This window comes from Novosphingobium sp. BL-52-GroH, from assembly GCF_044813085.1.
Lineage (GTDB): Bacteria > Pseudomonadota > Alphaproteobacteria > Sphingomonadales > Sphingomonadaceae > Novosphingobium.
On record NZ_CP171151.1, the window covers coordinates 398,058 to 454,628 of the forward strand.

General features: G+C 62.8%; 49 protein-coding genes and 11 pseudogenes (1 of these 60 cut by a window edge). 38 read left to right on the plus strand and 22 right to left on the minus strand.

Features of this window, described 5'->3' with window-relative positions:
* The 3 genes from cofH to ACFFDA_RS11995 all read right to left on the minus strand — a co-directional run.
* On the minus strand, positions 1-1,917 hold the 5' portion of the coding sequence (cofH, locus tag ACFFDA_RS11985; protein ID WP_404479252.1) for a 5-amino-6-(D-ribitylamino)uracil--L-tyrosine 4-hydroxyphenyl transferase CofH. Its footprint begins 348 nt before the window's first position; the window shows 1,917 of its 2,265 coding nt (coding positions 1-1,917); it begins with the start codon at positions 1,915-1,917; the stop codon falls past the left edge of the window.
* 83 nt (positions 1,918-2,000) lie between these two features.
* The gene (npdG, locus tag ACFFDA_RS11990) at positions 2,001-2,657 is read right to left on the minus strand and encodes an NADPH-dependent F420 reductase (protein WP_404478883.1); all 657 of its coding nucleotides are present in this window, start codon (positions 2,655-2,657) and stop codon (positions 2,001-2,003) included.
* On the minus strand, positions 2,654-3,988 hold the full coding sequence (locus ACFFDA_RS11995) for a cytochrome P450 (RefSeq protein WP_404478884.1): 1,335 nt from the start codon (positions 3,986-3,988) through the stop codon (positions 2,654-2,656). Before ACFFDA_RS11995 ends, npdG begins: the two co-directional genes overlap by 4 nt.
* Before the next feature lie 54 nt (positions 3,989-4,042).
* On the opposite strand from ACFFDA_RS11995, the gene ACFFDA_RS12000 reads away from it, so the two are divergent.
* The 3 genes from ACFFDA_RS12000 to ACFFDA_RS12010 are packed head-to-tail and all read left to right on the plus strand — an operon-like array spanning position 4,043 to position 5,398.
* On the plus strand, positions 4,043-4,561 hold the full coding sequence (locus ACFFDA_RS12000; protein WP_404478885.1) for a nuclear transport factor 2 family protein: 519 nt from the start codon (positions 4,043-4,045) through the stop codon (positions 4,559-4,561).
* Between the two features lie 19 nt (positions 4,562-4,580).
* A complete protein-coding gene (locus ACFFDA_RS12005) occupies positions 4,581-5,042 on the plus strand; it encodes a MaoC family dehydratase (protein ID WP_404478886.1) in 462 nt (153 codons plus the stop codon).
* Positions 5,043-5,080: 38 nt separating this feature from the next.
* Positions 5,081-5,398 carry a ferredoxin gene (locus tag ACFFDA_RS12010; RefSeq protein WP_404478887.1) on the plus strand — a complete coding sequence of 106 codons (318 nt, stop codon included), beginning with the start codon at positions 5,081-5,083 and terminating at the stop codon, positions 5,396-5,398.
* 154 nt (positions 5,399-5,552) lie between these two features.
* On the opposite strand, the pseudogene ACFFDA_RS12015 reads toward ACFFDA_RS12010, so the two are convergent.
* Both ACFFDA_RS12015 and ACFFDA_RS12020 read right to left on the minus strand, forming a co-directional pair.
* Positions 5,553-6,769 (minus strand): annotated as a pseudogene (locus ACFFDA_RS12015) (IS701 family transposase).
* A gap of 64 nt (positions 6,770-6,833) precedes the next feature.
* On the minus strand, positions 6,834-7,175 hold the full coding sequence (locus tag ACFFDA_RS12020) for a winged helix-turn-helix transcriptional regulator (protein ID WP_404478888.1): 342 nt from the start codon (positions 7,173-7,175) through the stop codon (positions 6,834-6,836).
* 88 nt (positions 7,176-7,263) lie between these two features.
* Here ACFFDA_RS12020 and ACFFDA_RS12025 point away from each other — a divergent pair, with 88 nt between their 5' ends.
* From ACFFDA_RS12025 to ACFFDA_RS12035, 3 genes are read left to right on the plus strand one after another with little or no spacing between them, the layout of a single operon-like run.
* Positions 7,264-7,899: a VOC family protein gene (locus ACFFDA_RS12025; RefSeq protein ID WP_404478889.1), complete on the plus strand. Its 636-nt coding sequence runs from the start codon at positions 7,264-7,266 to the stop codon at positions 7,897-7,899.
* Between the two features lie 35 nt (positions 7,900-7,934).
* Complete coding sequence (locus ACFFDA_RS12030; RefSeq protein ID WP_404478890.1) at positions 7,935-8,798, plus strand: SDR family NAD(P)-dependent oxidoreductase; 864 nt, start codon at positions 7,935-7,937, stop codon at positions 8,796-8,798.
* 10 nt (positions 8,799-8,808) lie between these two features.
* Entirely contained in the window at positions 8,809-9,198 is a 390-nt protein-coding gene (locus tag ACFFDA_RS12035) for a DUF4345 family protein (protein WP_404478891.1), read from the plus strand.
* Positions 9,199-9,863: 665 nt separating this feature from the next.
* On the opposite strand, the pseudogene ACFFDA_RS12040 reads toward ACFFDA_RS12035, so the two are convergent.
* Positions 9,864-10,052: pseudogene (locus tag ACFFDA_RS12040) on the minus strand (AAA family ATPase); the annotation flags it as partial.
* On the opposite strand from ACFFDA_RS12040, the pseudogene ACFFDA_RS12045 reads away from it, so the two are divergent.
* A pseudogene (locus ACFFDA_RS12045) lies at positions 10,049-10,816 on the plus strand (Tn3 family transposase); the annotation flags it as partial. The pseudogenes ACFFDA_RS12040 and ACFFDA_RS12045 sit on opposite strands and share 4 nt — an antisense overlap.
* On the opposite strand, the pseudogene istA (ACFFDA_RS12050) reads toward ACFFDA_RS12045, so the two are convergent.
* Positions 10,780-11,673, minus strand: a pseudogene (istA, locus tag ACFFDA_RS12050) (IS21 family transposase); the annotation flags it as partial. The pseudogenes ACFFDA_RS12045 and istA (ACFFDA_RS12050) sit on opposite strands and share 37 nt — an antisense overlap.
* A 282-nt stretch (positions 11,674-11,955) precedes the next feature.
* Between istA (ACFFDA_RS12050) and ACFFDA_RS12055 the strand changes: the two are divergent.
* Entirely contained in the window at positions 11,956-12,444 is a 489-nt protein-coding gene (locus ACFFDA_RS12055; protein WP_404478892.1) for a transposase, read from the plus strand.
* A gap of 67 nt (positions 12,445-12,511) precedes the next feature.
* Here ACFFDA_RS12055 and ACFFDA_RS12060 read toward each other — a convergent pair whose 3' ends face one another.
* A complete protein-coding gene (locus ACFFDA_RS12060) occupies positions 12,512-13,255 on the minus strand; it encodes a hypothetical protein (RefSeq protein WP_404478893.1) in 744 nt (247 codons plus the stop codon).
* Between the two features lie 184 nt (positions 13,256-13,439).
* Between ACFFDA_RS12060 and ACFFDA_RS12065 the strand changes: the two genes are divergently transcribed.
* Together ACFFDA_RS12065 and ACFFDA_RS12070 are read left to right on the plus strand one after the other, a co-directional pair.
* The gene (locus ACFFDA_RS12065) at positions 13,440-15,833 is read left to right on the plus strand and encodes a TonB-dependent receptor (protein ID WP_404478894.1); all 2,394 of its coding nucleotides are present in this window, start codon (positions 13,440-13,442) and stop codon (positions 15,831-15,833) included.
* Positions 15,834-15,879: 46 nt separating this feature from the next.
* Positions 15,880-17,253: a hypothetical protein gene (locus ACFFDA_RS12070; RefSeq protein WP_404478895.1), complete on the plus strand. Its 1,374-nt coding sequence runs from the start codon at positions 15,880-15,882 to the stop codon at positions 17,251-17,253.
* Between the two features lie 287 nt (positions 17,254-17,540).
* Here the strand turns inward: ACFFDA_RS12070 and ACFFDA_RS12075 are convergent.
* Positions 17,541-17,810 (minus strand): annotated as a pseudogene (locus tag ACFFDA_RS12075) (transposase); the annotation flags it as partial.
* A 100-nt stretch (positions 17,811-17,910) separates the two neighbouring features.
* Between ACFFDA_RS12075 and ACFFDA_RS12080 the strand changes: the two are divergent.
* The 3 genes and pseudogenes from ACFFDA_RS12080 (at position 17,911) to ACFFDA_RS12090 (ending at position 20,034) form a co-directional block, all read left to right on the plus strand.
* Positions 17,911-19,280: pseudogene (locus tag ACFFDA_RS12080) on the plus strand (IS3 family transposase).
* 80 nt (positions 19,281-19,360) lie between these two features.
* Positions 19,361-19,687, plus strand: coding sequence for a hypothetical protein (locus ACFFDA_RS12085; protein ID WP_404478896.1), 327 nt, complete (start codon positions 19,361-19,363; stop codon positions 19,685-19,687).
* 47 nt (positions 19,688-19,734) lie between these two features.
* Entirely contained in the window at positions 19,735-20,034 is a 300-nt protein-coding gene (locus ACFFDA_RS12090) for a hypothetical protein (RefSeq protein WP_404478897.1), read from the plus strand.
* Positions 20,035-20,297: 263 nt separating this feature from the next.
* Here ACFFDA_RS12090 and ACFFDA_RS12095 read toward each other — a convergent pair.
* The 6 genes and pseudogenes from ACFFDA_RS12095 to ACFFDA_RS12120 all read right to left on the minus strand — a co-directional run.
* A pseudogene (locus tag ACFFDA_RS12095) lies at positions 20,298-20,554 on the minus strand (restriction endonuclease subunit R); the annotation flags it as partial.
* Between the two features lie 151 nt (positions 20,555-20,705).
* Positions 20,706-22,559 carry an amidase family protein gene (locus ACFFDA_RS12100; protein ID WP_404478898.1) on the minus strand — a complete coding sequence of 618 codons (1,854 nt, stop codon included), beginning with the start codon at positions 22,557-22,559 and terminating at the stop codon, positions 20,706-20,708.
* Between the two features lie 80 nt (positions 22,560-22,639).
* Positions 22,640-23,605, minus strand: a complete 966-nt coding sequence (locus ACFFDA_RS12105) for an ABC transporter substrate-binding protein (protein ID WP_404478899.1) — start codon at positions 23,603-23,605, stop codon at positions 22,640-22,642.
* Between the two features lie 91 nt (positions 23,606-23,696).
* Entirely contained in the window at positions 23,697-25,904 is a 2,208-nt protein-coding gene (locus ACFFDA_RS12110; RefSeq protein ID WP_404478900.1) for a TonB-dependent receptor, read from the minus strand.
* Between the two features lie 355 nt (positions 25,905-26,259).
* Positions 26,260-26,499, minus strand: coding sequence for a DUF6356 family protein (locus ACFFDA_RS12115; RefSeq protein ID WP_404478901.1), 240 nt, complete (start codon positions 26,497-26,499; stop codon positions 26,260-26,262).
* A gap of 70 nt (positions 26,500-26,569) precedes the next feature.
* Positions 26,570-27,688 (minus strand): YeiH family protein, encoded by a 1,119-nt coding sequence (locus ACFFDA_RS12120; protein ID WP_404478902.1) that lies wholly within the window; start codon positions 27,686-27,688, stop codon positions 26,570-26,572.
* An 87-nt stretch (positions 27,689-27,775) separates the two neighbouring features.
* On the opposite strand from ACFFDA_RS12120, the gene ACFFDA_RS12125 reads away from it, so the two are divergent.
* Positions 27,776-28,234: an Lrp/AsnC family transcriptional regulator gene (locus ACFFDA_RS12125; RefSeq protein ID WP_404479253.1), complete on the plus strand. Its 459-nt coding sequence runs from the start codon at positions 27,776-27,778 to the stop codon at positions 28,232-28,234.
* Between the two features lie 50 nt (positions 28,235-28,284).
* On the opposite strand, the gene ACFFDA_RS12130 is transcribed toward ACFFDA_RS12125, so the two are convergent.
* Complete coding sequence (locus tag ACFFDA_RS12130; RefSeq protein WP_404478903.1) at positions 28,285-29,037, minus strand: CerR family C-terminal domain-containing protein; 753 nt, start codon at positions 29,035-29,037, stop codon at positions 28,285-28,287.
* Positions 29,038-29,223: 186 nt separating this feature from the next.
* Between ACFFDA_RS12130 and ACFFDA_RS12135 the strand changes: the two are divergent.
* A pseudogene (locus ACFFDA_RS12135) lies at positions 29,224-29,643 on the plus strand (transposase); the annotation flags it as partial.
* Here ACFFDA_RS12135 and ACFFDA_RS12140 read toward each other — a convergent pair.
* Positions 29,643-30,662, minus strand: coding sequence for an SDR family oxidoreductase (locus ACFFDA_RS12140; protein WP_404478905.1), 1,020 nt, complete (start codon positions 30,660-30,662; stop codon positions 29,643-29,645). The pseudogene ACFFDA_RS12135 and the gene ACFFDA_RS12140 sit on opposite strands and share 1 nt — an antisense overlap.
* Positions 30,662-30,913 carry a hypothetical protein gene (locus ACFFDA_RS12145; RefSeq protein ID WP_404478906.1) on the minus strand — a complete coding sequence of 84 codons (252 nt, stop codon included), beginning with the start codon at positions 30,911-30,913 and terminating at the stop codon, positions 30,662-30,664. Before ACFFDA_RS12145 ends, ACFFDA_RS12140 begins: the two co-directional genes overlap by 1 nt.
* A gap of 68 nt (positions 30,914-30,981) precedes the next feature.
* Here ACFFDA_RS12145 and ACFFDA_RS12150 point away from each other — a divergent pair, with 68 nt between their 5' ends.
* From ACFFDA_RS12150 to ACFFDA_RS12190, 9 genes and pseudogenes are all read left to right on the plus strand, one after another.
* On the plus strand, positions 30,982-31,458 hold the full coding sequence (locus ACFFDA_RS12150) for a hypothetical protein (protein WP_404478907.1): 477 nt from the start codon (positions 30,982-30,984) through the stop codon (positions 31,456-31,458).
* 10 nt (positions 31,459-31,468) lie between these two features.
* Positions 31,469-31,693 carry a hypothetical protein gene (locus tag ACFFDA_RS12155; RefSeq protein WP_404478908.1) on the plus strand — a complete coding sequence of 75 codons (225 nt, stop codon included), beginning with the start codon at positions 31,469-31,471 and terminating at the stop codon, positions 31,691-31,693.
* 161 nt (positions 31,694-31,854) lie between these two features.
* A pseudogene (locus ACFFDA_RS12160) lies at positions 31,855-32,115 on the plus strand (transposase); the annotation flags it as partial.
* Positions 32,115-33,224 carry an ExeA family protein gene (locus ACFFDA_RS12165; protein WP_404478909.1) on the plus strand — a complete coding sequence of 370 codons (1,110 nt, stop codon included), beginning with the start codon at positions 32,115-32,117 and terminating at the stop codon, positions 33,222-33,224. The pseudogene ACFFDA_RS12160 and the gene ACFFDA_RS12165, both read left to right, overlap by 1 nt.
* Positions 33,225-33,558: 334 nt before the next feature.
* Positions 33,559-33,855, plus strand: a complete 297-nt coding sequence (locus ACFFDA_RS12170) for a hypothetical protein (protein WP_404478910.1) — start codon at positions 33,559-33,561, stop codon at positions 33,853-33,855.
* 116 nt (positions 33,856-33,971) lie between these two features.
* Positions 33,972-34,691 (plus strand): annotated as a pseudogene (locus ACFFDA_RS12175) (IS256 family transposase); the annotation flags it as partial.
* A 114-nt stretch (positions 34,692-34,805) separates the two neighbouring features.
* Positions 34,806-36,320: an IS21 family transposase gene (istA, locus tag ACFFDA_RS12180; protein WP_404478911.1), complete on the plus strand. Its 1,515-nt coding sequence runs from the start codon at positions 34,806-34,808 to the stop codon at positions 36,318-36,320.
* On the plus strand, positions 36,307-37,035 hold the full coding sequence (gene istB / locus ACFFDA_RS12185) for an IS21-like element helper ATPase IstB (protein ID WP_404478912.1): 729 nt from the start codon (positions 36,307-36,309) through the stop codon (positions 37,033-37,035). Before istA (ACFFDA_RS12180) ends, istB begins: the two co-directional genes overlap by 14 nt.
* 218 nt (positions 37,036-37,253) lie before the next feature.
* Entirely contained in the window at positions 37,254-37,439 is a 186-nt protein-coding gene (locus tag ACFFDA_RS12190; RefSeq protein WP_404478913.1) for a hypothetical protein, read from the plus strand.
* A gap of 191 nt (positions 37,440-37,630) precedes the next feature.
* Here the strand turns inward: ACFFDA_RS12190 and ACFFDA_RS12195 are convergent, their stop codons facing one another.
* A complete protein-coding gene (locus tag ACFFDA_RS12195) occupies positions 37,631-38,884 on the minus strand; it encodes an integrase (protein WP_404478914.1) in 1,254 nt (417 codons plus the stop codon).
* A 175-nt stretch (positions 38,885-39,059) separates the two neighbouring features.
* Between ACFFDA_RS12195 and ACFFDA_RS12200 the strand changes: the two genes are divergently transcribed.
* From ACFFDA_RS12200 to ACFFDA_RS12235, 8 genes and pseudogenes are all read left to right on the plus strand, one after another.
* Positions 39,060-40,718: a Mu transposase C-terminal domain-containing protein gene (locus ACFFDA_RS12200; protein WP_404478915.1), complete on the plus strand. Its 1,659-nt coding sequence runs from the start codon at positions 39,060-39,062 to the stop codon at positions 40,716-40,718.
* On the plus strand, positions 40,715-41,638 hold the full coding sequence (locus tag ACFFDA_RS12205; RefSeq protein ID WP_404478916.1) for a TniB family NTP-binding protein: 924 nt from the start codon (positions 40,715-40,717) through the stop codon (positions 41,636-41,638). The genes ACFFDA_RS12200 and ACFFDA_RS12205 overlap by 4 nt, the downstream gene beginning before the upstream one ends.
* Positions 41,635-42,054 (plus strand): annotated as a pseudogene (locus tag ACFFDA_RS12210) (TniQ family protein); the annotation flags it as partial. The gene ACFFDA_RS12205 and the pseudogene ACFFDA_RS12210, both read left to right, overlap by 4 nt.
* A gap of 168 nt (positions 42,055-42,222) precedes the next feature.
* The gene (locus ACFFDA_RS12215) at positions 42,223-42,750 is read left to right on the plus strand and encodes a hypothetical protein (RefSeq protein ID WP_404479258.1); all 528 of its coding nucleotides are present in this window, start codon (positions 42,223-42,225) and stop codon (positions 42,748-42,750) included.
* 49 nt (positions 42,751-42,799) lie between these two features.
* Complete coding sequence (locus ACFFDA_RS12220; protein ID WP_404478917.1) at positions 42,800-43,204, plus strand: hypothetical protein; 405 nt, start codon at positions 42,800-42,802, stop codon at positions 43,202-43,204.
* A gap of 162 nt (positions 43,205-43,366) precedes the next feature.
* Complete coding sequence (locus ACFFDA_RS12225) at positions 43,367-44,509, plus strand: PepSY-associated TM helix domain-containing protein (RefSeq protein ID WP_404478918.1); 1,143 nt, start codon at positions 43,367-43,369, stop codon at positions 44,507-44,509.
* Positions 44,506-46,698: a TonB-dependent receptor gene (locus ACFFDA_RS12230; RefSeq protein ID WP_404478919.1), complete on the plus strand. Its 2,193-nt coding sequence runs from the start codon at positions 44,506-44,508 to the stop codon at positions 46,696-46,698. Before ACFFDA_RS12225 ends, ACFFDA_RS12230 begins: the two co-directional genes overlap by 4 nt.
* A 92-nt stretch (positions 46,699-46,790) precedes the next feature.
* The gene (locus ACFFDA_RS12235) at positions 46,791-48,635 is read left to right on the plus strand and encodes a TonB-dependent siderophore receptor (RefSeq protein ID WP_404478920.1); all 1,845 of its coding nucleotides are present in this window, start codon (positions 46,791-46,793) and stop codon (positions 48,633-48,635) included.
* Here the strand turns inward: ACFFDA_RS12235 and ACFFDA_RS12240 are convergent.
* On the minus strand, positions 48,528-49,901 hold the full coding sequence (locus tag ACFFDA_RS12240) for a transposase (RefSeq protein WP_404478921.1): 1,374 nt from the start codon (positions 49,899-49,901) through the stop codon (positions 48,528-48,530). The two genes, ACFFDA_RS12235 and ACFFDA_RS12240, sit on opposite strands and share 108 nt — an antisense overlap.
* Positions 49,902-49,932: 31 nt before the next feature.
* On the opposite strand from ACFFDA_RS12240, the gene ACFFDA_RS12245 reads away from it, so the two are divergent.
* From ACFFDA_RS12245 to ACFFDA_RS12270, 6 genes are all read left to right on the plus strand, one after another.
* Positions 49,933-50,433, plus strand: coding sequence for a TonB-dependent receptor domain-containing protein (locus ACFFDA_RS12245; RefSeq protein ID WP_404479254.1), 501 nt, complete (start codon positions 49,933-49,935; stop codon positions 50,431-50,433).
* A 2-nt stretch (positions 50,434-50,435) separates the two neighbouring features.
* A complete protein-coding gene (locus ACFFDA_RS12250; RefSeq protein WP_404478922.1) occupies positions 50,436-51,359 on the plus strand; it encodes an alpha/beta hydrolase in 924 nt (307 codons plus the stop codon).
* Between the two features lie 68 nt (positions 51,360-51,427).
* Entirely contained in the window at positions 51,428-51,832 is a 405-nt protein-coding gene (locus tag ACFFDA_RS12255) for a hypothetical protein (protein WP_404478923.1), read from the plus strand.
* A gap of 77 nt (positions 51,833-51,909) precedes the next feature.
* Complete coding sequence (locus ACFFDA_RS12260) at positions 51,910-52,461, plus strand: DUF2244 domain-containing protein (RefSeq protein WP_404478924.1); 552 nt, start codon at positions 51,910-51,912, stop codon at positions 52,459-52,461.
* Between the two features lie 3 nt (positions 52,462-52,464).
* Complete coding sequence (locus ACFFDA_RS12265; protein ID WP_404478925.1) at positions 52,465-52,635, plus strand: hypothetical protein; 171 nt, start codon at positions 52,465-52,467, stop codon at positions 52,633-52,635.
* 121 nt (positions 52,636-52,756) lie between these two features.
* Complete coding sequence (locus tag ACFFDA_RS12270) at positions 52,757-53,866, plus strand: IS110 family transposase (protein ID WP_404478926.1); 1,110 nt, start codon at positions 52,757-52,759, stop codon at positions 53,864-53,866.
* Between the two features lie 304 nt (positions 53,867-54,170).
* Here ACFFDA_RS12270 and ACFFDA_RS12275 read toward each other — a convergent pair whose 3' ends face one another.
* Positions 54,171-54,827 carry a suppressor of fused domain protein gene (locus tag ACFFDA_RS12275; protein ID WP_404478927.1) on the minus strand — a complete coding sequence of 219 codons (657 nt, stop codon included), beginning with the start codon at positions 54,825-54,827 and terminating at the stop codon, positions 54,171-54,173.
* A gap of 92 nt (positions 54,828-54,919) precedes the next feature.
* On the minus strand, positions 54,920-56,545 hold the full coding sequence (tnpC, locus tag ACFFDA_RS12280; protein WP_404478928.1) for an IS66 family transposase: 1,626 nt from the start codon (positions 56,543-56,545) through the stop codon (positions 54,920-54,922).
* Positions 56,546-56,571: the final 26 nt, after the last annotated feature.

Consider the following 56,571-nt stretch of genomic DNA (forward strand, 5'->3'; position numbering starts at 1 on the left):
CATATGCACGAACGGAAGCGGCACGAATTCGGTGAATCCGCCCGTCTCCTGTTGCAGCCCCCGCACGGCGAGCAAATGCCGGGCCCAGTGGCGGTAGTGGTCGACATGCCCGAACATGATCGTCGCGGTGGTGGGCAGCCCCTGTTCGTGCGCCGCGCGCATTAACCCGATCCACTCATCCCCGGTCAGCTTGTCAGGGCACAGGATCGCGCGCACCTCAGGGTCGAGAATTTCCGCGGCGGTGCCCGGCAGCGTGGACAGGCCCGCCGCTTTGAGCTGGGCCAGGAATTCCGCGACCGGCAGTCCCAGCGTCTGCGCCCCGTGCAGGATTTCGAGCGGGGAAAAGGCGTGGACATGGATATCCGGTGCTGCCTCCCGCACCGCCTGCACCACGTCCAGATAGGTGTGTCCGTCATAGGCCGGATGGATACCGCCCTGCAGGCACACTTCGGTCGCGCCGCGCGCCGCCGCTTCGGCCCCGCGCCGCCCGATCTCGGCGAAATCGAGCCGATAGGCGGCGCCGCGCACCCCTTTCGAACTACCCTTGGAAAAGGCGCAGAAGCCGCATTTGTAGGTGCAGATATTGGTGTAGTTGATGTTGCGGTTGACGACATAAGTGACGCTCTCATCCACCTGCTTGCTGCGCAGCATATCGGCACGGGCGATCACCGCATCGCGGCTCGCATTTTCCGCCTCGAACAGCGCGACGATATGGCTTTCCTGTAACGGCTCGCCCGCCGCCGAGCTAGCCAGCACCCGCTCCACGATCGGATCGACGCGCGCGATCACCGACGCCGCGATGACCGGGACCGCCACACCCGTCCCGGCATGCCAGCCAGCGGTACGCGGCAGCCCGCGTGCGTCGATCGCGCGCAGTACGCGGGGCGCCAGTTTCGGATCGACCCAGCGCGCCGCATCGAGCGCATGGTCCGGCCCGATCGCCAGCCGCTCGACCAGCAATCGCCCCGCTGCGGCGGTGGCATCGGCCAGCGCAACGAGATGCGGCCACGGCGCTTCGGGATTCACATGATCGGGCGTCACCGGCGACACCCCGCCCCAATCGTTGACGCCAGCGCGGAGCAGCACGCCCAGCGTCGCCATCGCGTGCAGATTGGGCGGCGCCTGGATGCTCATTCCCGCGCCCAGCACCAGCCGTGCGGCGGCGATCGTCCACAGATGCTCGTCCAGCGACGGCTCCGCCACCGCCGCCATCCGCGTCCCCGGCTTGGCCCGGAAATTCTGGATGATGACTTCCTGGATATGGCCGTAGCGATCGTGCAGGGCACGAATCGCCAGCAGCGCCTCGATCCGTTCGATCCGGGTCTCGCCGATCCCGATCAGCAAGCCGGTGGTCATCGGCACGTTCGCGCGCCCGGCCTCCTCCAGCGCGCGCAGCCGCCGCGCGGGCAGCTTGTCCGGCGATCCGAAATGCGGGCCGCCGCGCTCGCACAGCCGCTGGGCGGTGCTTTCAAGCATGATGCCCATCGACACCGAATGCGGGCGCAGCGCGGCATAGTCGGCGGCGTCCATCAATCCGGGGTTGAGGGGCGGCAGCAATCCGGTCTCGTCGAGCACTGCGCGCGCCATCGCACCGAGATAGGCTAGGGTCGTGGGGTAGCCCAGCTCCTCCAGCGCCCGACGGGCCGCCGGGTAGCGCGCCTCCGGCATGTCGCCCAGCGTGAACAACGCCTCGCGGCATCCCGCCGCAACGCCCTGTCGCGCGATCGCAAGTACCTCGTCATGCGGGAGGTAGGCCGGTCCGGCGCGCGCCGGCGTCGTCGCAAAGGTGCAATAATGGCAGACGTCGCGGCACAGCCGGGTCAGCGGGATGAACACCTTGCGCGAATAGGTCACGCGCCCGCCGAAGCCGCTCAGCGTCAGCGCTTCGCTGTCCGCCAGCAGCCGGTCCGTCGACATGGCCGACAGCAGCCGCAATCTCTGCCGCCGACAGGTCGTAGGCGGCGATATCGGTGTTCAGGGTCGTCACGATCTCGCCTGCTTCATTCAGGGATGGTCAGATTGCCGGTCACGCGGATGCCCGCGCCGTGAACCTTGTAGGTCTTGTTGAGGAAGATCAGCACCGACGTCATCGCTTCGGCGGCGGCCGAATTCGCCAGCGACCCGGCGTGCAGCCCGCGCATCCCCATCGCCTCGATCAGTGTCACGACCTGCGCGCGCGCGTCACGATCGTCGCCGAACACCAGCACGTCGCACGCCACATCCTCCCCGCTCGCCAGCCGGTCGGCGGCGACATTGTGCAATGCCGATACGACGCGCACCCCCTCCCCCAGCAGCACTTGCGCGCGGACCGCGGCGCTGCCCTCGGCCGGCAGTTGCACGCGCATCACCTTTGGCGGGACCAGCGGAACGGTGGTATCGACGACGATCTTGCCCACCGCGCCCGGCGCGATCTCCGCCAGCGTCGATTGCTGCGCAGCAAAGGGGACCGCGACGATCAGCAGGTCGCCGGCGCGGGCGGCGTCTGCGTTCGACATGCCGATGACGTCCGGGCCGATCGCCGCTGCGCCCTCTTGCGCCCGCTCAGCATCGCGCGATCCGACGACCACCCGATGGCCCGCCCGCGCCAGCCGTCCGGCGATCGCGGCACCCAGGCTGCCGGTGCCGCCGATGACGGCGATCGTGACCGTGCCGCTCACGCCGCGTCCGCCATCGCGCGGGCGTCGAACTTCAGGTTGAGCCGGATCGGGCCGCGCAGTTGCACATTGTCCAGCCGCTCGATCGGATCGTCGGATGCCGGTGCGATTTGCTGCATGCGGGGAAGCAGATAGTTTAGCGCGATCCGGACCTCGGCCCGCGCGAGGTGGAGGCCGATACAGGCATGTGCGCCATAACCGAACGCCAGGTGCCGTGTGCCCGGCGTCGAGTCCGGCCGAGGCCGGTCGATCCGCAACTCATCGGGCGCGTCGTATATGCGCTCGTCGCGATTGGCGGACGCCAGCATGACCAGCAATGTCGCGCCCGCCGGGACGGGCACCCCGCCGATCTCGACGTCACGGGTGGGGGAACGCATCGCCATCCGCGCTGGCGCCTCCAGCCGCAGCATTTCCTCGACGAACGGCGCAATCTTCTCCGGGCTCTCGCGCAGCAGTTCGGCCAGATCAGGGTCGTTCGCCAGGCGCCACAGTGCATTGCCAAGCAGGAACGTGGTCGTTTCGTGCCCGCCGATCATGAACGTCTCGATGACGTTGACGATCGCTGCATCCGCCAGCCGGTCCCCGTCGATCTCTGTGTGCGCGAGCAGTGAAATCAGGTCATCGGTCGGATTGGCGCGCCGATCGGCAATCTCCGCGTAGAAGAAATCACCCATCTCCGCGATGCTGGTCGCCACCGCGATCTGCCGCTCGGGCGATTGCGGCCCTTCGAACCGCGACATCACCTCGTCTGCCCAGAATTTGGTCTTGCCGCGCGCCTCCGGTGGCAATCCCAGGAAGCTGGTGGTGACCGCGTTGGGCAACAGCGCGGCAAAGCCGGACACGAATTCGCATTGCCCCGATTTCAGCCAGCGATCGGCAAATTCGCGCACCAGCGCCTCGATCTGCGGTTCGATCTGCCGCACCACCGCGGTGGTCAGCACGCTCTTCACCAGGTCGCGCACCCGCGTATGTTCGGGCGGATCGGCGCGCATCAGCACCGGGGTTTCGGGGTAACGCTGCATGATCCGGTCGATCTCTTCCTGCGCCGGACTGGGGCCGAACACGGCGAACATGTTGTTTTCCCCGACGCGCGCGGAATAGGTCTGCCAGTCCATCAGGATCGCGCGGCACTCCGCATGGCGCGTCACCGCATAGGTGCCGGGTGCCATCTCCACGACGGGGGCGATTGCCCGCATCTCGGCAAACGGGCATTTTTCCGACTGCATCTCGTCCCTCTCCCTGCGCTTCGGCGTACGCTCGCCACAGCTAGCACAGATGAACAATTCTGGGTCAAGAACATCGTTCTGTATTGTTTTTATCGCGCGCTTGCGCATAAGGCCGCGCAAAGACTGCGGCGGCACGACGTCGCGACGGGCCGGAGAGTGAAGTTGTCCAACGCCGAAGCATCCCGGTCGATCGAGACCCGCCTTCAACTGCTGGAGGACGAGGCCGAAATCCGCAACCTGATCGCGATCCACCCCCTCCTCGCCGATACCGGATCCCCGCGTTTCTTGCGTCGGCTGTGGGCCGACAATGCCGTGTTCCAGCGGAGCGACGGCCAAGGATCGCTGACGCTCGACGAAATGGAGCAGAGCACGGTCGGCCCGGCCCATCGCAAGGCGCTGGACGGCGGGCTCGCGCATTTCTGCGGCAATCCGTTCATCAAACTCGACGGCGACCGCGCAACCGCGATCAGCTACCTTCAACTGCTAACGCCCGACCCGGACGGTGAACTCACCGAAGTTTCGGGGCATGGCGCATCGCGCGGCTTCTTTACGATGAAGGTGGTCGCCAATCACTGGAGCCTGATCCGCACGCCGCAGGGCTGGCGCGTGGAGGACCGGGTCGCACGAACACTGAATGGCGATCCCGAGGCGCGCGCGCTGCTCGAACGGGGTGCGGACTGAAATGACGACTGGAGAACCGATGAACGACCTGCCTCCCATCGCACAGGGCAAATACTGGAACGAGCTTCCGGTCGGCACCGCCTTTCGCACGCATCGCCGGACGATCACCGAATCGGATCTGGTGAACTTCATCAACGCCAGCGGCATGCTGGAACAGATTTTCATCGACGCCGATCATGGCGGCGCGATGGGGGGCCGTCCTGTCCCCGCCGCCCTCACCTATTGCTTCATCGAGGGGATGCAGATGCAGACGCTGGTGCAGGGCACCGGCATGGCATTGCTGGAGGTGAGCACGAAGGTGGTGGCGCCGGTGCGTGTCGGGGATTCGATCTGGGCCACCATCGCGGTGGTGGACGTCAAACCCACATCGAAGGGTAATCGCGGCGTTATCACCTTTGAAGTCATCGTCCACAACCAGAAGGACGAACCGGTCCTGTCCTACATCGTCAAGCGGCTGATGGCGGGCAGCCCCGCCGCCTGACCCACCAGCAATTGTCACCATATCGAAGAGGGAAACGAATGCCCACGCTAACGGTCGTCACGCGCAACGGCGATACCCGCGAAATCGACGCCACCACCGGCCTGTCGCTGATGGAGGCGCTGCGCGAGCATGGCGTCGACGAACTGATGGCGCTGTGCGGCGGTTGCTGCAGCTGCGCGACCTGCCATGTCTATCTCGACCCCGCCTTTGTCGACGTGGTTCCCGCCAAGAGCGGCGATGAGGACGATCTGCTCGACAGTTCGTCGCACAAGACCGAGCTGTCGCGCCTGTCATGCCAGGTGCCGGTGAGCGACGCGCTGGACGGCCTCACCGTCACGATCGCACCCGAAGACTAGCATTACAGTTGCATTTTTGACTTGATATGAGCGCGCCGTGCGGCAGCCTGATGCGCTCGTCTCCAGCATGACCAGGCGATGATGTAGGCGGGCTGGATACGACGCTGGGCCAGCTTGTTGGCGATCCGCCGGATTTCCTGGATCGACCAGCGGATCAGATCCTGATGGTCGGCATCCTTAGTCTTTTTGGGGGCGTCGCGTGGTTGGCGCGATATCGGATCACCGCCATCATGGCGAAAGCGAGCATCACGAGCGAGACGTGGCGATGCCAGCCATGCCATGATCGCGTTTCGTTGTGATCGAGGTCAAGCTCGTTCTTGGCGGTTTCGAAGCTGTCTTCGATTGCCCAGCGATGACCTTCGACGGAAACAAGCGCCTGGATGCCTGTCCCGGCGGGGCACCAGGTTGTGAAGAAAGCGAGATCGCCGTCGCTGATATTGCGGCGGATCAGAAGGCCCCGGGTCCAAAGTCCCGATTTCGTCTCATCATATTCATCAGCTTCGAGATCGGCGAGTTCGCAGTAAGCCCAGTCATGAAGCCGCGCGCCCTTGGTTCCCTCGCCAGCAGACAGGCGCTGCCATGCATCGGGCGCAAGATCGCGGGCAATCTCCTCCGCTTTGCCCGCGACCATGGGCTTGCCTGCCCATGAGCCGAAGTAATGATCGGATTTGACCCCGAGAACATAGCCTTTTCAGGCTCGGCGCAGCGCGCCCTCGATGTCGCCAACGCCGTATACCGCATCGGCCGCCACCCAGGAAAAAGGCACATCTGCTGCCAACGCGCGCCCTATCATATCGACAGCCAAAGCCGGTTTGGTGGCGAAGGCGATGGTCTCGGGAACGTGTGTGGCAGCCAGCCTTGCTGGATCGCCGGTCCAACTCTTGGGCAAATAAAGCGCACGATCGATAAAGGCATGGCCCTGTGCCGATACATAGGCGGCGAACACCCCAATCTGACAGTTTGTGATCTTGCCCGCCGAGCCGGTATATTGACGCGCAACACCACAGGATGCCTTGCCCTGCTTGAGGAACCCGGTCTCATCAATGACCAGAACGGCGTCCTGTGTGCCAAGGTTTTCGACAACATACTCCCGCACAGTGTCGCGCGAAGCCCGTCCGCGTCCCAGCGCCCCCGGCCCAAAATGGCCTGCTGTCGCCAAGGCCCCGGATCACCCGCCGCCTCTGCGCGCATCCAGCCCGTCTTACGGCGCTCGTCACCCAGCAAACCATCCAGGAAAAGGTTCGCTGAGGCTGCAACGCGTTCCTGCGTGAACAGGTCGCGCATCCGAGCCTTCACGTCGCGAAGCGACGATGCCCATAGCTCCAGCGTGGTCTCAATCGATGCACCCGTCATCCACGGCCTCCTTACCATGGAGACCCATTGATTCAGAGTTTCAATCAATATGCAACTGTAATGCTAGCCGCTCCGCACGCAATCAAGCAGTGTATGTCGTCCACCACGCCATGAGCGCATCGATAACAGGGGCGAGGCCACGCGCTTTAGTGGTGATCGCATAGTCGACCCGCGGCGGGACTTCGGCATACACGGTCCGCGATACCAACCCGTCCCGCTCCAATTCGCGCAACTGCGCCGTCAACATATGTTGCGTTATGCCGGGGATCGAGCGGAGCAACTCGCCGAACCGATGCACGCGCTCGTTCAGCAGCCACAGGATTTCCAGCTTCCACTTGCCCGATAGGATCGCGAGCGCACGCCGCATTTCCGTATGCATGTCGCCACCGGACCCAATGGAACAGCCATTACTCTGCTTTTCCATACTAACAGACAACTTTCCATCCTACTTGCGACCTGTTGTCTTAAACGACATCTCCGCTGCGTTGTGATCGAATGCAAGGGATATCGCCATGTTCAACGACGAGACGACCATTCACCCGACGCTCCATCATGTTGGCCTCACCACTGGCGACATGGACCGGCTCGCCATGTGGTACGCCAAAGTGCTGGGCATGCGGCTGGTGTATCAATCGGAAAATCCGATCGGCGCGCCTGAAGGGGAGTTTCGCCCTCGCGCGGCATGGCTGAGCAACGACGCTGCCAATCACCGGATTGCGCTGGTCGAAATTCCGGGGCTCGGCTTCGATGTCGACCGCGCCAGGCACCAGCGCCTGCAGCATGTCGCCTTCGCCTATCGGTCGCTCGACGAACTGCTCGGTACGTACAGGCGATTGAAGGGGCTGGGTATCGTGCCCATCCTGTCGGTCGATGAGGGCGCGCAGACAGCCTTCTATTATGAAGATCCGGACCGCAACAGCATCGAGTTGAACGTCAGCAATTTCGCCGAGTTCGAGGACAATTGGGGTTCGATCGAACATATGCAGACCTCCCCTGATTTCGCCAGGCGTCCGCTGGGCGTGGACGTCGATCCCGACAAACTGGCGGCGGCGCGTGAAGCCGGTGCCAGCCCTTGGGACCTGCACAAGCGCGCGTGGCAGCATGAGTTCGCCCCCGCAGTGCCCTATGATCCCATGGCACTTCTTTGACCGATGAATGTCCTTTGCCTTTAACGGAGATTGTCATGGCGGAACGTTCGCTAAGAGATAGTAATTTCGTTTTCTTCGGCGGGTCGGCGGGAATTGGCCGGGCCGCAGCCGTCGCGATCGGGCAAAGAGGGGCTAATGTCCTGATCGTCGGCCGCGGGCGCGAGGCGGGGGAAGCGACGGCGGCGGAGGTAAAGGCGGCGGGCGCCGCCTCGGCCGAATTTGTCAGCGGCGATCTGTCGACCGTGGGCGGCATCGCTAAGGTCGCCGCCGAGGTCGGCAAGTGGAAGCCGGCCCTCCATGGCGTCATGCACACGGCGATGGCGGCATTTCAAGGCAAGCAGACGACATCCGACGGCCTCGAATTCGCGTTTGCCCTGCAGTATCTTGCGCGGGCTGCGCTCAATCGGCTGCTCATCGACCCGCTCGCCGCTTCAGGGGACGGACGCATCGTGCATATCGCCGGCAATGTCCCGACGCTGTTCATGCCCGATCTCGACGATCTTCAGTTCGAGCAGCGTAAATGGAGCTTCTTCAAGTCGGTGCTTGGCACGCATCTGCTTGGCTTCCTCCACACACAAGAGGCGACCAGACGCTGGGCCGAACGGCCGGTGACGCTGACGGCGGTCTGCGTCAATTCTACAAAGACCAAGGCGATGGCCGATCCGGGCATGCCGCTGATCATGCGACTGATGGGCAGGTTCGGCACCACCCCGGAATTGTCGGCGCGCAATGCCGTGCGGGTGCTGTCCGAGGCTTCCGCAAAGGATGCGGCAGGTGCCGTGCTTCGTAATCCCAAACGCTATGCACCCGAGCGACTAGCGCTGGACGGACAAAAGGCGGCGAGGCTTTGGGAAATCACAAACACCATTACCGCCAAGCATGGCGTCGTCCTGCCATGAGGGCCATCTGATGAAGATCGATTGGACATTCTGGCTGCTGCTGACAATCGGGCTAAGCCTGGTGGGCGTTGGAGGGATCTATTGGGTCGATCCCGACATCATGTACGGGCTTTACGATGCAGACCCCGGCGGTAAAATGGAGCACCATCTCGAACGGACGGGTTTTGGCGGATTGCATGTCGCAATCGGCATGGGCTTGCTCGCCGGCGCGGCAACGCCGCGTTTACGGCCCGCAGCATTGAGCCTCCAAATGATCTATCTTGCCGGAATCGTCTTTGGGCGCGTCGGCAGCTTCATCTTCGATGGCGTACCTGCCTCGCCGGTCATAATGCCCGAGTTCGTTGTCGAGTCGTTGCTACTCTTGGTGACGATCAGGCTGCACAGGTCCGCTCAACTTTGAACGGTGGGGACATCCCGTCCGTCGCCGATCATCGACCGGCGATGTAGCCTGTGCGGCGGTGGCGATCGCGAACGGGAGCGCGCGCATCGTCACGCTAGCGATTGATCGCAGCTATCATCCTGCCGGATTGGGATAACAGTGGCTCGCGCGAGGGCGCCGGTCAGCAGGCGCGCCACTACCGCAGGTGAACCAAGCCCCGAACCAGTTGGCATAAACTTTCAGACGGATGCGACGCGCGAGAAGGGATCGGCCCGATCGGCAACATCATGGCCATCGTCCGGTCAAACGAACCCGAGACCCAGAGATACTCAAGCGAATCCACTAATGGCCGGTGTCAGCGCAACGCGACGTTCCCAGTCACGGCGCCGACCGGCAGAAATGTCCCAAGCCACGTCATTCGTCGTAATGTACGACAAACAGGTGTTTACGATGCGCGAGGGTGATGGCGGCGCTTAGCGCATATCTGGCCCGTGTTTATGTGTCGCCCCTTATGTGTAGCGGCCTGCAATGATGATCGGCCGGACGCACAATGATGGACGGTTTCTGACGCACATTGCGTGAGACTAGCGGGGCGCTGCGACGCACGTTGATTGAGACGCAACCCACGCTGACTGCGACGGACCCAAGATACGGCGAGGCCGGCGCACGATCGGCTCGTCCTTGGGTCAGAGCGGCAGGCCGGCTGCCCTCATTTCATCGGTGAGTTCTCGGGTACGGGCTGGATCGAGCGCGCCCCGAAGAAGCTTGCGGATTTCCAGCGGGCGGGCATCGAACTGCTCGGCCAGGCTCTTGGCGTCGTAGCCGTGGCGGGTGAGCTGCGGCTCCAGGTCATCGATCTGACGGGACAGCACGCCGTCAGCTATACGGCCTGCTTCCCCGCATACGCATCACCGATTTGCTGGCCGAAGTGGGGGTATGGACAGGATTTGCCGATTGTTTCACGCACGTACGAAACGGGGCGCCGTCCCACGATGGGCAAGCGCTGATGGCCGCCATTTTGGCCGATGCCACCAATCTGGGCCTCGGCCGCATGGCGGAAAGCTCGCAAGGGTTGACCCACGCACGCCTGATATGGACCGCACAATGGCACATCCGCGACGAGACCTATTCCGCAGCCCTGGCAGCCATCGTCGATCATCATCACGCGTTGCCCCATTCGGCAATTTGGGGGCCAGGAACGGGATCACCGTCCGATGGGCAGTTTTATCGAGCGGGTGCCAAAGGTGAGGGCCGCGCGGATTATAATGCCAAATACGGCTCGGAGTCCGGCGTGCTTTTCTACACGCACGTGTCGGATCGCTACGCCCCGTTCTACAACAAAGTCATCGCCGCCAACGCCGGCGAGGCCGCCCATGTGATCGACGGGCTGCTCAATCATGAGAGCCAACTGGAGATCCAGGAGCATGCCACCAACACTGCCGGCGCGGTCGATCATGTGTTCGCCCTGTGCCATTTACTTGGTTTCCGGTTTGCTCCGCGCATTCGCGATCTCAGCGAGAGGCGGCTCCACACGCTTGCCCAAGGCACCGAATTTGCCGCCCTCGATCAATTGATCGGCGGTGCCGTCAATGTCAAAGCCATCGAGGATGACTGGGCAGAGGTGCTGCATCTGCGCGCATTTACGACCTCATCGATGAAGCGGCGATAGTCGGCAAGGTCGGAGAAGTCGGCGCTCCCGCGCAGCAGCAGCGCATCCCTTATGGCAGCCTTGATATGGCCATGGGCACTCTCGATCGCGCCGTTCTCATGAGCAACGCCCCGGTTGTTCCTCGTGGGCTCCATTCCATAATGGTCACAGAGCGCGTCATAACGCTTGGTCAGGTCGATCCTGGCATCCGCGTCCAGATTGCGGAAGGCGGCCGAGAGGCTGTCGGTACGATGAAGCTTCGGCGCGCCGCCTGCGGACCAGAGCGCGTTCTGCAGCCCTTCGGCCAATGCGACGAAGCTCTCGCCGCCCAGGATGATGTGCCCGTGTTCGAAGCCGCCACATGGAAGCCGGAAGTGATAGAGCAGGTGGTCCAGGGGCTGTCCGGCGATGGAAACTCCCAGATCGTCCATGCACGTAAAATCGGACAGGCCGAGCCGCCCGGCCTCGTGCACTTGCCGGAAAATGACTTCGCGATCTTGCCCGTTCAGGGCGCGCCAGTCGCGAATGCGCCTCTCCAGGGTTCGCCGGGAGCCGAACTCCGTCTCAGGATATCGGCGCCGCAGCTCCTCGAAGATCGCTACGGGCCGAAGGCCCGGGGCAGCCTCTAACATCGGCACGACAACTTCATCGAAAATACCGGCAAGGGGATCGGGTCGGCGCCGGCTGCGCGGTGTTGACCGCTGTGATGGCAGCCGGGTGTCCTGCAAAACCCGATAGCCCGTCGCCGGACTGAACCCGGCCTTCGCCGCCGCCAGCGCGACGGGGTCATAACGTCTGTTGGTCATGAAAAGTCTCACTTGATGATCGTTGATGTGTCGGCCGGCCACACGCCAGGTCCTCCTCCCCGGAAAACCCTATGCATAGCGGCCACCACGACCATCACAGGCACCCGGCAAAGAGTGCCTCCAGTGTGTCGGGACCGGCTACGGGCTACGCCCTACGCCGATCCCGACACACTGGATTCTCATCTTGATTGTCGCGCTTTCTCATTCAGATCGCCGCGCAACAATTGAGCCTATCTCGGTGTCCACCAAAACGGCAGCAGGCCAGAGATCGTCGCCGGCGAGCTCGATGCATCGCCGACGATCCGCATCGTTCTGGAGGCGCTAATGAAGGCGCGGGTCGATATCCTGGCGCAGGTCGCCATCCTCGACGGAAAGGTCCGATCCTTGTCACGCGGGAATGGCATCGTGCGGCACCTCATGACCGTACCTGGCGTGGGCGCCATCACCGCGCTTGGCTTTGTCGCCACCATTGATGATCCCGCACGGTTCCGCCGATCGGCGAGCGCCGGTGCCTATCTGGGTCTGACACCGAAGATATACGCATCGGGGGAAACGATGAAGGTGGGGCGGATATCGCGCCGGGGCGACGACTTCCTGAGGCGCAGTCTCTATGAGGCGGCGAACGCTTTGCTAACCCGCGTCGCGCGCCCCTCTGCACTGAAGGCATGGGGCTTGCGCATCGCGAAGCGCGGCGGCTTCAAGCGGGCAAAAGTGGCCGTAGCCCGCAAGCTCGCCGTCGTGCTTCATGCCATGTGGACCACTGGAGAGGAGTTCCGCTGGTCAACCAGCACTTCGCAACCACTCGCCGCTTAGCCTAAGCGAACGATCGAGCTGCCGAGATCGTCCGACCAGGACGATGGCGAGAACCGAGTTCCGACTGTCAACAGGCGCGTGCCCGGCCCCGGTCGGCAACCGCGTACACCACATTGGCCGGTTCAACCCATCCTACGCCATGCTGAGGCGGATCCGTTCTGACCTCGAAGAGAACCATGAGCCTGGTCGCCGATGCCATCAGCTTGACAAACGCGATTAGAGAACATTGACGGACGCGACCCTCGCTCCTGCCACCGTCATCGAGCGAGGCGCGTGCCTTTTCGGCCCGGATCCGCGGGTTGCCAGTATCGGCAGAAAAATAAATGTGGCTGAAGGTGACGCCCGCTGCGGTCGCATAATGCCTTTGATGGCGGTCGAAATAAGCGCGCAGCACGGTGTCGTCCGGCACCGGATTGACCGAGCGATTTTCCTCAAGGAAGCGCATCTTTTGAATCACGCGGCGACGAATTATCTCGTCGCCGCGATCGATGCCGCGGGCAAGCCCCTCCTGATACAGCACTTCTTCCGCGACATAGTCGTCGATCACGCCCCGGAAGGCCTGTGGCGACGGTGATGCTCCGAACCGTTGCCGATATTCGACCGCGGGTCGTTCGCGCGCGAACGTGTCGACTATTATGCGGCGGGCATCATGCGTGCGCTGCCAGGCAAGTCCAGCCAGAAACAATAAGCCTCCCAGCGCGAGAAAGTGGAGCAGCGGATCGCGCAAAAGCCGACCGAGGGTCCAGGTCCCGCCAGCGCCCAGTCCCTGCTGCGCGCGTTTCGGCGAGTCCCAGCAACGATGCCCGATCATCCATTATCCCCACAAAAACTCACGGTTTTCCACCCCTGCCGCATCCCTTTGGCGACAGACGATGGAACATTGACGCCGTTCATAAAGCGAGAAATGATCTCTATCAAAGAACTTGAGAAAGCTTTCTCGACATTATCTCTACTATTTCGATAGAGATCAGCCGATTGAGAATTCGGGGGGAGTTATGATGTCCATTCGTCGGGGTAAAATCGGTCTCACGCGCCATGTAACGGGCGTCAGCATCGCCGCCTTGACGGCTGCCACCGGTCTTCTGCCCACGATAGGGTGGGCACAGGAATCTTCGGCACAGGCGGCTGCCTCAGTGGATGCCGAAACGGGAGATACGCAGGGGGGGGAAATATTGGTCACTGCCCGTCGGCGCGCTGAAAACCCGCAGGATGTGCCAATCGCCTTGTCGGTGTTCGGTGGAGAGGAGCTGGAAAAGCAGAATATCTTTACGATCGAGCAGTTGCAGCGCGCAGCGCCGAGCCTTCAGATAATTGGTACGAATCCGCGTAACACCAACATCAATATCCGCGGGTTGGGAGCCAATATCGGCCTGCAGAACGACGGGTTGGAAAATGGCGTCGGCGTCTATCTTGACGACGTCTATTATGCGCGGACGGGTCAGGCGACCTTTGATCTGGTCGACATCGATCGTATCGAACTTTTGCGCGGGCCGCAGGGCACGCTTTTCGGCAAGAACACCACGGCAGGCGCTCTCAGCATCTACACGCGTCAGCCCAGTTTCGAACCGGAGTTCCGCGGGGACGCCAGCATAGGTTCACGCGAAAACTATCAGGTTCGCGGATCGGTCAGCACTCCGCTGAACGACCGTGTCGCCATACGCTTGTCTGCTGCCCAGACTTCGCATGGCGGGTATCTGCATAACACCACCTTGGGCAAGGACATCAATGATTACAATAATTTCTCCGTAAAGGGCCAGGTTCTTGCCAAGCTGACCGACGATCTCACCCTACGCCTGATCGGCGACTACGGCCGGCAGCATGAGGCAGGCTATGCCACGGTGAATACCGATATCGCGACACAGCGCACCACACCGGCTGGCGTAACCAGCACGATCCCCAATGGAATTGCCGTGCGTGCGGCCCGTGCGGGCTATGTCCTGCCGCCGATTGAACCCTATTCACGTACAATTGATACCGATCTGGAGCCCAGCATTCGCATGAAGCAGGGCGGAGGTTCTGGAAAGCTGGACTGGGCGCTGCCCTCATTCACCATCACATCCATCACCGCCTGGCGCTTCTGGGACTGGAAGCCCCGCAACGATGCGGATGGCACGGCTCTGCCCGTCCTCACGGCTGCCTATATTGAAAGCAAACAGCGGCAGTTTACCCAGGAGATCCGGTTGGGCTCCGCGGGCAAGAACACAATCGATTATGTAGTGGGCGCCTTCTATTTCCATCAGTCGCTCGATAGCGATGCGCTGACGTCTTATGGGTCTTCGGCGCCTATCTGGCTGCTGGGCGCCGACACGCCGGTGAATCAGGTCGCGCTCAACGGCTTTGCGGTTGCCGGTAAATCCCGCCTGCGCGTCGACAGCTATGCCGGCTTTGGACAAGCCACCTGGAACATAGATGACCGGCTGTCGCTGACGCTGGGTGGTCGGTACACCAAAGAGAAGAAGATCGGATCGTTCGTCCAGACGACCAGCGGAGCCGATCTCTCTGGCCTTTCCGCTGCGGATCAGGGCGCAGCAAAGGGCGTTCGCGGTGCTTTCGGGGCTCCTAACGCCTACGATGCCGAGACGAGCGAAAGCAAATTTTCGGGTCAGGCCAATCTTGCCTTTCGGTTCAGCAACGCGATACTGGGCTATGCGACAGTGTCGCGCGGCTTTAAATCTGGTGGCCTTACGCTAACTAACGTGCCTGCCAACGTTCCGAAGGTCATCGCGCCGGAGTCCATCGATCACTATGAGGTCGGCCTGAAGACGCAGACGGCCGACAAGCTGCTAACGCTGAATGTGGCCGGGTTCTGGACGATTGATAAGAACTACCAATCCACCATCTACGATCCGATTCGCACGACCACCTATGTCTCCAACGTAGGAAGGGTGCGGTCGCGGGGTGTCGAGATCGAAGGCGGCCTGAACCCGATAGAGGGCCTGACCACCTATGGTGCGTTCACCTATCTTGATGCCAAATATCTGTCTTTCAAGGCGTCGACATGCCCTATCGAGATATTAGCGCCATCATGCGACCTGAGCAATCGCCGTCTGCCCGGCGCACCCAAGTGGTCGGCCGCTTTTGGCGGTGAATATAGCCATTCGGCGGGCGGCAATGTCGAGACATATGCGGGGCTCGACTATAGCTATCGCTCCGGGATATTCTTTGCGTCCAACCTGTCGAAATTCTCGACTATTCCCGGCTATTCGCTGGTGAACGCCCGGATCGGCGCGCGGATCGGCACCCGCTATGACCTGTCGATCTGGGCGCGAAACCTGTTCGACAAAAACTATCTGGTGTCGCGTCAACCGGCTGCCTTCAACACCGGCCTCGTCAGCGGCCTAGTCGGCGACCCCCGCGTGATCGGTGCGACGGTGCGCGTGCGGCTCTGACCATCGGGCGCACGTAAAGACGCCAACATAATTAGGAGAAATGAGCATGAAAAATCGGATCTTTGCCGCGGCGACTGCGGCGCTTCTACTTACCACAGCAGGAGCCCCCACATTCACTGGTGGCGTCGCGCATGGAAAGACCGGTGCGGCGGCAGCGCCGGTGCTCGCCACCCCGGAACAACGCGCCGCCGAGAAGCATCTGCTGACGTTGCTGGCCGATCCCGCGATCAAGGCCGCGCAGCAGGCAATTATTGCCGATCTGAAGAAGGATCCGGGGGCAAGCACGACCGACGGCGCGGCCAGGCTGACCCACGCGGTCGATCAATGGACGACATCGCTGATCCTGCGGGAACTGGCGGCTGACCCGGTGCGGCCCAGCATAGTGTGGACCACGGACAACACGCCGCACAGTTGGTTTGGCTATACCGTCCCCGGCGCGGCGGTGGCCGGTGACAATCCCGACCATATCTACCGCAATTCATTTCTGCAGCCCAACGGCCAGTATGAGATCAGCGGGACGGTCGATCTCCAGCATCGTCCCGCGCAGTTCAGTTTCGAGGTTACGCGCGGCACGGCCGGCAAGCTGGGTCTGGCCCGGCAGACGCGTGATCATGCAGATATGGGTAACCTGCTCGGCATGATTACCGATCGCGATATCAAGGTCGAACCGGACGGCCGCTTCAAGATCATAATTGGCGGCACCGGTGGCGGCACCAACCATCTGCCCGGATCGACCGAACCCTTTTCGCTCAACATCCGTGACGTATTGTCAGACTGGACCCAGCGCCCGAACGCCCTAACCATTCGTCGCCTTGACGCGACGGACGCCAAGCCATTGAGTGATGCGGTCATTCGGAAGCGCGTCCTTGAGGATATATCGGGCTATGTTCGCTTCTGGGCGGCCTTCAAAGATAGCTGGTTCGGAGGATTGCAGCCGAACAGCATCGTCGGTCCCGTGCAACGCGACGGCAACTGGGGCTTCCTGGCGGCGGGACGATATAAGCTCGCACCCGATGAAGCGGTCGTTCTGAAGACCACACATGGCACGGCGCGCTATACTGGCGTCCAGGTGACGGATCCGTGGATGGTCGCGCCGAGCGCCAGCACATTCCAGACCAGCATCAATAGCGCGCAATCAACCCCCGATGCCGACGGCGGTTATACCTATGTCATCAGTCCCGTGGATCCGGGGGTCGCGAACTGGATCGACACTGGCGGTCTGCATGAAGGCTATTTTCTGGCTCGCTGGCAGGGATTTGATAAGGGTGCGAAGTCCGATGGACTGCTCCAGAGCTTCACGGTCGCGAAGCTTGCCGACATCCGCTCGGGCCTGACCGGAGTGCCCCGGTTCGATGCGGACAAGCGGCGCCGACAGGTGGCGGAACATACTGCCGCCTACAGCTTACGCACCAAGCCATAAGGCTGCGCCCGAAGGCAATGAACAGTGTGACCGGAAAAGGGGCGTGACATGCGGTATCGCGGGATGATGCGTCATAGTCTTGCAGGCGCGATCGCGCTTTTCGCCGCAGGGGCACCCCCGCCAAGGTTGCGACATGACACGCCCTCGGGCGCCTCCTTCATATGAGGCTGGCAACGACCTCATCCTGGCACATTGCAATGCCTTTGCGAGCCGTCCAAGACGGTAGCACCATTCTGTGAAAGCCGACGGTCGGCCGCCAACCGATCGTGTTTAGGGTCCAGACTCGTTCAGAGCCAGAAGGCGACAGCGGCGGCGAGGCTTACGCCTGATAGGAAGTTCCTGGCGAGCTTGTCGTAACGGGTAGCGACGCGGCGGAAGTCCTTAAGGCGGCAGAACATGGCCTCGACCCGCCAGCGGTCCTTGTAGCGGCGCTCGTCATACTGGATTGGGCGTTTGCGGTTGCGCCGTCCGGGGATCACGGGGATCGTGCCCTGCTCGCGCAAGGTCGCCCTGATGCGGTTCGCGTCATAGCCACGGTCGGCAATCACCCGCTTCATGCCGATGGTCTCGCCTGTCCGCCGTCAGCGCCCATGGCACAGATTTGAGGTTGTGATTTAAGGAGGATCTGTGCTTCGTCGTAGTGACGAAGGAACGAAGATGAAGCCCAGATCCTCCAATACAAAATCGTCGGCGAAGGCCCCTGCTGAGCAGGTGGTGAAGGACATCCGGCGGCAGACACGGCGCCATTTTTCGGCCGAGGACAAGATCCGCATCGTGCTGGAAGGCCTGCGCGGCGATGACAGCATCGCCGAGCTGTGCCGCAAGGAGGGCATCGCCCAGAGCCTATACTACACGTGGTCGAAGGAGTTCATGGAAGCGGGCAAGCGCCGCCTGGCGGGCGACATTGCCGGTGCCGCGACTACCGGCGAGGTGCAGGATCTGCGTCGCGAAGCCCGTGCCCTGAAGGAATGCGTTGCCGACCTGACGCTCGAAAACCGCTTGCTGAAAAAAAGCATGATCGCGGATGGGGAAGACGACGCATGAGATATCCCGCCTCCGAGAAGCTTGAGATCATCCGGATCGTCGAGCAGTCGCACCTGCCTGCCAAGCGCACGCTGGACTAGCTCGGCATTGCCCGCCGGACGTTCTACCGCTGGTATGATCGCTACCTCGAAGGCGGGCCGGAAGCCTTGGAGGATCGGCCATCGGTGCCGAGCCGGGTGTGGAACCGCCTCGGTGACGACATCCAGGACCAGATCATCGAAATGGCGCTGGAAGCTAACGCGACCGATCTCAGCCCGCGCGAACTGGCGGTGCGGTTTACCGACGAGAAGCGCTACTTCGTGTCGGAATCCACGGTTTACCGCCTGTTGAAGGCCCACGATCTGATCACCAGCCCCGCCTATGTCGTGATCAAGGCGGCCGATCAGTTCCACACCAAGACCACCCGGCCGAACGAGATGTGGCAGACCGACTTCACCTACTTCAAGATCATCGGGTGGGGCTGGATGTATCTGTCGACCGTGCTCGACGACTTCTCGCGCTACATCATCGCCTGGAAGCTGTGCACCAACATGCGGGCCGAGGACGTCACCGACACGCTGGACCTGGCCTTGGCTGCCTCGGGCTGCGACAGCGCCACGGTGCTGCACAAGCCCAGGCTGCTCAGCGACAACGGCCCCAGCTACATCGCGGGCGAACTGGCGGAATATATCTAGGCCAACAAGATGAGCCATGTCCGCGGCGCCCCGTGCCATCCGCAGACCCAGGGCAAGATCGAGCGCTGGCACCAGACCCTGAAGAACCGCATCCTTCTGGAAAACTACTTCCTGCCCGGCGACCTCGAGACCCAGATCGAGGCCTTCGTCGAGCATTACAACCACCAGCGATACCACGAGAGCCTGGCCAACGTGACACCGGCCGATGCCTACTTCGGCAGGGCACCTGCCATCATCAAACAACGTGAAAGGATCAAGCGACAGACCATCGAATATCGGCGCTTGCAGCACCGCAAGCTCGCTGCCTAACATCAAGCCCCAGACGAGGCCCGCACTCCGCTAATTTACGCCGCGATCTGCGCCAAATGTTCTAACGAGGGACAGCCGCTGTGCGGGAAAGCCATCCAGTCTGGGTAATCGTCAACGGCGGATCGCCTGAGATCATCGGCCGGGCGGTGAGGATCCTCAGCGGCGCTCAAGAGATCGAGGAAGGGGTCTATACTCGCCACCGTGAGAACCGACTCACTCTTGAAGACGCCCGCTGGCTGCGCGCGCGCAACGAAGCCTCGGAGCAACCCTGTCCTGATCTTCACAAGCACCTGACGGAGGTCATCGAACGGCAAGAAGCAGCACTCGCGCGCTATCGCGCCGAGCGCGAGGCCGAGCACAGGATCCACGCCGCTGGCACGCTGCCGACGCCGGCACGCTCGAAATGAGCCGCGCCGCGCCGACCCTTCCGAAACCGGGTCAACAGGAACCGCATATGGAACAGACCCGGATGCTGGTGCTGATCACCGCTCACCTTAGCGAACGCACGGCCCGGGAGTGGATCCCGTTCTGCCCTTGGTCCTGCTTCGAGAAGGGCGAGTATGGGTGGTTCATGTACGTCTGCGACGACGTCGGGATAACCGAGGAGGCCGCCGTGCCACTCGAAGTGCGCTCCGCAATCCATGTTGCCAAGCGTAAAGGCTGCGGATGGATCATGTGGGACCGCGATGCGCCGTGCATCGAGGAGCTCCCCCAGTACGAGTGGGGCGTCTCAATGCCCACGTCGCCGGCGTGACCTTGGCCCTGCCAGAAACGCGGCGCGGACCATTCCGACCACGTCGATCGCCCGACTATCTTCACCTCCCGCGCACGCCGAGCGTCCTCTCCTACGGCGTCGGCGTCGATTCCACTGCAATGTCTGTGGAGAATCGATTAGCTCATATGAGACTGGTGGTTTGATTAGTCATGAGTGGTACTCGGGAATCATAAACCTCATTTGCAGAATCAGTTCTCGGTTCCTCAAGGGCGTTCCAGTATCGATAAGCGATTCCGAGCCGGTTATTCGATGCTGTAACCGAGTGCGCGATATCCGACCTGCCATTTGCCAGCCATGCGCGAGTACGGGAACCGCGTCATCCACATAGTCCTAGACGAGCATGTCGGTCTTTCCCACGTGGCGGCGATGCAGCCGCCCAACATATTGAGCGAGCGTACATCGCCACGAGATCGGCATGGTCAGGAACAGCGTGTCGAGTCGATCATCGTCGAACCCCTCGCCAATGTAAACGGTCTGTTGGCAAGATGAGCCGCGCCTCGCCATACATAAGGTTTTCGCGAACAGGGGCGGCACATAGAACGGGAACAGATATACGTTAACGACTGAACCAGTCGAACTGCCGTCACGGTCGCGTCCGGATCGGTTAGCAGCAACCTCGCTTCGCGGAGCTGCCTAGAGGTGAGGGCGGGCTAGCCCGGCGCGCGCTGCCCCGCCGCCCTCACCACGTCCATGAAGGGCTTCATCGTGTCGGCATCGAACTGCCCATGCACACGAACGATGCGACCGTTCGCCAGGGTGAAGCGATATCGGGCCGGCACGCGCGCGACTTGCCCGCTGGGCAGCGTCGCCACGATCTCCTCGTAGAAGTTGATATCGTCACCGCTGGCCCTGACCTTCACATTCTCCTGCCGGTAATCCGGGAGGGCGCGCTTCAGCGCGCTGAACACGGCCACCTCACCCAGCGCCAAGGCCGCGCCCTTAGTCGGCCCGTCATTGGCCTTTGCAGGTTCGTGGGAAATCAGCACGTCCTCGCCCCACAAGGTCGCGATCCAGCGTGTGAAGCGCACCGGATCACGGCCGTCGCCGATAGCTTCGAGCCAAGCCTTGGCGATCTCGCGCGGTGCATCACTGGCGGCGATGGCGCCGCGCGTCAGACCGGGACGCCAAGGCGAAGTCGCTTCCAGCTCATAGGCCAGCTCCAGAAGTGTTCGCTCCGCACCGATGGGACCTGCGACATGCACGCCGATCGGCAGGCCGCTTCGCGAGATACCGAGCGGGAGCGACATGGCGGGCGCGCCAGCGACATTCTGGATCGGCGTATAGGGGCTGTAATCCGCATAGCCGGCCAGCACCTCGTCCAGCGGCCGAGCCGGATTGTCGAGCTGGCCCAGCAGCGGCGGGAGTTGCCCCAGCGTCGGCGTCAGGATCACATCATGCTGCGCGAATATCGCCGGATAGGCGGCCTGCACCGTCTCGAGGCGCTGGAAGGTTTCCGCGACCCGTTCGGGCGGCAAGGCCAGGCCCGCTTCGGCCATCCGCAGATGCAGCGGTTCAAGGCCCGTATTCTCGAGGGTGACACCCCTGCGCTGCATGGTGCCCCTGGCGATTTCCGAGAGGGCGAAGAGCATCGTCGTGCCCAATGCCTCGTTGACGGCCGTCTCATCGAAATTCCAAGCGAAGGGACGGACATCGTGGCCAAGAGCGCGGCAATGATCGGCGGTAGCCAGCACCACCCGCGCGATCTCGGCATCGGGGTCTTGGCCATTGAGGCCCTTGAGATTGATCCCGATGCGCAGCCGCCGCTTCGACGGCCCCTCGACATGTCCGACAGCGGCTAGCGGCGCCGCGCCGTCACGACGCTCCAACAGGCTGAGGAAAGCGGCACTGTCGCGCACGCTGCGCGACAGTGCGCCGGGCACGCTCATCTCTATCCGTGGCTTTGGGCCACCCGCGTCGATCAGGCGGCCGCGTGACGGCTTGAGCGCGAAGACGCCGCAGCACGCCGCCGGCATACGGAGCGATCCGCCGCCGTCGCTGCCATGCGCGATCGCCACCATTCCCGAAGCCACCGCAGCCGCCGCACCGCCGGAGCTGCCACCCGCAAGATGCCCGATCGAGACAGGGTTGCGGGTGATCGGCCCCAGCAGCGGCTCCGTCGTCGGACTGGTGCCGAATTCGGGTGTCTGGCTCTTGCCGAGGATGACCAAGCCTGCCGCCTCCATCGCATCGACCAGCGCTGACTGCGACGTGGCGGGATCGCTCGACGTCGTTCGCGAGCCGCGCCGGGTGGGCATGCCCTTTACGTCGATCAGATCCTTGACCAATGTCGGCACACCAGCAAGCGGACTCGACCCCGGTATGATTCCTGCCGCCCTGTTTCGCGCGCCCGCGCCGTCCACATGCACCACGGCGCCGACAAGCGGATTGAGGGTGGCGATCCGGCTCAGCGCTGCATCGGTCGCTCCGACCCCGCTCATCTTCCTCGCGGCAATGTCGCCAGCCAGCTTCACGCCGTCTGGCAGGTTGTCGGCCCGCGCCCACACCGCCGTCGGCAGCAGCCCCGCAAAGGGAGCGGCAAGCGCCAGGCCGGAGAGCTGGCGGCGCGACAGTAGGACGCCGCCGCTCATGCGCAGATCGCCTGATCGACATGCTCGGCCGCGAAGCGGACGGGATCAAGCGTCTTGGGGAGCAGCCCGATCTGTTTAAGCACCGCGGCATAGCTCGTCACATCGGCGGCCAAGCCATTGGGCGTGCCGGCAACATGATGGGCATGATAATTGTTGGCGGCGAGCGACTTGCGCACCGCCGCCTGGGGGAGCTGGCTCGTCTGCGCGAACAGGGCAGCGGCCTCGTCCGGATGGGCCTGGGCCCAGTCCGATGCCCGCGCCAGGGCCGCCGAGAGGACCAGCGACGCCAGCGGATCGTCGCGCCAGAGCGACGGCCCTGCCGCAACGACGCAGCAGGACGTGCCCGCCATCGCTCCCGTGGTGTTGCTAGCGATCTCCACAAGATCGGGCTGGCGCTCTTGCAGCATGAGGAGCGGCGGGTCGATGCCGCCCGCTGCCGTGATCGTGCCTTCCGCGAACGCCTTGCCGAAATCCTCATTTTCGACGGGCACGAACGTGACATCCCCTGGCACCAGCCCATTGCGCAGCAGGATGATCGAATAGACCATCGTCGCAAGGCTGTTCACTCGCCCGCCGGGAATGCCCAGCCGCTGGCCCTTGAGGTCCGCAATCTCGGTGATGCCCGCCCGCCGCGACCCGACGATACGCACGCAGCCGCCATGCACCGGCGTGATCAGCTTGACCGGCAAGCCATTTGCCATGGGAAGAATCCAGTTGTGGAGCATGGTGACGGCCGCGTCGGCACGTCCCTCGACAGGGGAACGGATAAAGGCATCGTCGTGGAAATCGGATCCGACCAGTTCGACATCCAGATTATACTGGTCGAAATAGCCCAGCGCCTTGGCGGCCGCCACGGGTGCAATGCAGACGGCTTGCGGCAGCCAGGCAATCTTGATCGACTTGCGTTGCCGTAGGGGCTTGGGTTGCTCTACTTTCGCAGCAGCGCCGATCAGCGGCAGCATCGCGACCGCTCCCGCCGCATGCAGCAGGTTGCGCCGAGAGAAAGATGGGATCGAGGATCGATCGGATCGGGGCATGGCTCATCCTTTCGCGTCAGAAGGTCAATCGCACCGAACCGCCATAGGTGCGAGGCGCACCGGGCCAGCGGATGGTGTAGCCGAAGGGCGGCGCGAATTGCGCGGTGCTGACTACATATTTCGTGTTCGCCAGATTGAGCGCGTAGAGCGAAAAGCTGATCGGCGTATCCCGGACCGCCAGGGTCGCGCGCGCATCCCACAATCCAAAGCCGGGCTGCCTCAGGCTATCATTCCACGCGGCGGGACGTGCGGGTGACGGCGGGGACAATTGCGCGGCCGAGCGATAGGAATAGGTGGTGCTGAGCGTCAGGTCGGTATCGCGCGCCGCGAGACGATAGCTGCCCGTGATCGAGCCGTTGAACTTGCTCACATTGGATACGGGAAAGCCGGTGAGCGGTCCTGACACGTAGCGCGCATCGACCAGCGCCGCGACGCCATCAAGGCTGAAGGCGCCCAGCGTCAGCGAGCTTTCCAGTTCGCCGCCCCAGATCTCCGCCTTGCCGCTATTGACCAGCAGCGACGGCGGCGCGCAGGTGGTGCAGGCCGCCGTGCCATTCACCGCCACCTGCACATTGTTGTACCAGGAATAATAGGCGGCACCGTTGAGCCGGAACCGGCGGTCGAACGCCTCGAGCTTGAAGCCGGCTTCCGGGCTCAGCAGATCCTCGGGCGCGGCGGGTGCGAATTGTGCCAGATTGCCGGCAGTGGCGGCGGAGGCCTGCGCTGCCGTCACCGTAGCCGAAGGCGAAACCGCGGCCGGTCCCGCAAGGGTGAAAGCGCCCGAACGATAGCCTTTCGAAACCTTGGCATAGAGCAGCAGGTCTGCATTGGGCTTGTAGTCTAGCCCGACCGTCCAGGGCAGGAAGTCGTAGCGTTTCTTGGCGCTATAGAGGCAGGCTGCCGGATCGGTGGCGAAGGGAGCATTGGCGAGCGAACAGGAGACGAAAGCGCCAGGCAACGATCCAGCCACTTCCGAATGATCACGATATTCGACCTTGCGCTCATCCACGACATAGCGAATGCCGGCAGTCAGCCGGAGTCCGTCAACCAGCGCATAGGTGCCTTGAGCGTAGGCCGAATAGGATGAGTTGTCGACGCGCGGCGCCGAGACATTCTGGGTGACGCGCTGGCCGAAAGCCTGCGAGATGGCGGGCAGCGCAAGTCCAGTGTTATATTGCGTGCCTCGGCCGTTGAAGTAATAAAGGCCAGCGATCCAGTCCAATCGACCGCCGAACAGCTTGCCATAGGCTTGTAGCTCGCCGGTGTACTGATCGAAATCGATGGGGAAGTCGAGCACGTCCACCAGGACATAGGGCGTGCCGCTCAGGCTGACGGTCGTGTTGTAGTCGGTATGGATATAGCCGCCGATCGCCTTGACCGTGACGGCGCTCGAAATTTCGTTCTCGATCGAGACGGTCGCCCCATATTGCTTCAGCGCGAAGGCGCTGTCGATGTCGCCATAGCCGTCCTGAAAGCCGCCGCGGCGAAGATAGTTGGTCAGGCTGTCCCCGGGGCGCCCGCTCAACGCGGGGATCGACGTGTTCGTGGGGCCGAGCGCCGGGACGATCGCTGCGGTCGTATCGACATAGCCGAGCTGGGTTGGTGCGCCGAAGCCCTTCGCCTCGGTGTAGAAGCCGGTCGCCAGAACGGTCCAGCTATCATCTGGCGTGAACTTCAGCGACCCGCGCGCATATTCCTGATTGAAGGTGCTGGTCGGATTGCCGGTCGTGAAGTTTTGGCCGTAGCCGCCATGCTCGGAATGCTGGTAGACGAAGCGCGAGGAGAGCTTGCCGGGGATCAGGGGCACATTGAGGACCGCGGTGCCGGTGAAGCGGTCGTAATTGCCGAGGTTCGCTTCGACATAGCCGCCGACCTTGTCAGTCGGTTTGGCCGTCGTGATGCTGACCGTACCGCCGATCGTGTTGCGACCGAAGAGCGTGCCTTGCGGACCCTTCAGCACTTCGACACGCTCCATGTCGACCAGGGCGTTGTTGGAGCCTGCGTTGATGGAATTGTAGATACCGTCGACATAAGTGCCGACCGGCGGGTCCGAATTGATCGAAGGGATGGTCTGGGTCAAGCCGCGCAGGGTCAGCGCCACTTCCAGCGGCGAGAATGTCGGGCGCACCTGAAAACCTGGTGTGACTTTGTTGAGGCTGGCGACATCCACGACCTGCTTGGCCTCGAGCGCCTGGGTGGTGAGGGCGGTGATGGAGATCGGCACGTCCTGCAGGCGTTCCGTCCGCCGCGTCGCAGTTACGACAATGTCCTCAGACGACCCTTCGACCTCAGGTGCCTCTTGGGCATGACTGCGATTTGGCGCGACAATAGCCGCACTGGCCAGCAAGGCCAGCAGCAGGGGATGTTTTCCCCATCCCTTCCGCTGATGGGATATTCCGCTCGCGGAAGTCAATTTTCTCGAGTCTGTATCTGCCATCATTTTCCCCCAAATCGCCGCTTAGTGTCTCCCGAGCGTCTCTCCCGACCTGACGTCTCTACCTTTTTGGTAGGCTTTGGTATGATGCAGCGCAATACGAATCTGTCCGATTGGACAAAGTTTGCCTTGCGCCTTTTGTAGTTCAGCTAAGCGACCCTTTGCCGCCACCATGGATCGCCACGTCGCGGCGAGACATTTTTGCGTGAAGCGCAGCCACCGTTCCGCTCCCGGTTTGTGCGAAAAGAAACGGAAATACCGCATGCACAAGGCAAGCGAGACCCGCCCCTATCATGGGGAGAGCGAAACCAAGCGCGGCATGCAAATGTTCGGAATAGGTTTCCCCCACGGAACGGGGGTGCTCGGTGAACCATCGCGGCAACATGTCTTCTCTCCAAGGCGGAATTTTTGAAACGGGTCGAGCGGCGCTCGTGCATTTGAGCGGCGGCCGTCCCCTAAAGCTTGAGCATTCTGGCAAAGAAGAGTGCGCCACCCAGCGCGATTACCGTGGCACTCGCGATTGGCAGCACAGGTCGCCAACCGCCGCGCGACAGATGGCGAAGGGGAGATCGGATCGCCGTTGCGGCAATGGCGCAGACAAGCAGCGCGCTGGCGACGTCGCTGGCGGCCAAGGCCAAACCGCCCGGCATCAGGCCGACGGAATTGCAGGCGGCTGCTGCGAAAAAACCGACCACATACCACGGAACCGGAGAGACGTTTGCGGCTCCGTCACGATCGGAAAACAGCCAGCCTGCGCCGATGAGGATGGGTCCCAGCAAGGCCACGCGCGTCAGCTTGACGATCGTCGCGACATGCCCGGACGACAAGGACACTCCATAGGCCGCCCCAAGCGACTGCGCGACATCGTGGATCGACGCACCCAGCACGAAGCCGGTGGCGACGTCTCCAAGGCCCAGAGCGTGACAGATCAGTGGATAGCTGACCATCGCTGTCGCGCTGAACGTCGCCGTTATCACTAGGATCGCGGAGAGCTGGCCTGCCGAGACCCGGTTTCGGCCCAGCGTATCGGCAAGCGCAAGGGCCGCCGACGCCCCGCAGATCGCCACCGCCACGCCCGCCACCAGTCCGACCGGCGTATCATACCCCAGCCGCCGTGAGAGGAAGACGCCAGCTGACAATGTGATCATGGCGATCACAAGGATTGCGCCAACAACGCCAATGCCCAATTGCACGTAATCGGCGAGGGTTACTCGCGCGCCCAGCAGGAGCACGGCCCATCGCAGCAATGACCGCGACGCAAATTCGAGACCGGGTGCAAGCCGCCGATCGCGTTCGAGAAAGTTCAGCGAGAGACCGACAGCCAGGGCGGTGAGCGTTATCGGCATGCTGATCGATGCTGCGATGAACGCCGCGGCGCAGCTCGATAGCGCCCCCACCAGAAGCCCGGGCACGTACCGGCCCGGCCCAGAGCCTTCGGACGTGGCATAGAGTTCGCAATAGAGGTCCGCGCCCGCACGAGCGGCCGTGGTATGCGCTTCTCTGGCCCCGATCCGCTCTTGCGGATCGATGACAGCCTCATCTGTTTCAGCCGGAAAGGTGCTTGCGAAGAGCATCGCGAATTTTTACTCGATACTTCATCAAAAAAATGCACAAATATGAGGCTGATTCGCGCTTCACGCGCAAAATATTTCGGAGAGATGATGGATAAGCGGGATTATCTCATTCTCGAGTCGCTTCAGACCGATGCCGACAAGTCGATCTCAGATGTCGCGGCGGGAGTACATCTCTCCTCCAATGCCTGCTGGCGCCGCATCAAACATCTCGAGGAGGAAGGGATCATTCGTCGGCGCGTGGCGTTGCTCGATCCGATCAAGCTGGGCGTCGGTACCACCGTGATCGTGATGCTACGCGCTTCGGAGCACAGCGAGGAATGGCTTGGCCGATTTGCGACGGAGATCGCGGCCCTTCCCGAGGTGGTCGAGGTCTACCGGCTGAGCGGCGACATCGACTATCTGCTCAAGCTGCGCGTCGCCGACATCGCCCACTACGACCGCGTCTATAAGCGGCTCATCGGCACTGTAAGACTGACCGACGTAAGCTCATCCTTCGTGATGGAGGAGATCAAATACTCAACCAGCGTGCCTCTGCCGCTACGATAGCCACCACCTCGATAACGCCCTGTCGCGGCGATGCCGCCCGAGCGTTTGCCTCACCCGAAAGAACGGACAAGCCCAAGATCCGCATCGCCCGAACCTTCCTCTTCGATCCGGCCATTGAGGACGCTGCGCAGATGGGTGCGAACGACCTTGTCCCACAGAATGCGTCGATCCTGGCTGATCGTCTCCCAAGACAAAAGGCTCAATGTGACGGGCACTTGCGAGCGCGTACCCAGGATCGACGCGATGACCGAGGAAGTGCGTATCAGCGTCTCCTCTGCTTGTGCAGGCCGGTCGATGATCACGCCTACCACCTGCGTAAATCGCTCGATGAGCGGCCGATGCAGCCGCTGGCAGATGATGTCGAACGCCGGACTGGACGGCGATGATTGTTCCCTAGCGAGGAAGAGCGCGGTGTCCAACCTCGGACTTGCCTCATCGGCCCAGAGCATCCGGGTAGCGAAAGTGATCATTCCCTCGATCAGCGCGTTCCGACCTTCCTGTAGCCGGATGGCTTCGAGCGGGGCTGCGGCTCTCTCGATAGTGTGCAGAACCTCGTCGCACAGATACTCCGTACAGGCTCGGAACAGCCCTTCCTTGCCGCCGAAATAATATTGGATCGCAGCATGGCGCGAGCCGGAGGGCTCGGCGAGCGCACGGATCGAGGCCCCCTCAAAACCCCGCGCCGTAAATACCGGGAGTGCGCCTTTGATGATCAGCTCACGTGTCTGGTCGCCGCGGGCATAACCCGCATCTTCGCTCCTGCGGTCCTTGCGTTGTCGCGTTGGAGAATTCTTTCCTGCCATCCTGAATCCGGTCCGGTTCGTGTGATCGCGTCACCGAAAACTAATCAGCACGGGCCCGATATACCACCCCTACACGGCGCCGCCCAGAATGGGCTTATGCCGAAGCGTGCAAATCCACCCGGTCGTGTCCCGGTTGGTGGTGTAGCTCGACGGTAGCGAAGCTGACCGGGCGCGCGCTCACCCACAAAGGACAGCTACTTTCCAGGTTTTCTGGAACCTCGTCGCCTCGCCGAAAAGGCGCTGACCGCAGTTATCCAAGAAGCCTATTTTCAGGGCATCTCGACCCGCTCGGTCGACGATCTGGTCAAGGCCATGGGGATGAGCGGCATCTCGAAGAGCCAGGTCAGCCGTCTTTGCAAAGAGATCGATGTTCGGGTGAAGGCATTCCTCGATCGCCCTATCGAGGGCGACTGGCCCTATATCTGGATCGACGCCACCTATCTGAAGGTTCGGCAGAACGGTCGTATCGTCTAAGTCGCTGTCACCGTTGCGGTTGGGGTCAACAGCGATGGCCGACGTGAGGTGCTGGGCATGGCGATCGGGCCGTCGGAAGCCGAGGTGTTCTGCACCGACTTCCTGCGCGGCCTCGCCCGCCGGGGGCGACGTTAACGTGCCGAGTTCTCAGTGCGGCGACGAAGAATGATCGCGACGGTCGTGCCGGCGACCAGCGCACTCACTGCCATTCTCACGCCGGGCCGGGTCTGAAACGCCGTGAAGATGCTGGTCTGTCGGACAGGAATGTCGGATCGCACCCGGCCATTGGCAGTCGGCGAATGAAGGCTGTCGCCCCGGAGACGCTGGCGCGGTTGCTTCATGGCGCCGCTGCCCGACGCAGCCAACCGCTCATAGAGCGCCGGGAAGGTGCGCGCAAAACCAGTAACGAGAATGCCTGCCGATCCGACGGTGACCTCGCGCAGCGGCCGCGCGGCGGCTCTCAGGATGGTGCCCGCCACGATTTCCGGCGCATAGGCGATCGGCATGGCGAGCTGCCAGTCGCCGAGGTCGCGGCCATGTTCGTGGATACCGGGAGTGCCGATCATGCTCGGCTTCACCAGCGTCAGCGAGATCGGCTCGCGCCTGGCCAGCACCTCAAGCCTGAGCGAATCGGTATAGGCGCGCACCGCATGCTTGGTCGCGCTGTGGACAGTCAACAGTGGCGAGGAGAAGTCCGATGCGATCGAACCGATGTTGATGATCGCGCCGGGGCCGCCGCGCGCACGGAAGTGCGCAAGCGCTGCGAGCGAGCCAAACACCGTGCCCCAATAGTCGGTCCGCAGCGCCCGTTCATGATCGGCGGTGGAGAGCGCGCTCGGATTGCCATGGACCGCGATGCCGGCGTTGTTGACCCAGGTGTCGATCCGTCCGAACCGCGCCACCGCCGCGCACGCCAGTGCCTTGACGGCAGCCTCGTCACCAACATCGGTCGAGACGACAAGCGCTCGGCCGCCTGCCGCCTCTATATCATGCGTGATGCGGGCCAGCGTCTCGCCGTCGCGAGACGCCAACACCACTGCGGCGCCTGCGGCGGCCGCCTTGCGGACGGTGGCGAGGCCGATGCCCGAACTGGCGCCGGTGACGATGATCACCTGCTCAGCCAGTGGCTTTAGCCGTATTCTGGTGGCCATCAGGACTTCCCTTCCTTGGTTGCGACCCTGTCGGGCGGCGGCGAACGCGTGCCGGGCGGCGTCCGTCCAGTCAGCAGCCGCGCGCCGCGCCCATAAGTGAACCACGCCCAGGACCAGTTGACGTAGACCAGCAGGCGGCTGCGAAAGTCGACCAGCAGCATCAGGTGCACCAGCGACCAGGCCAGCCAGGCGAGAAAGCCCTTGAGCTTGAAGCCGCCCAGCGCCGCCACTGCGCGGGAACGACCGATCACCGCCATGGCGCCGTAGTCGCGATAGCGGAAAGGCTAACGCTCACGATTTTGGAACCTACCGCGAGCTCGTGGCCGAGGTCAGCGATGGTGGCAAGGACGATCCTGCCGTCGCAGACTACGTCGCCCAGGTCGAAGACGGTCTCTTCTCCTGGCTGTGCACGGGCTTCGCTCCGCCGATCCGCTACAAACCCGGCGGTATCGCCGATTCCGGAGGCCGCGCGTTCGACCAGATCGTTGCCGGCGCCATGATGACGACCAGGCCGAAACCCGACAGGTCCTTCTTCCCCCCGGATAACAAGATACTGCATGATAACCTGTGCGCCGGATTCCCCGAGGTGGTGCCGGACTGCCTGAAAACCAGCGCTTCGCGCTACGTCGTGGTCGAAAACGCCGGATATGTCGGTGAGCGTGACGTCCACGACACCCCGGAGCGAGAACGGGCGGAAAGCTGGATGCGGCAGACCTACACCCCTGACGAAACCCAGGAGCTTCACGTTGCCGTCGCCCACGACACCGGAAATCATCGCTCTTACGAGCTGCTGTGAGGTGCTGGCCATGGACATCCATCACGCCGCTCCTGCGGATCGCGTACAGTGCTTGCTTGACGTGCTGAAGGCGGTGGTCGGCGTCATCGACATGAGCGATCCCGACCATCCCTCGTTTGCCGATAGCGCGGCTGACTGCTTGGATGAGCTGCTCCGACATGAGGCCGACATCCGCGCCTTGCTGGCGCGCGCCCAAACCTATGGGCGGCAGACGCTTTCGCGAGGCTCCTCGTGAACACGCCGGCCTATCGCCTTCGTCTGATGCGGGATCGTCGGGATGACAATCAGCAACGCCTCCAAATTCTCGAGCGACGCCTCACACAAGAAGCCGAGGCGGCAACGCGGTCGGATCGGTCGCTGCCGGAGACCTTCGGCCGCTACGCCAGCGACTGGACCATCCCGTTCTTTGCCTTCCCCGACGAGGTCCGCCGCATCGTTTATACGACGAACGCCATCGAGGCGTTGAATGCCCAGCTTCGACGGGCGGTCAGGGCCAGGGGGCACTTTCCCAGCGACGATTCAGCGACCAAGCTGCTCTATCTGATCTTGAACCGATCCGAGAAAGAGTGGAAAATGCCGCCACGTGAGTGGTCCATGGCCAAAGCCCAGTTCGCCGTGCTGTTCGGAGAACGCTTCATCAAGGCCATGGCGGCGTAATGTTCAACTGCCCGCCCACACACGGAATTCCTGACAGTCCCGCGATCTCGGGCGGCCGGCTGATTGCGCTCACTGCCACCATCGGTTCAGGCAAAACGGTGCTGACCCGGCGTCTGCGCGAGGAACTTGAGCGTGACGACCGTGTCATTGTGTCGCGCGCGCTCAGCCTGGAGAAGGCCAAGATCTCCGTGCCGTTGCTCGTCTCGGCCTTGTTCTACGACCTGTCGACCGAGAAGACCGTCTCCATCCCGAGCCAGTCGGAACGGCGCGAGCGCGACCTTCAGGAGCTGTTCCGCAAGGCCAAGCGGCCGGTGGCCCTGTTCGTCGACGACGCGCACGACCTGCACCCAAAAACGCTGACCGCCTTGAAGCGCCTGGTCGAGCTGGTGACGGAAGGCGGTGGTCAGCTCGCCGTCATCCTGGTCGGCCACCCCAAGCTCCGCAACGATCTCAAACGTCCGCAGATGGAGGAGATCGGCGACCGCACCACCGTGTTCGAGTTCGGCGGCCTTCGTGACCGGCAGCGCGACTACATCGACTGGGCGCTGCGTACTGCCCTCTTGCCTGGTGTCGAGCCGGAGGACGTGCTGACCGAGGACGCCGCGGTGCTGCTCGCCGCCAAGCTCAAGACCCCGCTCCAGATCGGGCGGCATCTCGTCCGCGCCTTCGAGGCCGGGTTCGGCGCCAGCGTGAAACCGGTCGATGCCGCAACCGTTGACGGCGTGCTGTCCCGTCAGATCGATGACCTGGAGCCGCAGCTCACCCGCCACGGCTACGACGCCAAGAGCCTGGCCGAGCAGTTCGATGCCCGCCCGCTGGAAATCCGCAAGCTTCTTCGGGGCGCGCTCGATCCAGCCCGTACCCGAGAACTCACCGATGAAATGAGGGCAGCGGCCTGCCGCTCTGACCCAAGGACGAGCCGATCGTGCGCCGGCCTCGCCGTATCTTGGGTCCGTCGCAGTCAGCGTGGGTTGCGTCTCAATCAACGTGCGTCGCAGCGCCCCGCTAGTCTCACGCAATGTGCGTCAGAAACCGTCCATCATTGTGCGTCCGGCCGATCATCATTGCAGGCCGCTACACTTATGCGACTTGACCCAAGTTTGCGCTGACCATCAAGCATCACTGCTCGCGGAACAGGAGGGATCGGCACCGCCGCCGTCGTCGGTGCCGGCAACAACCGCCCCTAGCTTTTCGCAAAGCCGCCATCTCAGATTACTTGACGGGTCGACGGACATCATACCGCGGCAAAGCGATACCCCGGCCAAATGGCGCAGGCGGCTCTTGACCTTCCGACGCGGGAGTTCGTACCGGGTTTGGGCACCCGGAGGCCAGGTGCTTGTCGCTGGTATTGCGCTGTGCCTGTTCCTGACGGGGATCGAGGGTGCTGCTCAGTTGCTGTTACCCTCTCGCCACGAACCTCGAGATCGGTCTCGACCCGCGGACATGTCCGCAGTTCTGGATTTTGATATTCACGCTGATACCGTGCTGGGTGCGGTCATGGAGGTTGCCGAGCGCGCCGGCTACGCAGTCAAGGCGAATGACGACATTTGGGCCGTTCGTTGGACGGGGGCTTACCGCGCCAAGGCGACGATGTTCGACGCTTTGGCAGATATCCTCTATGGTTCCGGCCTGTGCCCAGTGGTCAGTAGGGACGCCATAACCATTCGGTATTGCGACAAAAGCAGGCCCCCCATTGTCGTTAGCGTCCGCGCTCGTGGTGTAATTTCCGGTGTAGATTGAGGCGATCGCATGGGTGGGGCATGCCCCACCCATGCGAATTCGATCTCGGTGGCCACCGGGCTCATCGGTAAGGTGGAGTTACCACACTTCACACGCCCACCGAGGAGTTGATCCCGATGACCGACGATAGATTACCGCTTGCCGAGCTGATGGCGAAGACCGGAGATGGAGATTTCCTGCGCACGATCGCCGAGAACGTATTACAGATCATCATGGAGGCCGACGTCGATGGCCTGGTCGGCGCCGGCCGGCACGAGCGCTCCGGCGATCGCACGACCTGGCGCAATGGCTACCGCGACCGCAGTCTCGACACCCGGCTCGGCACGCTCAATCTCAAGATCCCCAAACTGCGGACCGGCGCCTACTTTCCCGGCTTTCTGGAGCCAAGGAAGACCGTCGAGAAGGCGCTGGTCGCGGTGATCCAGGAAGCATGGATCGCCGGCGTCAGCACCCGGCGCGTCGATGAACTGGTGCAGGCGATGGGCATGACTGGCATCTCCAAGTCCTCGGTATCCAAGCTGTGCAAGGACATCGACGAGCGGGTCCACGCCTTCCTCAAGCGGCCGCTCGCCGGCGACTGGCCCTACCTCTGGCTCGATGCTACCTACCTCAAGGTGCGCGAGGGCGGGCGGATCGTCAGTGTCGCCGCGATAATCGCTGTGGCCGTCAACACCGAGGGCAAGCGCGAGATCGTCGGCCTGCACATCGGTCCTTCCGAAGCCGAGCCGTTCTGGTCGAGCTTCCTCAAGGACCTCGCCCGGCGCGGCCTGACCGGCGTGAAGCTGGTCATCTCCGATGCCCACGAGGGGCTCAAGGCGGCGATTACCCGCGTCATGGGTGTGGATCGGCGTGCAAAAAGAACCCCGTTAGCGGGGTGATCGGCGTCTAAAAGGGACCCCTCATTTCGATAGCTTACACAGCCGCGTGGAAGTTCATGCGGCGAGATCGGGATGTTGGTTTTGGAGACAGTGGTTCGTATCCGGCGTGAGTATGCCGGCGGGAAGGCGATCAAGGCGATCGCGCGTGATCTGCATGTGTCGCGGAAGGTGATCCGCAAGGCGATCCGGGCGCCGGAAGGTGCATTTGATTATCGACGCAAGGTTCAGCCGCTGCCGCGGATCGGTCCGTTTCAGGATCGTCTGGATGGGCTGCTGGAAGAGAACGAGTTACGGGGCCGGCGTGACCGGCTTCGGATGACCCGTATCCACGATCTTCTGGTGCGTGAGGGTTTTGAGGGCTCTTACGATGCCGTGCGTCGCTATGCCGCGCGGTGGAAGGTCGAGCGGCGCAGGGATTTCGGCGACGGGACGACGGCCTTTATTCCGATGCTGTTCCAGCCCGGCGAGGCCTACCAGTTCGACTGGAGCCACGAGGATGTCGAGATCGCCGGCAAGCCGATGCGGGTAAAGGTCGCGCACATGCGGCTGTGCGCATCGCGGGCTGTGTATGTCCGGGCCTATCCACGCGAGACCCAGGAGATGCTGTTCGACGCGCATGCGCGCGGCTTTGCCTTCTTCGGCGGCGTGCCCCGGCGCGGCATCTACGATAATATGAAGACGGCGGTGACGAGCGTGTTCACCGGCAAGGACCGGGTGTTCAACCGGCGGTTCCTGATCATGGCCGACCATTATATGGTCGAGCCCACGGCCTGCTCGCCGGCGGCGGGATGGGAGAAGGGTCAGGTCGAGAACCAGGTGCAGACGATCCGAGGGCGTTTCTTCCAGCCTCGTCTGCGGTTCGCCAGCCTTGAGGAACTCAATGGCTGGCTGGAAGCTGAGTGCCGACGCTGGGCCGAACGGCAGGCCCATCCTGAGCAGGGCGAACAGACCGTGGCGCAGATGCTGGAGATCGAACGCCCTGCATTACAGTCGATGCTGGGGCCGTTCGACGGCTTCAACGAGAGCGAGCACGGCGTGTCGGGCACCTGTCTGATCAGCTACGATCGCAACCGATACTCGGTCCTCTCGACGGTGGCGCGGCGCACGGTGCAGGTTCGGGCCTATGCCGACCGCATTGTCGTGCGATGCGGCGATGAGGTCGTCGCCGAGCATCCCCGCTTCTTCGGGCGGAACCGGACCATCTACGATCCCTGGCACTATCTCCCGGTGCTGGCCCGCAAGCCCGGCGCGTTGCGCAACGGCGCGCCCTTCCAGGACTGGGAGCTGCCGCCAGCGCTGGCCCGATTGCGACGCAAGCTGGGCAACGGCGATGATGCCGATCGGCGGTTCGTGCGCGTGCTGGCGGCCGTGCTGACCGATGGCCTGGAACTCGTCGAGGCCGCCGTGCGGGAGGCGCTGGCGACCGGCACGGCGAGCGACGACTTGATCCTCAATATCCTGGCACGGCGCCGCGAACCACCGCGACCGCTGACGATCGTCACTTCGGAGGACAACGCCCTGCGGCATCCCCCGATCGCCGACTGTGCCCGTTATGACCAACTGAGGAACTTCCATGCAGCGGCATGACATGATCGACGCGATGCGCGGGCTCGGACTCAAGGGGATGGCCGGCGCGTTCGATGAGGCCGTCACCACGGGCCTCCAGCGTCAGCGCACGACGATGGAGATACTGACCGATCTGCTGCGCGCGGAGGCAACGCACCGCCACGCGGCCTCGATCCGATACCGGATGGCTGCCGCCAAGCTGCCGGTGGTGAAGGACCTCGATGCCTTCCACTTCGAGGGGACACCGATCAACGAAGGGCTGGTCCGTTCGCTGCACAGCGGCGCGTTCCTGCCCGCACGGCGCAATGTCGTCCTGGTCGGCGGCACCGGCACCGGCAAGACCCACCTGGCCATCGCCATCACCGCCAATGTCGTTCGCGCCGGGGCACGGGGGCGTTACTTCAACACGGTCGATCTGGTGACCCGCCTCGAAGAGGAGGCCCGGATCGGCAAAAGCGGCGCGCTTGCCTCCCATCTCTCCCGGCTCGATCTCGTGGTTCTGGACGAGCTTGGCTATCTGCCGTTCGCCCGTTCAGGCGGGCAGTTGCTGTTCCATCTGGTCAGCAAACTTTACGAGCAAACCAGCGTCATCATCACGACCAACCTGGCGTTCGGGGAATGGCCCACCGTGTTCGGCGATCCCAAGATGACCACCGCTCTCCTCGATCGCGTCACCCATCATTGCGACATCATCGAAACCGGCAATGACAGCTGGCGCTTCAAGAACCGAAACTGATCCCCGCCGCACGCCGGGATTAAGATGCTTTGCGCTGCGCGCGCCTCCGGTCGGGCTCCGCCCTCCCTACGCCGCGCGCAGCGCAAGGAGCGTTCCTCGACCGTTGTGCCACCCTGGAAAGGGGGTCCCTTTTGCGCGCCGATCGGGGGTCCCGTTTCGACGCCGATTGACACTTCCGGCTTGCCGCCAAGCACGTCACGGTCGAGATCGTCGAGCAGGTGCTCTCGCGCGCGATCGACGACCTCGAACCCACGCTGACCCGCAACGGCTACGACGCCGGCGCACTCGCCAGCCAGCTCAACACCCGGCCGTCCGACGTGCGCGCGTTCCTCGCCGGAACGCTGGACGCCGAACATACCCGCGAACTGACCGAGCGGCTCCGCGAAGCCGGGGTGCCGATATGACGCCGATCACGAACTTCACTGGCATATATCGTGAGCAGGCCAGTCCTGTTTGCAAGCAGGCACGGATGATGGCGAGCATATTGTCATTTAGCGTGAGCAGCGCGGCTCGCTCGTTGTCATCCAATCTGAGCGGAAATCCGGGATGTTTGCGAGCAGGAGGCGCTACGATTGCAAGCGCCTACACCTAGCGTTCACTCCATTCGTCCTACCAACCGCCCCACTGCCCCGGCTTCGGCCGCAAGGTTGCGATTATAGGCAAGCGGCATGCGGGGACTCTTCCAGCGCAGCGCATCCATAATCCCGGCCAGATCTTCGCCCGCGACGAAGAGGTCCTGATTGAGACCCACCCGCGTCGAGTGAGCGCTTATTCCCTTAAGCAGTCGGGCGAGATCATCAGCGGTCAGGTCGCCCAACGCGCCGCGATCAAACGCACGCTGAATGATTGCCCGCCAAATCGGTCCAATCGAGCCCGGATGCAGCGCAGCCGCTCCGACATCGTACTCGGCCCGCGCCGGCACCGCGGCCCGCGGGAGCGTCTTTCGCAGATCCCACCGTTCGCGACTTGAAATACTGTCGATCGAGCGCCCCTTCACGGCCGGCCGAGCCTTGTACCGGCGTACCTGCACCCGTCGGAATAACGGCCCCTCCGTGATCCCGGCCGCCTCGGTCCAGGCAACGATGGCCCGCACGGATCGGGGCGAAAGGAAGGCTGTGGCCCCCTCCCCTTCATTGTCGCCCTTGCTGCGCGGGATCGCCAGCAGCCGCGCCTCCGGATCGAGAGCCTCGAGAATATGCTCGGCCTCGATCGCCACGAGCTCCGAGGCCCGTAGGCCGCTGTCATAGGCCACCGACAATAAGGCACGGTCCCGCAACCCTGGCAAATCGTCCGTACAGGCCTCCAGGAGCGCCCTGACGTTGATCCCACGGGGTTTGTCGCGCTCGACGTCCTTGACCGGCCCTTTGAAGCGCAGCGGGCGCGCCTGAGCCTGTGCAGTGCCCTTCTCCCGACGAATGGCCCGCAGCCGCAGCTTGACCAGCTCGGCTTGGGTCGGATCCTTCAGGTCGAGCAGCTGGTGGATCTTGGCGATCGACGCCTTGTAGCGGCCGAGCGAGGCGGGCCGAGCCCCCTGCCCTGCCCGGGCGTCGAGATAGTCAGCCACAACTTCAGGCGTCGCCGGAAGCGCGATCTGGTTGGTCCGGCGACACCAAAGATCGAATGCCTCGAGGTCGGATTTGAGCGCGCGGATTGAGTGCGGCGAGCTGGCGGCCTGATAGGCGGCGATCAGCGTCTCATTGACGATGATCCGCTCGCCGGCGCGCATCTGGGTCGCGGTCCATGCGATATCCGGCATCGCCTCGGCCGGCACCGCGACAATCGCGCCGTGGCCGACGTCGAAATCGCCGGTTTCAGGGCCTTCCTGCCCCTCTGATGCTCTGGCCGCCATAGCGACCGCTGTAGCGCACCTTTGTCAGTTGAAGAATACGGGCGGACGGGAAAACGGCAGAAAAGCTTGGGTCACGTTTAAGAATACCTTCGGACAATCGACCTGAACGCGCGATTCTGCTACAAAACGACCGGACCCGGCAACACGAGTCCCTGGCAAAAATCGGGGATAGGTCATGGCCGAAGCTGGCACTGCCCTCACGACGGTTGATCCTTCACAATGGCGTACAGCTTGCGAGCGCGAGCCGGTAATTCGCGCTCTTGCCGCGGAACCTCGGCTTGGCCACAAAGCGATTGCAGAGGCTGGCTCGACGCTGGGCCTCAGCCGGTCCCGCATCTACGAGCTTCTGGCGAGATACCGGGAAAATCCGGTAACCAGCTCATTGGTCGATCATCACGACGGTTTTCCCAAAGGACGGTCTCGCCTACATTCCGAGATCGACCGCCTGATCGATGCCGAGATAGCGAAATTCTATCTCAGCCGGCCAAAGCCGACTCTCGCACAGCTGGTTCGGCAGATACGCTATACGTGCCTTGAGCAGAACCTCCGACCTCCAGCGCGGCAAACGGTTCTACTTAGGGTCGATGCGTTGGAACGGGAACACCTTATCAAAGCCCGAGATGGCGCCAAGGCTGCAGCAGATCGCTTCCGTCCAGTCACGGTCACCTACGAGGCGGAGTATCCGCTTCAGGTCGTGCAGATGGATCACACGCTTGTCGACATCATCATCGTCGACGAGTACTTCCGGAAGCCACTGGGTCGACCAACTCTGACCCTGCAGATCGACGTTGCCACACGCGTCATCCCGGGCTTCTACATTTCGCTGGAAAAACCATCGGCGACCTCGGTGGGCATGGCGATCCGCCACGCGGTTTTACCAAAGGATGCTTGGCTGACTGAACGCGAATTGACGTTCGCATGGCCAATCTTCGGCCTCCCCGACATCCTCCATCTCGATAACGCCTCGGAATTCCATTCGCGCGCGCTCTCTCGCGGCTGCCAGCAATTCGGCATCGACCTTCATTACCGTCCTCCACGTACTCCGCACTTTGGCGGGCACATTGAGCGTTTGATAGGCACTACCATCGGCGAAGTGCATCTACTTCCGGGGACCACCTTCTCGAACATTCAAAATAAGGGGGACTACGACGCCGAGGGCGAGGCCTGTATGACCCTCAAGGAATTCGAGCGGTGGTTCGCGCTCCAAGTGGGCATCTATCATGGTACTATCCACCGAGCTCTCGGCGTTCCGCCGATGACCGCGTGGCGCGACGACCAGACGAAGCGCACTGAGCCACTTAGGCTACCGGCTGACCAACAACGCTTTTTGTTCGACTTCCTGCCATTCGAAATGCGCCGGGTTCGGCGCGACGGCATCAAGCTCTTCCATCTGGTCTACTGGCATGGCGCTTTGACCACATTGGTGGCGAACAGCGTCCACAAATTCCCCATCAAATACAATCCGCTCAACCTTTCGACGGTTTATCTCGAACTGCCCGGCGGCGAGCATGTGATTGTCCCCCTCCGCGATAAGCGCCGCCCAGCGATCACGAAGTTCGAACACGACTATGCCCTGAGAGCGCTTCGAGAGCGCGGGCGCGGCGCGGTCGACGAGCAGATGCTGTTCGAGATGGTGAGCACACAGCGTAGTATCGTGCTCGCCGCCGTGACGAAAACCCGAGGCGCTCGACGAACGACCCAACGCCTCGTCGATGCGCTCATCCGCGGCGAGCCGCCTACGGTTCACCTCGAGGCTCGAGAAGCTAACGAACAACTCGCAGCACCAAATCTCGACGGGCCAGTCGTCCCGCTCGCCATCGAGGAACGGTCATGAGCACGCTCTACGGTCATCTCTTCCCGGCTTACCGCGAGTATGCCGAACTGACTGATGAGGCCCGGGTCGACTGGCTTCGGCGCGACCGTTGGATTTCGTTGCCACAGGCTGAAGCCGCCCTCTGTCACCTCGAGGACCTGGTGGTCTATCCGCCTCGAGGCCGAATGCCCTGCCTGTTGTTGTTTGGTTCCACCGGGATGGGCAAGACCGAGATAGTCAGCCGCTTCTCCAAACTTCATGCGGCCCAGTTCGATACAAGGACCGGGCTTAGCAAGATGTCAGTGCTTCTGGTGCAGATGCCGCCGGAGCCGACGGAAGATCAATTTTACACCGAGTTGCTGACCGCGCTCAATTGCGTCGAGCTTAGCTCCCTGTCCGTGCGATCGATGCGGGCGGAAGCGAGGCACTTGCTTGCCGAAGTCGAAACTAAGGTCCTTGTCCTGGACGAAATCGACAAGATGCTCGCTGGCACGCCGCGCCAGCAGCGCGTGTTCCTCAATACAATCCGCTTTCTGACGAACGACCTCAAAATTCCGATTGTCTGCGCAGGCACCGAGGACGCGCGCATGGCCGTCCTGACCGATCCGAACCTGGCTGACCGGTTCGGAGCGTTCGAGTTGATGCCGTGGTGCAACGATCACGCCCTGCGCCAGCTCCTTGCAAGCTTTTCTGGTCTGCTGCCGCTCAGACGACCTTCGCAGCTCGACACCGTCGAAGCGCGGCAACGTTTGCTGTCCCTCACCCAAGGTGTGACCGGCCGAATATTCAGGCTCATTGAGGCGGCTGCCGTCGCGGCAATTCGCGATGGCCGCGAGATGCTCGACGCAGCAAGCTTCGACGCAAAGGACGTAACACTTCCTCTCGTCTCCATGTACGCTTCGGCAGGCAAGCGAAAGGCAATCGGCCGCGTGATCCTATGACTTTCGTGGAGCCATTCCCGGATGAGCTTCTCAGTTCGTGGCTGACTCGCATGCAACCCAATCGGAATACTATGAACGAGCCTTTGCTTCGGGCCTATCGAAACAGCGCTGGCCACTGGCGTCATCCGGACGTCCACCCGACCAAATCGATGATCGCTGAACTTGCCACAAACATCGGCATTGCGCCGGCTCAGATTGCCAAACTCGGCCTCTGCTATCGGTATCCCAGGATCGACCCAAACTTTGTGGCCTGGCGCTACGTTCCATCCGATTATCTTGGTCGGGACTGCGAGCCCGCTCTTTCCCTGCGGATTACCTGGTGCAGCCGTTGCCTCGCCGAGGACTATGCTGGCGGCCGCGCCGCCTATGTCCGCGCCGACTGGGCTATGGCTGCGGGAGGCTTTTGTTCCCGACACCACTGGCCGCTCGTCGACCGATGCGGTACCTGCGAAAGTCCGCATTGGACGATGAGGCGGTCGCCGCACGGGCCACCGAGGATGTGCTGCGCCCGCTGCCATCGGGGTCTCGAACGGGCAAATCCTAGGGCGCTTGAACTCGAGCCAGCGGCGCATTCGCTTTGGAAAATGATCGCAGGTTTCGAAGCCGCGCTGCGCGATGCCCTCACAGGAAAAGTGCCGGACCAATTCCGCTTCAACGACACCTCGGCTTCTCAGCTGCTAAAAGAAACCTCCATGATCTGCGTCCTCTTTGCGAGGGCTCACACGCGCTTTGGCCTACGTGATAGACTGTTTGATCGCTTTGCAACGCCGGCGCTTACACTCGAAGACTTTTGCCCAGACGAACCGTCCTGTGAAATGCCACTCGCGCTTGCTAGCCCGCCCCTGCGCCGTTGTCTGATTGCGATATGCGCCGCAATGCTCGATGCAGAGTTTTCCCTCCAGGGACAGGGTCAGCATGAGCCGGTTCTCGACATGTGGGCGCGAATGGTCGGCAGTATGGCTCTCCAGCATCTCGTTCGAGATCGCCAACTATCCTCGACGACGTTCAAGCGTCAGGTGGAAGCAGCGTGTGAGAGAAACGAACACCGCGAGCGGCTCCAAGCGTTACGCTCCGCCGCGATGACCCTCGAGTGCTTGTTTCGCCGCTGCTAAGGCAACTTGTCATGGTGACATACGGCTGCCTCGCGGCTACTGCGGCTCGATGGACACCCTGCGCACCTTCTTCCGGCAGCACAGCGCCTTGGCCTTCGGGCTGATCGCGCTGGCGCTTTGCTTGAAGATTTTCGTGCCGAGTGGGTACATGATAGCGCAGGATACCCGCACGATCACGGTGCAGATCTGCCACGACGCCAGCGGCGAAGGCCCGGATCTCACCATAGCGGTGCCGGTGAAGGGGGCAAACGATGACGCCCCAGGCAAACCGGCCAAGGGGGAGTGTCCCTACGGTGCCTTGTCGATGGCCTCGCTTGGCGGTGCGGATCCGGTCCTCCTCGCGCTTGCGTTGGCTTTCATCCTGGCCCTCGGTTTCGCGCCGGTTCGCCTCGCGATCGCGACAGGCTTTGCCAATATCCGCCCGCCGCTGCGCGGGCCTCCGGCGCTGATCTGACAAACTAACCCGTTTTGTCGGAACGGCCGGAAGCGCTTGCGCGCTGCATCTCCGGCCCTGCCTGAGCACCATTTGCATGCCCGCTTCACGACCGCGCGCTAAGGCGCGCGCATATTCTTCAGGTCTGCAGAGCGCTCTCAGCGCTCCCGCAGCTCGTGCGCCGTGCTGAAAGCGCGCCCCGTCATCCGCCAGGTCCACCTCTGGCTCGGGTTCAGCCTTGGGCTGATCTTCGCCGCGCTCGGTCTTTCCGGCTCGGCGCTGGTCTTTTACGTCGAGATCGACAAGGCACTCCATCCCGAGATCCAGCAAGCCGAGCCCGAACCTCAGCCGGCGTGGTCATCGCCGATTTGGGACCGCGCCCTCGCGGCCGGACGCGCGCGCTGGAAGGATACGCCGGGCAAGTGGTCGTTCGAAGCGACCGACGAAGGCGATGCCATCCCCGCCCGGCTCTACCCGGCCTCGAGCCACGGCGATCACCATGCCGAGCGCCAGATGGTCTGGTTCTCCGCAGATGGTTCGAGGGTACTCAGGGCGCAGCCATGGGGCGGTTATCTCATGACCTGGCTCTACGATCTGCATATGGACCTGCTCGCAGGCGAGTCTGGGCGTCAGATCGTGGGCTGGTCGGGGTATGTCATTCTGGGCCTGCTGCTGACCGGCATCGCCGTGTGGTGGCCGCGCGGCAGCTGGCGCAAGGCGCTGGCCTTCAAGCGCAAGGCCGCCCTCCAACGGCGCCTGCGGGATCTTCACAAGCTGAGCGGCCTGTGGAGCTTTGCTCTCCTAGGCATCCTCTCGGCGACAGGCGCGCTGCTGGCTCTTCCGGAGATACGCACCTCGCTGCTCGCAACTGCGATTGTTGCACCGGACAAAGTTCCGAGTCCCAGTTCAGTGGCTGAAACCGGCCCGCAAGTGTCCGTCTCGCAGGCGCTCGCCGCAGCCCATCGTGCCTTGCCGGGTGCCCGCCTTGCCTTCGTGGATGTCCCGCAACCGGGCCGTGAGCCCATCCGGGTTCGCGTGCAGGTCCCAGGCGACCCACATCGCCGTTTTCCCGGCAGCTTCGTCTTCATCGACCAGCATACCGGAAGGGTCCTGGCCGTTCACGACATCCGCCGGGGCAACGCCTCGACCACCCTGATCGCCTGGATCCGCGTGCTTCACGATGGCTCCATAGGCGGCCTGGCGACCCGCATCCTCACCGTCTTTCTCGGCTTCGTGCCCGCATGCCTGTTCGTAACGGGCCTTCTTCACTGGCGCCGCCGCATCGCAGCGCGGGCCAACATGCATTCTACAGGGAGCAGATCTTGAACACTTCGCTTATCGCCGTGGCCGTGGCCGCCTGCCTGACCGTTACGCCGGCACTTGCCGACGAGGCGCCTGCTACTGGCACGATCACCGTCACCGCCCAGCGCGACCAGCTCAAGCTCGAACAGCGCAGCGATGCCGGCAGCCGCCTCGATCTCTCCATCATGGAGACCCCAGCCAGCGTAGAGACACTGACCCAGGCCGACCTGCAGTTTCGCGGCCTGCGTACCGCGCGCGAAGCTTTTGCCGATGTTCCGGGCGCCATTGCCGGAAATGTCCCCGGCAACCCGGCGGTCGTCAGCATGCGCGGCTTTGCCGGCAATGTCGTCTCGATCCTCCAGGACGGTGTGCGTATCTCTTCCTCGACCGTCGTCCAGCGCGACACCAACACCTGGCACTTCGACCGGATCGAAGTGATCAAGGGCCCCGCATCGGTGCTGTTCGGCGAAGGCGCGCTGGGCGGCGTGATCAACAAGGTGACCCGCAAGCCGACTTTCGACGGCAACCACATGGACTCGCTCTTGAGCTACGGCAGCTTCAACACGCTGTCGGCCGCCGGCGGCATCAACTACCAGCTTTCGGACACGCTGGCCGTGCGCGCCGATGCCAGCTACCTCCATTCCGACAGTCTCTATGATGTCGACAACAACGAGACGCGCTCCGCCGGCCTGACTGCAAGCCTGCTGTTCCGGCCGTCCGACAACCTGTCTGTCCTGCTGGCGGTTGATCACTACAACGACCGCGCTGACAGCGCCTACCAAGGCGCGGTGCTGATCCCGCTCGCCTATGCCCGCGATCCGAGCAATGCGGTATCAACGGCCAACGGTATGGTCATCGACAGGGCGACACGGCACCGCAACTACACGCCCTACGGCGGCTATTCCGGCGCCGACGATACGACGATCCGCTCGCGCATCGACCTGAAGCTCGGCGGCGGATGGTCGCTGGGCACCGACCTGCTCTGGTACACGGCCGACCGCGCCTTCGTGAACAATGGCACCCGCACATTCGTAGCGCCCTCCGCCGCCTTCCCCAATGGCAGCATCCAGCGCGGTCTCACGCGGTTCTACCATGACCACGAGTTCTGGAACGTGCGCATGGCGCTGGGCAACGAAGGCACGATCCTGGGCATGCGCAACCGTTTCACGATCGGCGCAGAGTACAACCATACCGATCTGGCGAGCCTCAGGGAAACCAGCACCACCAGCCTTGTGTCGCCGGTGGATCCCTTCACCCCGAATGTCGGTACCTTTCCGACCGACGGTACGCAGTACCGCTCGTCGAACGTAAACTTCGATTCGCGCCTTCGCACCATTTCTGTGTTTGCCGAAGATGCGCTGAACCTCACGCTGCGGTGGCTGCTCGTCGGCGGCATCCGCTACGATCATATGGATCTCGATCGCGCTTCCACCGACTACCTCGTCACCCCCAATGTCGTCACGCGCGCCAACCCTGTGTACGAACCAATCTCGTGGAGGCTCGGCAGCAGCTATGCCGTCACGGACGAGCTGACCTTCTATGGGCAGTACACCACTGCCGTCAGTCCGGTCTCCTCGATCCTGCTGATGCCGCTTGCCAACACCCGGTTCAAGCTCACCAAGGGCTATTCCTATGAGGGCGGCTTCAAACTTGCCGCCTTCGACAAGCGGCTGACCGTCACCGGCGCGGCGTACCGGATCGTCCAGAACGACATTATCACCCGCGACCCCAATGATCCGACCCTGACAGTCCAGGGCGGAACGCAATCCTCGCAAGGGGTGGAGCTGAGCCTCGGCGCAGCCGTCACCGATGAGCTCTCGCTTGGTGCCAGCTTCAGCTATGCCGATGCCCAGTACGATGAACTGATCGAGGCGGGCGGTATCGACCGTTCGGGTAACCGGCCCGTGAACGTGCCTTCCACCACCGCCGCGGCCAATTTCGCCTACACTCTCCCCAGCGCTCCCGTCACGCTGAGCGGCTTTGTTCGGCATGTCTCGGGCTTCTATACCGACACCGCCAATACGATCCTGGTCAAGGGCCGCACGACGTTCGACGCCGCTGTTTCGTGGAAAGCTTCGGAAGGGGTCACGCTCGCACTGCGCGGCCGCAACCTCACCGATGCCTTCTACGGCGAATATTCCGGCTACGGCTCGAACGACATCTACATCGGCGCACCGCGCAGCGTCGAAGTGTCGCTGGCCGTGCGCTTCTGATGGCAAATCTCCTGTCGACAGCTGCTGAGTGCAGCACTCGATCTAACCATGGTTCCTCGCCCGTTCATGCGGGACTTATCGAAAGCGTACTGATGCGATCTCACCTTCTCTCAGGTGCTTCGGCTGCCTGTATCCTGTCCCTTCTTTCCGCCAACCCCGCTTTCGCGGAGCCCGGCGACGACGCCCCAGCGAGCTGGGCGGGTGGCCAGATCACGGTCACCGCAAAGCGCGAAAGCTATTCGGCGCCGAGCTCTTCAGCCGCGACGCGCACAGATACCCCGCTGACACAGGTGCCGCAGTCGGTACAGGTCATCACCAGTTCGTTGCTGCAGGAGCAGGATCGCCGCACGCTGGGCGATGCGCTGGTCAACGTCTCGGGTGTGACGCCGACCCGATCGGAGGAGAACCTGTTCATCCCGCCGATCATTCGCGGCTTCCCCGGCGAGGTCTATCTGGACGGCCTCCCGATCTTTGCCGGAAACCAGCAGGCCTACGACCCGACCGGACTTGTCGGGGTCGAACGGATCGAGGTCCTCAAGGGCCCGAGTGCCACACTCTATGGCGGCGGCCTCGGTACACCGCTTGGCGGCACCATCAACATCGTGACGGAGCGCCCCGGCCAGGAGGCCGACGGATACGTGGCCATGCGGGGCGGCAGCTTCTCCACATGGAACCCTTACGGCGACGTCAACGTGCCGCTGACCTCGAGCATCTCCGCGAGACTGGCAGGCGAGTACCAGAGCAACAGCAGCTGGATCGACAAGGTGAAAGGCACGCGCTGGTCCATACAGCCCAGCCTTGCATTCCAGATCGATGCCAATACCGACCTGCTCTTACAAGGCCAGTTCAACCGCCGCAGCAGCCTTGAATACTCGGGCCTGCCTGCTGATGCCGCGCTTGCCGGCACGCTTGATCGCAACGCCTTCCCCGGCTCGCCGATCGATCAGCCCAGGACGCAGAACGAGAACAATATGGGCACGGCCACCTTGCGCCACGCCTTCTCGGATCGGGTCAAGCTGACCGTCACCGCGCGCTATTACGACAGCGACGTGGATGAAAGCGGCAGCTTCGTCTACCCTGGCCTCGCTGGGCCGGACATCACACCCCTTTATGACGTGTTCCCGATCACGATGGTCAACCGCGCCAGGGAAGCTACTCTGGACGCCAACCTTGCCGCGAAAGTCGACATGCTCGGCGGGACGCATAACCTGCTGGTCGGGGCAAACTACGATTGGACGAGCTTCTACAGCGCGATGGGCCTGTTCGTCAGCGACAGCCCATCAGGCACGATCGACCTCTCCGATCCCGCCTATGACCTGAGCTATACGCCGCAGATACCAGTCAACAGCTACACCGACGATCGCTTCGAGACATTTGCCGCCTATGTCCAGGATCAGGCGACCTACGGCAATCTGCACCTGACAGGCGGCCTGCGGATCACGTCGCTGAAGTTCATCGAGAACAGCAACATCGGCGTGGCCAACGACAAGACTTACACCCGGGTTTCGCCGCGCGTGGGCGCGACGTTCGATGTGGTAGCGGGCGTCTCGGTCTTCGCGGGCTATGCGACGGCATTCCGGGCACCTTTCGGGTTCATCGGCACGCAGGCAGCCAAGCCGGAAACCTCCAGCAACATCGAGGCCGGGGTAAAGCTGGCGCTGCCCGGAACCGGCCTGTCAGGCACGATCGCGGCGTTCCGGCAGACGCATGACAACGTCGTCGTATCCGATCCCGCCAACGTCGGCTTTTATATCGATGCCGTTGAAAAAGTCGTTTTTTGGTCGATGCGGTTGTTGCTGATTGAAGCGGACCAGCGCAGATGCCGGACCTCATGTCATCGCCGGCTGCCCGGCGAGGCTGATCTTGGCGAGCTTGCGCAGGTTCTGGGCGGCGGCAGCGAGGTGGAATTCATCCCGAGCACCGTTTGGTCCGCGTAATCGCAGCCGGTCGAGCCGCATAATCCGCTTCAGGTGAGCAAACAGCATCTCGACCTTCTTGCGCTCGCGGCGCGAGGCGACCCATTCGTCTTCTTGCGACAGGGTCCGAGCCAGATCGCGTGCGCCTTCGTGGATCGACCGGGTCACCTTGCGAGACGGCAGGATGGGCGTGCATCGCGGCTTGAGAGCGCAACCGCTGCAGTCCTGCTGCCGGGCTCGGTAGCGGATGAAGCCGTCCTTGTCGGCCTCTGGTCGTGGCGAGGCAAAGTTGCGGTTGCGTGGACGCAGGCGCTTGCCGGCCGGGCAGGTGTAGCTGTCATCCTCGTGATCGAACGTGAAGTCGCTGCGCTCGAAAGCACCATCGCTCCTGGCAGACTTGTCGAAGACGGGCACGTGCGGCTCGATGCCACGCTCGTGCACGAGCCAGGCGAGCATGCCGGCAGAGCCGTAGCCGGTGTCGCCGATCAGCTTGCGCGGCCATAGGCCATGGTGGTCTGCCGCCCGCTCGATCATCCGCTTGGCGGCGGTAACCTCCGCCTGGCGCACCGCCGTACTCGCCTCGACATCCACGATCACCGCGTTGTCGACGTCGATCAGGTAGTTGGTGGAGTAGCAGAAATCGGCGCGCCCGCCGTGCGCCGCAGTATAGCGGGCCGCTGGATCGACAGGCGAGACGCGCTTGGGCTCGACCGGAGTTGCCCCGCCGAAGACTGCATCATCGAGAACGGCGAGGTACTCCTCAACGGCCCGCCTTGGCTGATCGGCGGGCAGGCCCTGCGTGCCCTCGACATAGATTTGCCGATTGGCTTCGGCCCGGATCAAGCTGGCATCGACAGCGAAGCCGTCGCCTCCGACCAGTCCTTCTTCGATGCAGCGCCGCACGGTGGCTTCGAACAGCTGGCGGAACAGATCACTCTCGCGAAACCGGCCATGGCGGTTCTTCGAGAAGGTCGAGTGATCCGGCACGTCGCCCTCGAGATCCAGGCGGCAGAACCAGCGGTAAGCCAGATTGAGATGTACCTCCTCGCACAGCCGGCGCTCCGACCTGATGCCGAAGCAGTACCCCACGATCAGCATCCGCAGCATCAGCTCAGGGTCGATCGAGGGGCGACCGATCGCGCTGTAGAAACCCCGCAGGTGCTCACGCATGGCCGACAAGTCCACGAACCGGTCGATCGCCCGAAGCAGATGATCGGCAGGGACGTGCCGATCCAGGCTGAAGTCGTAGAACAAGGCCTCCTGCGCCACTCGGCGCTCGCCCATCATCGCTTGGCATCCTTCAGCATCCAGATGCTGAATCAGACGCTCACCGCGAGCGCAAGACCAACTTTTTCAACAGCATCATATCCAAAGCGGCAGCCAGCGCGCGCGGGGCATCGAAGCCGATATCGTGTGGGAACCAAACCCGGCCTTTTCACTGCTGGCCAACTACGCCCATACCGATACGCGCGACAATGGCGTCGCGCCGGGTGAGCGCATGGCGCGTGTACCAAAGAACAGTGGCCGCATAGCGGCGCGGTATCGCGTGCTGCATGGCGCGGCGCAGGGGCTGTCGTTCGGTGCGGGGCTGACCGCCTTCACCAAACGTGAACTGACACTGCCGAATACGATCGCGGTGCCCGGCTATGCCGTGATCGATGCGCAGGCGGCCTATGACATCGGCCGCTTTACCCTTGGACTGTCAGTGGTGAACCTTGGCGGACGCAAGGCGTGGGACCCGCATTCCTACATGGGCTACCCGGTGGTTTCGCCCAATCAGCCGCGTTCGGCCTACGTCACGCTGAAGGCGAGGATCTGATTATGCGACCTCTGCTGGCCCAGCTTTGCGCCATGGCATGGGCTCTCACGCTGGCACCCGGGACTGCATATGCGCAGGCCCCGGCAAGCGACGGGCAGATCATTCCCCTCTACGCCAGGGGGACCGTAACGCCGCTTGGCGTCCCGGAAAGCCGCGACACCTTGGCAGAGACGGGGGAGACGATGATCTTCAACGTCAGCGATCCCACGCTCGAACTGTTTCGTCCCGCGCCCCGCTTGGCGAACGGTACGGTGGTGATCATCGCGCCGGGCGGCGGTTTCGTAGGGCTGGGCTATGCAGCCGGAGGCACAGACGTCGCCCGCCGGTTTACCGCGCTCGGCGTGACGGCGCTGGTGCTCAAGTATCGCACGATCCGCAGCCCCGACGATGCCATGCACATGCCTGAAGTCCACATCAGGGAGATGGAGGCTATCATGGCGCGCGCGAAGAGCGGTCAGCCGGCAGAAGTGCCGCCTTTTGCCGGGGAGCCCGACGCTGTGGAGGATGGCACCCGCGCGATGGCGATCGTCCGCAGCCGCGCAAAGGAATGGGGCATCGATCCCGAGCGGATCGGCATGATCGGCTTTTCCTCCGGTGCCTTCCTCGCCGCCGACCTGGCGATAGGTGAGAAGGCAGGTCGGCCAGCATTCGTCGGGCTGTTCTATGGCGGCCTGCGCACGCCGGTTCCTAGCGGCGCTTCACCTGCCTTCATCGCGGCGGCGACAGATGATCCTTATATGCCTGACGATGCCGTGCAACTCTACGCGGCGTGGCGCAAGGCAGGCGTACCTGCCGAGCTTCACGTCTACGAGCATGGCGGTCACGGGTTCGACCTTCAGCCCAAAGGCAGCACCAGTGATCATTGGTTCGATCAGTTCACATGGTGGATGAAGTCACGCGGGCTTCTGGAGAAAGGCAAGCGATGAAAGTGCTTCGCACTGTTCCGCCTGTGCGGCGTGACAAGTACGTGTCGACGACCTAGACCCGTATCAAGATGAATCGGCTGCACTCGCTCTTCACGCATCATCACAGGCTGGCTTTCGCGCTGGTCGCGATGGCGCTGTGCCTGAAGGTGCTGGTGCCGACAGGGTTCATGCTCGGCACGCAGAACAACACGATCACCGTACTCGTCTGTCACGACGCCAGCGCAGGTGACGTGACTCGCCAGATCGTTTTGCCCAACAAGACCGGCGGGGATGATTTTCCCGGCAAGTCCGCCAAGGGTGAGTGCCCTTACGGCGCTCTTTCGATGGCATCGCTGGGCGGGGCGGACGTCGTTCTGCTGGCGATGGCGCTGGCCTTCATTATCGCCCTCGGCGTCGGTCCCGTCCGACCCGTCCACCCCCTGCGCACACCCTACCTCAAGCCGCCTTTGCGCGGCCCACCGGCACTGACCTGACGACCTGAACCCGTCTGTCGGATTTACCGGCGCATGCGCGTTTCCTCCGCACGCGCCGGTCCTGCCGGAGTATTCACATGTACGAATTTCTCGACCGCTCTGCGCAGCGGCCATGGCACCTTGACCGGATCGGTGCGGGCCGCTCTCGCGCGCCTGATACACCGCAATTACATCGTCTTCCTGCGCTGCCTGTAGTCCTGCATATGCAGGAAAACCGCTCATACCTCCCTCAAGGCGCGCGTGTTGTTTTCACAATGCTGGCGGTGCTGTTCATCGCAGTCACCCTGCTGACCGCAGCGCGGGGGCAATGGCTGGTTCCCGCCTATGCGCTGGGCGCCCTGGCGGCGCTGACATTCGCGCTCGAGCATCATGCAAAATCCACGCCCGCATCGGAAACCCTCGAGATGGATGCTGACTGCGCGAGGGTGCGTATCGGCTCCGATGAGGCCGTTTCTTTGCCAATGACCTGGCTGCGCCTTGTCACCGAGCAGCGCAGCCCGACTGACCTGCGCCTGATCCTGCGCGCCGGGGAAAGGCGGGTAGAGATCGGACGCTGCCTCGCGCTGGAGGAAAGGCGCGCTCTGGCGCCGCTTCTGCAGGTTGCTCTCACACGGGCGAAGGGGGCTTGAACAGTGCCGGTCCCCAACGAACCACTCGCCCGGTTTCGGCGCAATTGCTGGAAAGCCATCTTCCTCATCGCGCTGCTGCGCTTCGCCGACGCCGCGACCGGGCTCGATCTTTTAGCGACCGGCCGCTCACACGCTGGCTCGCTTCCATTTTCAGGTACGGAAACAGAACAATGAAAAGCTGGATTGTCCGTAAGACCGTATGTCCGTCTGCGCGCCTTGAGTGGCTCGCCCTACACTGCGCATCCGAGGGTTCCTCGGACGGGCCGAGTCGATCCTCATCACAGGAGGACGAGCCGTGGAACATTCTACAGAAGTCTTCGTCGGTATCGATGTCGCAAAAGCACGGAATGCCGTCGCTGTGGCGGATGGGGAGCGCGGAGGCGAGGTGCGCTATCTGGGTGAGCTGGCTGCTACCCCCGAAGCGATGCGGCGAATGGTGCAGCGCCTCGCAAGCCGGCATCAGCAATTGCATTTCTGCTATGAGGCGGGACCGACTGGCTACGGGCTATACAGGCAGATTACATCGATGGGCTATCCATGCACGGTGATCGCACCTTCACTGATACCCAAACGCGCCGGGGACAGAGTGAAAACGAACCGGCGCGACGCCATTGAACTGGCGAAGCTGCTGCGCGCTGGGGAACTTACGGCAGTCTGGGTGCCGGATGAAGCCCATGAAGCGATCCGCGATCTGATACGTGCCCGCACCGCAGCAGTTGAGATTTTACGCGTACATCGCCAGCAGGTCAGCGCATTGCTTCTGAAGCACGGGACGAGCTATCCGGGCAAGAAAACATGGGGCGCACGGCACCTCAAATGGCTGCAAGAGCAACGGTTTGACCACCCTGCGCATCAGATCGCGCTTCAGGAAATGGTTGATGCCGTGCGCGTCGCCAAGGAGCGTGTGGCTCGCCTTGAGCACGCAATCGAGGAGTTTCTCCCCCAGTGGGAATTGGAGCCGGTCGTGCGCGCCTTGCAAGCGCTGCGGGGCGTCGATCTCATCGTGGCGATCACCTTCGTCACCGAGATCGGTGACATGCGGCGTTTCGACAATCCCCGGCAGCTCATGGCCTACATCGGGCTGGTGCCAAGCGAGCGCTCAACCGGTGATACGGTGAGACGAGGAGGCATAACCAAGGCCGGCAATACCCGGATGCGCCAGTTGTTGGTCGAGAGCGCCTGGAGCTATCGCTATGCCCCCAAGGTTGGAGCGAGGAAGCTCTACCTGCTGGAGAAAACGACGCCTGCCGTCCGTGAAATCGCTTGGAAAGCCCAGAGCCGCCTCTCCGCGCGATACCGCGCCCTCACGGCCAAGGGCAAGAAGAGCACTGTTGTGTGTACTGCGGTCGCAAGGGAACTGGTTGGCTTCATGTGGGCAGCAGCCCGCGAAGCCCAACCAGCCTGACATCTGCCACCGACCCCGCGTACCGGCGGGGGTGGGATCATCGGCAGGGGAACATCCGACGGACGTTTTGTGGCCGGCCTAGCCGACGCCCGCAGTAAGAACGGATCAGCCCCGGACGCATACTCGGAACTGCGGTATCCAATCCGCGCATCAGAGCTTGATCACCGACGGTCTAACGATCCCACCTCCACCTGTACGCGGCCACATTCAGCCGCCACAACCCGTGGCCCAATCCTCGCGTCTACCGAGTTGACAACGGACATCAGAGCGTCCGGTGCTGGGCTCGGAAAGGCTCTACTAAACGCTAAAGAACCAACGAATTGCGGTTTGGATCTGTGACTGGATGGTAGCTGGCAGTCCGTAATTTTTCGATCAGGGCCGGCGAACCGTGCTCCTTTGCGAATGCCAGCTCGGCATCGGTTATCCCAGTGAAGCCAACGAGAATGACTTCCCCTGACGGAAGAGGAAACTCCTGCGGTCCATCCTCCCGTTCGACAAGCATGAGATTTCGCACCTGGCAATTTGGCTGGCCGTTGATTGGGGCACGCAGTGGAATGCGATCGTGCAGAGACATCCGATCACCCCCTGGGAAGCGACCTGCGCCAAGAAGAAGGTCAAATGCGAGCATTCGCTGTAAGGTTTGGATCGCCCAATCACCCTGTTCCGACACGGAGAATGTGAATTCTACTCCGGCACCAGACTCTCCTGCCGGATCATATTCAGCAGGATCTTGATCCCACGGATTGGAGTAGCCCGATGTCACATAGAGCCAGGACGGGCGCTCGGTCGTAGGTGCAAACTCGAAAACGCCGTAAAATAGCCATCTTGGGTCAATATCAGTCTGGTTAAATTGGTTCGTGAACAGATCTTGAGTAAGGGGAAAGATACCTCGACTTACGGGACCAAACAGAGCTGGATAAGTTTCTTCCTCCCGAATCTTCCAAACAGCTTCAAGGTCCACTGGCATTCCCCCGTCAAATCGACACGAGCGGAATCATCGGTTACTGCAACAAGAAACTCAACAGCGATCTGTCGGGGCAAGCAGTAGAAGGGCTAAGCCCAATTCCACGGCAGCAGTTCGTCGATCCGGTTGATGGGATGCCCTTTGCCGATGCGGTCGAGGACGTTGGCCAGCCACTCCTGTGGATTGACACCATTGAGCTTGGCGGTTTCCAGCAGCGAATACATCGCCGCAGCGCGCTCACCGCCGCAGTCGGCACCGGCAAACAGCCAATTTTTGCGGCCCAGACATATCCCCCGCAGGGCATTCTCCGCCGGGTTGTTGTCAATTTCCAGCCTGCCATCTTGGGTGTAGGTGAGCAGTTGGGGCTTGAGCTTCACGGCATAGCGCAGCGCCTCTGCCAACGGTGAGCGGGCCGAGGCCCTTGCCAGAACATCCTCTGCCCATGCGAAGAACTCCAGCGCCTTGGCTTTGGAGGCTTCGCGCGCCTGCCGCCGTTGCGCCGCTGACACATCGGTGATCTGGCGCTCGATGGCGTAGAGGTCGCGGATCATGTCCAGCCCCTGGCGCGCCACGGAATGCTCGTCGGACTTGTAGACGTCATGCAGCTTGCGCCGTGCGTGCGCCCAGCAGGCGACAGGCGTGATCCGCCCCGGCTCGCGGTCAGGCGCGTAAAGCCGCTCGAAACCGGCATAGGCATCTGCCTGCAGGAAACCCGCGAATGTCTTGAGGTGCTCACGTGGCCGCTCGCCCTTGCGATCGGGGCTATAGCGAAACAGCGCCGCCGGTCTGTCCGGTGCGTCCCATCGTCGGTTGTCGCGCAAATAGACCCACAGCCTGCCGGTGGCGGTCTTCCCGGTCCCCGGCGCCAGCACGGGAACAGGCGTATCGTCAGCGTGGAGTTTGACGCTGGCCATCACGTGATCGGCGATCCTGTCGACCTGTGGTTGCAGCAGCCAGCTTGCCTGTCCCAGCCAGTCGGCCATCGTTGAGCGGCTGATCTCCACGCCTTCGCGGGCATAGATCTGCGACTGGCGATACAAAGGCAGGTGATCGGCAAACTTCGAGACGATGACATGCGCCAGCAGGCCGGGGCCAGCGCGGCCACGCGGCACTGGAAGCCCCGGGGCCGGTGCCTGACTGATGGCATCACAGCGATTGCAGGATAGCTTGGGGCGCACATGGCGGGTGATGCGAAAGCGGCCCGGGACATATTCCAGCACCTCGGTCACATCTTCGCCGAGTTTGCCCATCGCGCCTCCACAGCCCGAGCAGCCACCGGCATCGGGCGCGGCGTGTATGACCTCGTCGCGGGGGAGATGGTCGGGCAGCGGCGCACGGCGCGGCTTGCGTAGGGCGGCCATCGTCGGCGCATCATCGGGCACGCGGCCTTCGACCACGCACTCGGCATGGGCATGTTCGGCCTCAAGGTCTTCCAGCGAGAGGTCAAGCTGATCGGCTTCTTCGGCTAGACGCTCAGAAGACTGGCCAAACTTCATGCGCCTAAGCCGGGCCAGTTGGACCTTTAACTTCTCGATCTGCAGGGCTGTCAGCTTAATAGAGTTTTGCGCCACCTCTAGCTTCTCGCGGGTCTCGTCATGGGCGGTGCGTTCGGCGGCCAGCGCCTGTTCTGACGCCATAGCGCGGGCCAGCATCGCGGCCGCAAAAACGCGCAATTCTGCTGGATCAGAAGGCGGTTCGAGATCGTCGGGAGACACGCTTCCCGCTAGCAGAATCTGCCTCT

Bases quoted from the DNA above. Each gene is read 5' to 3' on its own strand.
- ACFFDA_RS11995 (WP_404478884.1), bottom strand. From the start codon at position 3,988: ATGCGCAAGCGCGCGATAAAAACAATACAGAACGATGTTCTTGACCCA.
- ACFFDA_RS12005 (WP_404478886.1), top strand. From the start codon at position 4,581: ATGAACGACCTGCCTCCCATCGCACAGGGCAAATACTGGAACGAGCTT.
- ACFFDA_RS12010 (WP_404478887.1), top strand. From the start codon at position 5,081: ATGCCCACGCTAACGGTCGTCACGCGCAACGGCGATACCCGCGAAATC.
- ACFFDA_RS12020 (WP_404478888.1), bottom strand. From the start codon at position 7,175: ATGGAAAAGCAGAGTAATGGCTGTTCCATTGGGTCCGGTGGCGACATG.
- ACFFDA_RS12025 (WP_404478889.1), top strand. From the start codon at position 7,264: ATGTTCAACGACGAGACGACCATTCACCCGACGCTCCATCATGTTGGC.
- ACFFDA_RS12030 (WP_404478890.1), top strand. From the start codon at position 7,935: ATGGCGGAACGTTCGCTAAGAGATAGTAATTTCGTTTTCTTCGGCGGG.
- ACFFDA_RS12035 (WP_404478891.1), top strand. From the start codon at position 8,809: ATGAAGATCGATTGGACATTCTGGCTGCTGCTGACAATCGGGCTAAGC.
- ACFFDA_RS12055 (WP_404478892.1), top strand. From the start codon at position 11,956: ATGAAGGCGCGGGTCGATATCCTGGCGCAGGTCGCCATCCTCGACGGA.
- ACFFDA_RS12060 (WP_404478893.1), bottom strand. From the start codon at position 13,255: ATGATCGGGCATCGTTGCTGGGACTCGCCGAAACGCGCGCAGCAGGGA.
- ACFFDA_RS12065 (WP_404478894.1), top strand. From the start codon at position 13,440: ATGATGTCCATTCGTCGGGGTAAAATCGGTCTCACGCGCCATGTAACG.
- ACFFDA_RS12070 (WP_404478895.1), top strand. From the start codon at position 15,880: ATGAAAAATCGGATCTTTGCCGCGGCGACTGCGGCGCTTCTACTTACC.
- ACFFDA_RS12090 (WP_404478897.1), top strand. From the start codon at position 19,735: ATGGAACAGACCCGGATGCTGGTGCTGATCACCGCTCACCTTAGCGAA.
- ACFFDA_RS12105 (WP_404478899.1), bottom strand. From the start codon at position 23,605: ATGCTGCCGCTGATCGGCGCTGCTGCGAAAGTAGAGCAACCCAAGCCC.
- ACFFDA_RS12115 (WP_404478901.1), bottom strand. From the start codon at position 26,499: ATGTTGCCGCGATGGTTCACCGAGCACCCCCGTTCCGTGGGGGAAACC.
- ACFFDA_RS12120 (WP_404478902.1), bottom strand. From the start codon at position 27,688: ATGCTCTTCGCAAGCACCTTTCCGGCTGAAACAGATGAGGCTGTCATC.
- ACFFDA_RS12125 (WP_404479253.1), top strand. From the start codon at position 27,776: ATGGATAAGCGGGATTATCTCATTCTCGAGTCGCTTCAGACCGATGCC.
- ACFFDA_RS12130 (WP_404478903.1), bottom strand. From the start codon at position 29,037: ATGGCAGGAAAGAATTCTCCAACGCGACAACGCAAGGACCGCAGGAGC.
- ACFFDA_RS12140 (WP_404478905.1), bottom strand. From the start codon at position 30,662: ATGGCCACCAGAATACGGCTAAAGCCACTGGCTGAGCAGGTGATCATC.
- ACFFDA_RS12155 (WP_404478908.1), top strand. From the start codon at position 31,469: ATGGACATCCATCACGCCGCTCCTGCGGATCGCGTACAGTGCTTGCTT.
- ACFFDA_RS12165 (WP_404478909.1), top strand. From the start codon at position 32,115: ATGTTCAACTGCCCGCCCACACACGGAATTCCTGACAGTCCCGCGATC.
- ACFFDA_RS12170 (WP_404478910.1), top strand. From the start codon at position 33,559: ATGTCCGCAGTTCTGGATTTTGATATTCACGCTGATACCGTGCTGGGT.
- istA (WP_404478911.1), top strand. From the start codon at position 34,806: ATGTTGGTTTTGGAGACAGTGGTTCGTATCCGGCGTGAGTATGCCGGC.
- istB (WP_404478912.1), top strand. From the start codon at position 36,307: ATGCAGCGGCATGACATGATCGACGCGATGCGCGGGCTCGGACTCAAG.
- ACFFDA_RS12195 (WP_404478914.1), bottom strand. From the start codon at position 38,884: ATGGCGGCCAGAGCATCAGAGGGGCAGGAAGGCCCTGAAACCGGCGAT.
- ACFFDA_RS12200 (WP_404478915.1), top strand. From the start codon at position 39,060: ATGGCCGAAGCTGGCACTGCCCTCACGACGGTTGATCCTTCACAATGG.
- ACFFDA_RS12205 (WP_404478916.1), top strand. From the start codon at position 40,715: ATGAGCACGCTCTACGGTCATCTCTTCCCGGCTTACCGCGAGTATGCC.
- ACFFDA_RS12215 (WP_404479258.1), top strand. From the start codon at position 42,223: ATGATCGCAGGTTTCGAAGCCGCGCTGCGCGATGCCCTCACAGGAAAA.
- ACFFDA_RS12220 (WP_404478917.1), top strand. From the start codon at position 42,800: ATGGACACCCTGCGCACCTTCTTCCGGCAGCACAGCGCCTTGGCCTTC.
- ACFFDA_RS12235 (WP_404478920.1), top strand. From the start codon at position 46,791: ATGCGATCTCACCTTCTCTCAGGTGCTTCGGCTGCCTGTATCCTGTCC.
- ACFFDA_RS12240 (WP_404478921.1), bottom strand. From the start codon at position 49,901: ATGATGGGCGAGCGCCGAGTGGCGCAGGAGGCCTTGTTCTACGACTTC.
- ACFFDA_RS12250 (WP_404478922.1), top strand. From the start codon at position 50,436: ATGCGACCTCTGCTGGCCCAGCTTTGCGCCATGGCATGGGCTCTCACG.
- ACFFDA_RS12255 (WP_404478923.1), top strand. From the start codon at position 51,428: ATGAATCGGCTGCACTCGCTCTTCACGCATCATCACAGGCTGGCTTTC.
- ACFFDA_RS12260 (WP_404478924.1), top strand. From the start codon at position 51,910: ATGTACGAATTTCTCGACCGCTCTGCGCAGCGGCCATGGCACCTTGAC.